We start from the raw sequence: 57671 nt of genomic DNA, 5'->3' as shown, positions 1-57671 counted from the left end.
GATAAAAATCGCAGAGGGACTGGACATACAGGTGCTGGATTCTACCGTGCCGTATGCGACGGACGAGGAGATCGAAGCTCTGCTCGCAGAGCAGAAAGCAAACCAGGAAAGCGCCTTGAGGGAATGGACTCCGGAGCTGCTGGCGGACAATAATTTCTTTTCCACAGGAGAAGAATTGAAAATACCTTTCGGGCCGGATGAAAACCATGGTATAAAGACGGATGATATCCGCTATACCGTGGAATCCATCGAAATCAAAGACGCGCTTCCGGTTTCTGAATATCCGACAGAAAATTATTATGACTTTGCGGGCGAGATGGCGGACTGGATCAACGAGGACGGCACCCTCAAAGCCCATGAACGCTATAAGTATTCCTACGATGAAAATGGAAAGGAAACCGGGGAGCCGACCGTAGAGACCGTAAATTCTAAATTCGTGGTAGCGCATATGAAGGTAAAGAACCATAACACCGTAAATGAATATGACAATAACGTAACCGTATGCCCTTATATCCATTATCTGGATGTCAATGAAGACGGGATTTTCAAAAGTTATGCCGCTGACTGGAAATACAGTCCCGCTAATGAGGGATATCATCTGCAGACAGACGGATTTCCGGTATATTTTGACAAGATCTATCATACGGACGGAATCGAACGTGTCAAGGATTTCCATTTTGTTCCGATGGAGCCAGGCGAGGAACTGGAATATACACTTGTCTATGTGGTAGACGAAGATCAGCTCGACCGCGCATTTTTCCAGTTTTATTCGGAGTATAACGGGTGGAAGGCTCCGGAAGGCGGAAATGACTATGTGTATGTAAAGGTGACGCAGTAAGGATAATGGAGGAACGGGAATACTGGAAGAGTAATGCTGGAACGGGAATACTGGAAGGAGAATACTGGAAGGGTACAAGGGGGGCCGGCGGGTCCTCCTTTTCCTATGCACCTCTCCACTTTTTTGTCATAAAGTATTATATATCTTTTGATTGGAGTGTCTGCATGGAACCCATATTGGAACTTAAAAATATCAATTATGCATATCACAGTCTGGAAGGAGAAACAAAAGCACTGACAGATATCTCATTTTCCGTATCCTCCGGGGAGTTTGTTGCCATCGTAGGACCTTCGGGGTGCGGCAAATCCACGCTGCTTTCAATTATAAGCGGCCTGATCGATGCCGAGGACGGGCAGGTGAAGCTGAACGGAAAGGCGCTCCGGGAGAGCTCCACCAATATTGGATATATGCTGCAGCATGACCACCTGTTCGAGTGGCGGACCGTCTACCGCAACGTCCTGCTGGGTCTGGAGATCCGACACATGCTCTCGGAGCGTTCCCGGGAATACGCCCATGAGCTCCTGGAACTGTACGGCCTGAAACAGTTTGAAAACGCAAAGCCCTCCGAGCTCTCCGGCGGGATGCGCCAGCGGGCGGCCCTGATCCGGACGCTGGTACTGGATCCTGACATTCTGCTGTTAGACGAACCCTTCTCCGCCCTGGATTATCAGACCCGTTTATCCGTCTGTGACGACATCGGCCAGATTCTTCGGAATGCCCATAAGACCGCAGTCCTTGTGACGCACGACCTTTCCGAAGCAGTCAGCATGGCCGACCGGGTCGTGGTTTTGACTCCCCGCCCCGCTTCCATCGCGAAGATCATTCCCATCACTTTTGAATTAGAAGCCGATACTCCCATGAACCGGCGCAATGCACCGGAATTTAAGCATTATTTCAATATCATCTGGAAGGAGCTGAATACCAATGCGTGATATCTCTACCGGACAATGTAAAACTCAGGAAGCTGCATGCATCACGCAGAACACTGCAGTATTCTCCGCCGGGCAGCGCAATTTCCTGCATGGAAGGAAATTGCACCGGCGTATCGTCTGCTTTTCCCGCGCCGCAATCCTGATCTGTTTTCTTTTTTTATGGGAATTTACCGCCAGGGCCGGAATCATTGATTCCTTCATTTTCAGCAGCCCCTCGCAGGTCACCCGCTGTTTTTTGGAAATGGTAACGGACAAAAGTATCTTCCTGCATCTCTGGAGTACCCTGTATGAGACCATTGCCAGCTTCCTTTTGACCACCCTCATCAGTATCCTGGCTGCAGTGCTGCTCTGGTGCAGCCGCAAGCTGTCCGAAATCCTGGATCCTTATCTGGTGGTGCTCAACAGCCTGCCCAAGTCCGCCCTTGCGCCTCTCCTGATCGTATGGCTGGGCGCCAATCAGACCACCATCATCGTGGCCGGAATGTCTGTGGCGATCTTCGGGAGCATCCTGAACCTGTATACCAGCTTTACCGGAGTGGATCAAGAGAAGATCAAGCTGATCTATACCCTGCGCGGGAACAAATGGCATGCCCTCACCAAGGTCGTACTGCCAAGCTCCATCCCTGCCATCATCAGCAATATGAAGGTCAATATCGGGCTCTGCCTGGTGGGGGTCGTGATCGGAGAATTTCTGGCAGCGCGGAGCGGGCTGGGGTATCTGATCATTTATTCCAGCCAGGTCTTTAAGATGGATTGGCTGCTGATGAGCATTATCCTGCTCTGTATCATGGCGATGCTTTTGTATTCGCTGATCAATCTGCTGGAGAAGTGGTGCAGGCGGCGGTATTGATGCCGCAGGGCAGGATTATGCAGGATGATCTGTCGGGAAACAGCTGTTTACACACAACATCTCGTACGGCCGCTTATACATCACCGCAAGATGTTGTATGTAAATATCATTTCCCGACGATCCTCTGAAAGACTGCCATACCTTGCATCCTTCCCGCCTGTGTCGTATCCATCATATTTCTTTCCGGAATCACTTACATAAAATGATCCCCTGAGGCGTGTATGAAAATTCATTCCCGCGATCTATCGTTTCAGTTTACAGAAAGCAGTTTTCAACCACTCTCTGGAGTGACCGCTCTTTCCGCATCTTCGAGATCCTGATACCCATACCTCTTCGCCGTATTTTCATAAATCTCACGAATCAAATTACTCCCTTCCTTCTCCTTATTCTTCACCATCTCCAAATATAGCGTCAAGGTTTCCCTGGAATATGTATACAATTCCCCGCGCAGATATACAGAGATGGAAGTCATCTGATTCCCCTCCGAATCCTGTTCCTGCCTTCCCAATCCGATAAAATTCGGATACATTTCCCGCAGCTTATGATAGCATGTCATTTCCCATTCCAGAATCTGTTCTGCCGCCTTCTTTTTTTCCTCTTTGATCTCCGGCAGAAATGGAGCCAGCTTCTGTTCATAATACTCCGGAGCTGTGTCCTTCATCATATACGCATATTTCAATTCCACCGGATTCTGCCCCATGAATTCTGCCTGCTCCAGATCATGCGCATAGCTGTGCAGCACCTCTTGATCCCATGCCTCAAACTGACTGGACCTCATAATCTGAAATGTCCGGAAATCATCCTGGCAGTCTGCCCTCCCGCCGATATTATTTACCTTGGCAAAAAAGTTCCATTCTTTTTCAATGATCCTCTCTATGATATCTTCCCGCTCTCCATTTACTTGCATCATACTATGATCCCTCTTTTTCTTTTCCCGTTTTCGCTGAGCCTTAACGCCGCACACCCGACCAAAAGGTCGCCCTTGATTTCCAACGTCATTCCCTGCCCGTTTATGCTGGCCAGAATAGTCCCTGTCTTAGAAAGGAAAAAGCCAAATATGCTATCAGAAATCTTAAAAACAACTGCATCACCGTTGAAACACTTTCCAGCAGAATTTTTGTGGATACCATCGTACCGCCCCACAAAAGTAAACAAAGTCATGCCTCTGCATAAGCAGAGATTGTGTTCTTCATGTTCTGTCCCCTCTTCTTTCCATATCGTATCCACATTCCAGAACTACTCCCCCGCCATGATCGGCAACCCCCGAAGCACCGGATCCCGGATCATTTCCGTCACACGCTTTGCATGGTTCTGCAGAAAGCATTCTTCCCCATAGGACCACCCTTTTAAGATCAAAGCATCCCGCACCCGGATACAGACCCGTTCGATCAGCAGCATTTTCCCCGCAGAATCCTGAACATCCGACAGCCGCATCATTTTTTTCAAATCCTCCACCACACTTTCCCATTCCGCAAACTCCTCCGCCCCGCGAAATACCCATTTATAAAACGGCATATATGTTCTATTCAGCAGATAAACTGCCCCCAATGCCGCCGTTACAAACCGGCCGGCACAAAGTCCTGCCGTCTCATACATCCCGCGGCGTATACATCTCCCATAGTTATACTGTCCTGCCTGTCCCATCACAGCGCACTTTGCGGCCAGCTTTTTTCTGAGCACATCCTCCGGATAAAATCCCAGCAGCTTCCGGCGGATTTTTGTAAACTCCCCCAAAGGATCACAAAATACTTCACCATTCACTGCCATTGCCAAAAATCTTTCCGGAATGCAAAACCACTCCATATTGGTCTCCGGAGCATCCGCCCTGCCGATCAGGTCCCGGTAAAAGGACTCAATCGAATGGACCCCAATCCTGTTTCCGCGCTCCAAAGCACAGTCGGAAATTCCATACCCCTCAAAAAAGGACGGCAGCAATTCATAGGACCGCTGCAGATTTTCTCCTGTTACAGATTCATACCGCTCCGGAATCCAGATACAAAACCCGGGACCAAAATCATGATCCCGGGAATATGCGTCATCAAATCCAAAGCATTCCGAACCCGAACCCGCCAGACCGGCCGCAATGATTCCTGTATACTGCTGATACTCCTTTTCCAGCATCGGCCTTCCATATGTCTCAAAATATCTCCTTGACAGCTCAAGTCCTTTCATATCCCTGTTCCTTCTCTATTTTTTCCGCCTCTTTCTGATAGCATTCCCCGTTCTTTAAATCCCCCAGCTCCCGGCAGCAGACAGCCAGATTTCTCAGGCAGGAAGCATAAGAAAGGTTTTTCCCAAAATGGTCCTCGATCAGCGGAAGGGAATCCTCATAGCACAAACGCGCCTTTTCCCATTGTCCGGACAAGGAAAGCGTCTGCCCTTTTGCGGAAAGCAGAACCGCATAGTGCATTGGATTCGGAAATGCCAGCTTTGAGAATGCAGCTTCCGCCTGGGCAATATGTTCCTCCGCTTTTTCAAATTCTCGTTTCGCCGTGTAAATCTGAGCCAGAAGCGTATTTGTCACTCCCAGCTCATCCTCATTGTTCGGAAGGCCGCTGATCCATGCAAACGCAGCTTCAGCACTTTCCATCGCCCTGTCATATTGCTTTTCTTTCAAATACAGGGCTGCCCGGTTATTCTGCAGCGCCGCAGACCGATAATCCCGGATCTGCCGCGATTCATAGATCTCTGTAGCCTGATCGAATTCGAAAGCTGCTTTTCTGTTCTCGCCTGCCGCCGCATATAACGTGGCCAGGTTCATATGGATGGTGGCCTCCTGCTCCGAACCTTTCATCCCCAGCAAAAAAGCAGTCTCCAGGGAATTTTGAAATGCTTCGATCCCCTCTTTGTATTTTGCGCAGACACGAAGGAATCCTCCCAGTTCGTTCCAAAGTGCCAGGGCAGAAGCCAACTCCCCTTCCCGGACCGCGTCTTGAATCCCGGAACGTAAGAACGCCTCCGCTTCCCCGTATTTTTCGTTTGCAAATAACCGGTCTAATTCCTCATACATTGTCCGCAGATCCATCTGTTTCCCTTCTTCTCATTACGAAAATTCCACAATCATGCAGTCAGTACACTTGCATATTCACCGTTATCCTCAATCGCCGCAATCCGCTGCATGCAAATTTATCCTTCGCAATCTACATCTGTTATTTCACGGCATTTCCTAATAGACCGCATATCCTCCGCATCCCTTCTTCCAATACGGACCGGGGACACGCCACATTCAGACGGATATATGTATCCGAATTTTGGACAAACATATTTCCCCCTTCCAGAAGCACTCCTGCTTTTTCTGCAAAAAGCAGTGGAAGATCCTCCTCCTTGTCGACATAAGCTCCGATATCCACCCAACCAAGATATGTAGCGTCCGGAATCCGAAATACCACCTCCGGTAAATGCTCCGCCAAATAACTGCGCACAAATTCAAAATTGGCATCCAGATAGGTTCTCAGCTCCATCAGCCAGTCATATCCACCTTGATAAGCCCCCATCGCTCCGGCTAGAGAAAGCGGATTTTCATCAAAATTATGCCATTTCAGCCAGCATTTCCGAATCTCTTCATTGGGGATGATGATATTGGAAAACTGCAGCCCGGCCGTATTGAAGGTCTTGCTCGGCGCCATACAGGTAATGATCCGGTCACTGTCCGGATACATCTTTGCGAGCGGGATATGGGTCCGCCCGGTTCGGATCAGGTCGCAGTGGATCTCATCGGAAATGATCATCACATCATTTTCAAAACAGATTTCCGCCACCCGGCGCAGCTCTTCCTCTGTCCAGATCCGTCCTGACGGATTATGGGGATTGCAGAATATAAACAGTCTGACCGCCGGATCCTCCGCTTTTTTCCGAAAATCTTCGAAATCGATTTCATAATATCCGTCCTGCTTCCGGTTCAGCAAGTCCGAGCACACATATCCCACTCCATTGTGCTCTGCGGCATATTTAAAATAGGCATAGGAGGGCGTCATCATCAGTACCTTATCCTCTGGCCCGCAGATATATCCGGTCAGTTCATATAACGCCGGAATCACCCCATGAGAGGTATACAGATCTTTCTGAGGAAATGTCCACCCGTAGAGTTTTCTGGTCCAGTCCGAAAATATCCGATAATACTCGTCTCCGAAAATCCTTGTATATCCGAAAATTTTCCGGTCCAGCCTTTCCCGTATTGCGTCCGTAATACACTCCGGCGCCGCGAACTCCATATCCGCAATCCACATGCGGATAAACTCCTCATCCGCAAAGGGAAATTTCATCGTTTCATCTGTGTGAAAAATATACTGTCTGAATCCATCCGTGTTCATGCAGTTTGTATGTTTCCGGTCAATGATTTCATCAAAATTATATTTCATGATCGATACTCCTTCAGTCGATACGGATATGCTCTATTTTTTCAGAGCCATCACCTTCCTGTATAATTGAATAAAATCTTCCTTTGTCGTCATCCTTGCGTTGTTCGGCCGGTCACCGCCCAGCATGGCATCATCGGCAAGTCCCTCCAGACTTTCCTCTGTAACCCCGAATGACTCCAGAGGCCGGATCGGCATATCCTCCAGCAGCTCATATACACACCGTACTCCTGCTTTTGCGGCCTCCCTTACGGACATTCCATAGATATCTTCGCCGAAAAAGCCGGCAATCTCCGCATAGCGCTCCGGCCACGCGCCCATGTTAAATTCCATGACTACCGGCAGACACAGTGCATTGGCCACACCATGGGGAACCTGATACTGTGCTCCCAGCGGATGCGCCATACAATGAGAGATTCCCAGACTGGCGCTGGTAAATGCATAACCGGCCAGCATGGCTCCCATCATCATATCATATCTTGCGTCATGGTCGATATCGCCCCGATACACTGCCGGCCGGATCGCATGGGCAATGAGCTTGATCGCCTGTACGGCCAGTGCGTCCGATATCGGTTCCGTACACCGGGAGGTATAGGCTTCAATGGCATGGGTCAGTGCATCCATTCCGGTTGCCGCAGTGATACCTGCCGGAAGCGACCAAGTCAGCTCCGGATCGCAGATTGCCAGGGCCGGCATGATCCCGGTTCCTCCGATAGGCATCTTCCATGCCCGCTGCCGGTCCGCAATCACCGCAAACGGCGTACATTCACTTCCGGTTCCCGCTGCCGTAGGAATGGCCGCAACAGGAAGCGGTGCTTTGGTAAATTTATCGCATCCCTGATAATCCCGGATGCTGCCTCCGTTCGTAACAAGGATCGCGGCTGCTTTGGCCGGATCCATGGAGCTGCCGCCTCCAAGTCCGATCAATACGTCGGAATCCCTTGCAAGGGCGGCAATTTTTTCTACGGTTTCTACCGAAGAATCCGGTTCGCACTCGTCATAGACATCCAGTATGATCCCGGCGTCTTCCACGGATCGGATGATCCGCTCTGCAATACCGAATTTTACAAGCCCTTGATCGGTCACGAGAGTCGCCTTTTTGACTCCCAGCTTTTTTAATTCCTCCCCGGTTCTTTTAGAAGCTCCATTCCCAAAAAGAACCGCGCCGGAAGGCGCCCATGAAAAAACTGATTTTTTATCTTTAAACACGCTGTAATCCAGCGGTAGCTGCGCAACTGGCCGAAACATCTGAAAAACCTCCTCCTTTAAGCTTCAATGCCTTCCTTTTGATCTTTGGATTTTACCATCACATACCTTGCTACGATCACAGCAAAAACGATGGCCCCGGAGTAGCCGCAATAGGTCATGATAAATCCAAGCAGCTGCTGATACGGTACGAAAAGACATACAAAATATGTAACCACGCCGAATCCGACAACTGTCAATTTGTAGTTCCTTGATTTGTCATCTTTGATAAAAAAGCTGACCGTATTCCATAGGGATGGACAGATCGTGGAATAGATCGCCAAAATAATGATCACGGCAAACAGCGTCCCTACGGATCCCATAATATTCGAAGCCAGTGCCAGGTTCGGAATCGCGACTGTGGAAGCTTCCTCAATATTTCCAAGGTGGTTCAGTCCCATGAGTACGGATACGATTGAAATAAAAAACGCACCTGTAAAAAGAACCAGCTTAAACGGCGTAAACTTATATTCCCGGTTCTGATATGCCATGGTCGCGACAAAATTGGAAACCAGTAGAAGGGAACAGCCTCCGAAGGACAGGCCTGCCGTCAGCCAGTGGTTCGTCCCCCTTGTGATCGAAACCGCGCCGCTGTCTAAAAGCGCCATTCCCTCCGGAATCCGCGGGAAAAATGTGAATGCGGAGATCAGTCCGACGATCAGGGTAAAACACACAATGACCGGCCCGATAAAACCAATGATATCGACAACACGGTTCAGACCAAAGATTGCGGTTGCCACAGATGCCGCTACCATGATCGCAATCGCGATCGGCATGGCCAGCCCCCACTGCTGGTTAAATGTTGACGCGCCGCCGGAGCACATGAAAATATAACAGCATGCAACAAACAGCCATGCGAATATTTCAAATAATTTTCCCCAGAATTTTCCCGCATAAAACGTGGTTACCTCTTTCAGGTCCGTCAGGCCCCTGGTCCGCCCGGCATACGCATACGCCACATATGTGGCATACATCATGATAAAGTTGATCAAGCCTACGCCGACAGCCATATAGCCGTATCCCGAAAAGTATTGGATCGTCTCCTGTCCGGACGCAAATCCGGAACCAATCAGAAACGCCAAAAGCGCTCCCGCCAGTTTAAAAAATGTCATTCCGCTCATATTCTTTTTATCCATAAAACCCTCCTTCAATTTATCTGATCTGTATTCCTCGCCTAATTCTCTTTTTGATAACCCTTTCGTTATGGAACAAGTCATTTCCCGATTACTGTACTGACCTGCGGCCGTGCAGCATAGTACACGGCCCGTTCTAAATCCTATGATCAGCAGCAGCTTGTATGCTCTGTACGTCCGATGATATTTTCCTGCACTCTCGGATCCAGCTCCACGAAGAATGCGGAGTATCCCGCCACCCGGACCATCAGATTCTTATATTGTTCCGGATGTTCCTGGGCATCGCGCAGGGTTTTCGTATCCACCACATTGATCTGCACATGCTGTCCGCCCGCTTCACAGTACCCTTTTACAAATGCTTCCAGCATCTCCAGGCCTTTCTCCCCCTTTGCAACCGCAGGGTCGAATTTATGATTCACCAGAACGCCCTTCGGAACCATCACCGTGTCCATCTTTCCAATGGAATTGCCCACTGCGGTCGGGCCGTTCCGGTCCATGCCGTTGGAAGGCGAAGCATTGTTGGCAAGAGGCTCTCCGTCCTTTCGTCCGTCCGGCGTTGCTCCTACAACTCGTCCCTGCCAGATATTGTAAGTCTGATTCAAAAGGATCAGTTCATACTGTCCGAACCTTGAATCCTGATGAGCCCGGTTTTCCTCCGCGCAGAAGGTTACAACCTGACGGCAGTAATCATCAACCAGATCTTCATCATTTCCAAAATGCACATATTTATTCAGAAGCATCTGATGCCACTCTTCATGATCTTCATAATTATGATCCAGAATGTCCGTCAGTTGGGGAAGCGTCAAAAGCTTCTGTCGGAATACCACCTGGTCGATTGCTGCCAGAGAATCCGCCGCATTTGCCACACCGCTGATAAAGGTACCGGTGCTGCTGTATTTCGCGCCGTTCTTTTGAAGGATACGTCCTTTTTCAATGCATCCGTCCACCAGGGTTGACGCAAATACAGTGGGGCAGATCTGGGAATGCAGCGCGGAACAGATCCCATATGCCTGCAGATGGTAGTCAATGATGTATGCAAGCTGCTCCTTATAAGCCTTCATGAACTTGCCCATGCTGTCCATCTCTTCCATAGAACCGGTCTTTGGCCCGAACTGCCGTCCGGTTTTTGGATCCAGCCCGTTGTGCATGGTCAGTTCCAATACCTTCAGGATATTGATGAATCCGGCTACCGGGCGAAAATCCGTTTTTCCCGGCACCTGTGCCTCTACGCAGCCCTCTATCGCATAGTCGCGCGCCTCCCGAATATCGTTGCATCCGTTGGCCAGTACACGTGGGATATTGATATCGTCATTGAAGAATGCCGGCTGTCCAAGGCCTTTCTGGGTCAGCTTCAATGCTCTTCTAAATGTCTCCTCATCAATTTTTTTGTTGTAGCGGAAGGAGATCGCAGGCTGGGTCGTCTGTGCGCCGTCCGCAGCTTCCAGGAACAGGTAGGTGAGACGGTTGCATGCATTTTTTCCCTCAGAATTGATTCCTCCGATCGTGATGTTTGTCCACATCGGGAATCCTGCATATGCCTCAGCCTCAATATGGTCGCGCAGCTCAAAAATCTCTGTCCATTTGATGAGCATGCACTCAATCATCTCAACCACTTCATCTTCCGTCACGATCCCGCTGTCAATGTCGTGCTTGAAATACGGGTACATAAACTGGTCAAAACGGCCTACGGAATGATTGTGCCCCGCATTCTCGATCTGATAGATGAGATGGATGAACCAGAAAAACTGCATTGCTTCATAAAATGTTCTCGGCGGAAGCTCCGGGATGTGCTCACAGGTTTCCGCAATGCGGATGAGCTCCGCTTTTCGTGTTTCATTCTGTTCTTCTTCTGCCATTTCGCGCGCCAAATCCGCATAACGATGAGCAAATTTGATCGCTGCATTTAATGTAATGAGCATCCCCTCCCAGGTATCCTTCTGCTCCTGCGTCATGAAATCATAGTGCTCAATGTGATCCAGCTTGTCCTGGATCTCTTCCATCATCTTCCGGAAGCCTTTTTCAAAAATCACGCCGTACTGCGGCATATGGCTCGCAGTGGAAACGATACGGGAACCGATGGTAATCAGTCCGTCCAGAGATGCCTGTTTCATGTCCTCCGGAAGCCGGCTGTCGATCACTTCCCGGAAGCCGTGTCCCTTCCACTCCGTACAGATTTTGATCAGCTCTTCTTTGTCCTCCGGCTTCACCCAGCACATGTTATCCGTAGACCGGGTGTCAAAGGTATCGATATCCTCCAGGATCCAGTTTGCCCCCCACTCCGGATATGCCGGAACTGAGCGGTACCTCTCCCCATGGTCTCCCACGAAAATAGACTCCGGATTGATAAAGATGGTCATATTCTCCAGCAGGTACTCCAAAAGGTGTGCCTTCCTGGAAACCGGTGATTCTACGGACGGAATACGGTAGAACTCCGTGACCAGCCTCGCCCTTTCCACGGAAATAGACGGGTGCGTGTTCCGAAGCCGTGCTTTTAAAAATTCGACTTTCTTGCTGCTCATAATGCTGCCTCCTTTTATTTTTTATAAAACCCCCTGTTTTAGCGGGATGGTTTTCAAAATCCATCTACTCATCGGCACTGTTCTCACTATTGTAAAAACACTTTTTTCCAATCGGCAGAAGTACTTCATTGGCCGCATCTACCAGATGCAGCATGTGATCTTTCCCAGGTTCCTCCACATCCTCCAGCTGATACTGCCTGCCCAGGATCTTGTATTTATTGATCCCCAGCTTATGATAGGCCAGAAGCTCATACCGTCTGACGTTCGCGCACTGTGCGGCAAATGCCGCCGTAGCTCTGATATTTTCCTCCGAATCATTCCAGCCGGGAACCACGGGCGTGCGTACACAGATTTCTTTGCCGTGTCCGCTGATCCGTTTCAGATTTTCCAGAATATGTACATTGGACTGTCCTGTAATTTTCCGGTGCATCTTACTGTCCATATGCTTGATATCAAAATAAATAAAATCAATATAGTCCAGGCAGGACGCAAATTTTTCATAATTGCCGCAGCCGCATGTTTCGATGGCAACATGGATTTTATAGTCCTTGCACTTCCTGCAGACCTCCAGCAAAAACTCCGGCTGCATCAGCGCCTCTCCTCCGGAAAATGTAACGCCTCCTCCGGAATGCTCAAAATAAAAATGATCCTGATAGATTCGGCGGAACAATTCATCTACCGTATATTCCTGTCCGAACTTCTTTCTCGCCTCTGTCGGGCACAACTGCGCGCACAGTCCGCATGCGGCGCATTTCAATCTGTCATACTTCATAACCCCCTTTTCATCCAGGCTCACTGCGCCGGAGGGACATTGTTTCAGACAAAAGCCGCATCCCATGCAGTTCACCGGATTCAGTGAAATCTCCGGCGCAAAGGAAATCCCTTCCGGATTTGCGCACCACAGACATCGCAGACCGCAGCCTTTCAAAAATACGGTGGTCCGCATTCCCCTCCCGTCTCGGATCGAACATTTTTGGATATTAAATATCCTGCCGGTCAGTTCCTTCATAGATATCCTCCTGCGTAATAAATTATTATCAGTTCTTCGTATGTTTCTTATGTCAATCGCACTTCACCCTGCATTGATTTTGCTTATTTTTTGCATTAACACAATCAAATTTCTGATTATTCAGCAAATATTTTTCGAATTAACTGTTATTAATTCAAGCATATCAGCAAATGCGCAAATCGTCTAACAAATAAAATTCATAGAAATATTAATCATCCTCATACATAATTCTGATAAAAAAATATTATGATATAGATAGCGCGAGGTATGCGGCTGTGAATTGTAACTATGGAATACCAAGGAATCAGATTCAGGAATTGACTGTCCTGGATACAAAGGAGGAGCTTATGGATACTGTAAAATACGAAATCTTTCTCAAAGTCCTGGAATGCCGTAATTTTTCGAAAGCAGCGGAAGAGCTCGGATATACCCAGTCCGCTGTCAGCCATTCGGTCTCCAATCTGGAAAAAACCTTTGGCTTTAAACTGCTGAATCGGGAAAATAATAACATCAGCCTCACCAGAGCCGGAATTGATGTACTTCCATACATCCGTAATATCGTAGATGCCCAGAACGCCCTGGATTTCAGCCTTGCTTCCTATCATGACCCGGGGGCCGGTACGCTCTGCATTGCTACGATCCCCAGCCTGGCGATCCACTATTTTCCAGATCTTCTGTCTGCTTTTAAACAGCAATATCCGCAAATACATATTGTTGTGATTGATGGAAATTATGAAGAAATTGAAGAAATGCTGGTTGGCGGAAGAGTCGATTTCGGAATTACTTCCATCACGCCGTCTCTTCCCTTCAAAACGATTGTTTTCTTTCGAGAGGATTTGTGCGCTGTTCTTTCCTGCAGCCATCCCCTTGCAGAAAGAGAAACCATTTCCCTGCGCGACCTGGAGTTGGATTCTTTTATCATGCCTGGAGAAGGGCCGAATCATCAGGTAGGGCAGCTCATTCAAAAATATCATTTGAACTATAATATCAACTATTCTGTCTCTGATGACAACCTGACTGTGTCTATGGTCGCGCGAAATCTGGGAGTCAGTATTCTTCCTGAAATGTCATTTAAGGATTATCTGAATCTTCCGATTATTTCCAAAAAAATCATAGAAGAGCCTTTCCGAGAGCTTGGAATCATTTACAATGACCTCAATTCCATTTCTCCGATCAGTAAGACCTTTATCAAGTTTACACAGAATTATATGGAGGTGATGAAGCATGGATGACATGATGCATTATTACAAAACTCTGGTTCCATTTCTGGGAACCGCGCTTGGGGAACATTGCGAGGTTGCTCTTTTAGACTGCCGGATCCAGAAGATCGTTGCAATCACGAACGGGCATATCAGCGGGCGCGGTATCGGCGCGCCTATGACAGATCTGGCGGAACGGATGATCAAAAATGAAGAATGGAAATCCAGGGATTTTATTGCAAATTATTCCGGGTACACGGCGGATCAAAAGCTGCTGAAATCTTCCACTTATTTCATCAAATCCGAAAGCACACTGTTCGGCATGCTCTGTATCAATATGGACACCTCTTGTTTTCAGCTGATCAGCGATACGGCTCTTCTGTTGGGCGGACTTGTCCGCAGCAGCGCCAGGCTGGAGGGAAACGGAAATACGAACAGCGAGACCTTTCAGGACAACGTGACAAAGACGATCAATCAGGTTCTCCACAGCCTGTATCAGGAAAGGATTCCAGAGCATTTTACAAGGGATGACCGTATTTTGATCCTTTCCATGCTTCAGGAGAAAAAACTGTTTTTAGTAAAGGGCGCCGTCCACCGTATCGCTGATGTCCTCAGCTGCAGCGTGCCTACCATATATCGGGAACTGGCTCTTCTCAAGGAAAAATAAAGCCTCTGTTTATCAGCTCGTAAACTCAGAAAAAATCCTGTATCTCCTGATTCTGATATGATATAAAATATCTTAAGAAGATACGAATATGATTTTTAAAATCTGATATTTGGGACGAGAATAACATACAATAGCTTACGAGGTGATAAACAAGATGTATGAAGATTTTTTTGCCGATCGGATGGCCTCACTGCGAATGAAAAGGAGTGTGTCTGCACGTGAAATGAGCCTTACCATCGGTCAGAACGAAAGCTATATCAATCGCATTGAGAATAAGCAAACCTTTCCATCTATGCAGGCTTTCTTTTACATATGTGAATATTTTCAAATCACTCCAAAAGACTTTTTTAACTCTGATAATCCAAATCCTGCCAAGATCAACGACATCATCAATATACTTTATACGCTGGATGATGAACAGCTTGAAATTATATTCAATGTCGCAAAAGGCCTGTCCCACGGAAAGGAGGAGCATGTAAAATAATCAATCCTGAAAGCACATGCCTGTATCCGGGAAACCTGCCGCCTGCAGGTTTTCCGGATTATTTGGCGTGCAGATTTTTCTTCAAGATCCGCGGCCCGGACGGCAGTTTATATTTCCTGAGTCCCGGCAATGTCTGCAGGAACCGCAAATTCCATTTTTGTATCTTTTTTCACGGTATCTCCCATCAGGTCTTCGATATATTGAAAATATCCGTTATTCCCCCTTGCCTTCGTCCACAATTCGATGGATTTTTCCAGACGCAGCAGACACTTGACCGGTTCCTCATAATAGGCCTCCATGGCTTCCCCGGAATCAAGATCACTGCCCTCCAAAGCCTCCCTGATCTCCGGATTCGTAAATGGATCGAAACTCATCAGAAGGCCATGGGCCAATGCCTGATTTTCTTCTGACAAAAACGCGCCCAGATCGTAATTGATCTCTCTCAGGTAGCCGTCGATGGTCAGAAGGCAGATATGGATCGCCTCAACGGTGCGCCTGCCATCTCTCTTTTCTTCTTCACGGTGAAGCTTTAACAGGTTTGACTCCATGCAGAACAGAGAAATGGAATGTTCCTCTTCCTCTCCCTTTTTGATCGAACCGAATTTCTGCGCCATCCTGCCGCTGATCCTGTCAAAGTCATATCTCTTTATCTTTTTTTCCATTGCTGTGCTCCTTCTTTTTATGAAATATTCTCTTTTTTCAATGGTTGTTTTTTCAACAGACAGTGTAACATTTTCCGGGGCATCAATCAAGAGATTTTATCAGCAGATTTGACAGTTACATGTCACTCCCTGACCAATCACCACGCTGATTGGTCAGGAGGATACACATAAAAGCTGGTATTCAGGCCGTCCATTGCCGCAGACAATTTAAAATGACGGCCTGAGTTACTGTGCACGCCTGGTCAAGGTGTGACCAGTAACATTTGACAATCTATCAGGGATGCTATATGATGGTAACGAAAAACAGAGCAGACGGTTCATTGCGCTGATGCACAGGCCACTGGTACAGCATTGCGTAGTTAATGGTAAAAAATGTACCTGAGTGAACGGAAAGGAATGATTAAACTTATGAAATTAACAGTGGAACTAAAAGAAAACAGTTATCCGATCTATATTGAAAATGGTATTTTAAAACATGCAGTAAGCTATATTTCCCAGGTTTTCAGCGGCCGGCGGGTCATGATCATTTCCGATGACCAGGTCTATCCGCTATACGGCGAAGCCTTGAAGGGCACGCTCTCTTCCTTCGAGTGCCACACCCTGATCCTTCCCCACGGGGAGCAGACCAAGAACTTCCAGACGCTGCCCCGGGTCTATTCGGCCCTTCTGGAGGCGAAAATCTCCCGCAGCGATCTGGTCATTGCCCTGGGCGGCGGGGTCATCGGCGACCTTGCCGGATTTGCGGCTGCCACATTCCTTCGGGGCGTCAGGCTGGTGCAGATCCCTACTTCCCTGCTGGCGCAGGTGGACTCCTCCGTGGGCGGAAAGACAGCCGTGGATCTTCCCCAAGGGAAAAATCTGGTGGGCGCGTTCTATCATCCGAAGCTGGTACTCATCGACCCGGATGTGCTGAACACCCTGCCGGAGCGTTTTATCCACGACGGCATGGGGGAGGTGATCAAATACGGCTGCATCAAGGATTCCTCTTTGTTCGAGACTCTGAAAAAGCACCGCTCCTTTGAAAGCCTGAAGAGCGAGCTTGCGTCTGTTATCTGCCGCTGTGTAGATATCAAGCGGATGGTCGTAGAAAAGGACCAGTTTGATACCGGAGAACGGATGCTGCTGAATTTCGGACACACCCTTGCCCATACAATTGAACAGTATTTTCACTATGGCCGGGAGAGCCACGGCGAGGCTGTTGCCATCGGCATGTACCAGATCACCCGGCTTGCCGAAGAAAAAGGGCTGACTCCTGCCGGGTGCGGGGACTCCATCCGGGAGGTGCTGGAAGCTTACGGGCTGCCCTGTGCGTGCAATGTTGCGCTCCCCGAGCTGACGGCAGCCATTGGATTCGACAAGAAGAATCTGAACAATCATCTGAATGTAGTCCTGCTTCATGAGATTGGGGACAGCTATGTGTATCCGACAGATGCGGGATTTTTTGACGGAGACTTTTCTGTATAGGTAATCTCCTGCATCCGCAAGAAAGACAGGAGGCTCTCTAGGGCCTCCTGCCGCACAGGTGGAAATTTTTTCATAGAAAATGGGCTGTTAGAAAAGCCAAACCGCTTATTCTTCAAAATCGTTCCCCTGATACCGCTCCGATAACATATGCATGGTATCCTTTGTCTCCTCATACAGCTTCCCATATATCTTTTTCAGCGGCTGGTATACTCGATGTGTCTCCGCGTCCGGTATGAAGGTCTGTCCGCTCTTGATATAGTTTTCCAGATCGCCGTAGTCTTTGATATGGCCCGTGCCGATGGCTGCGATCATGGCATCCCCGTAAGACGCGCCGATTGTGACTTCCGCCGTTTTTACGGTTTTTCCCGTGATATCCGCAATGATCTGAAGCCAGGTCGGATTCTTGGTTCCGCCGCCTGCACACAGGAAATTCCGGATCTCAAGCCCGTGCTCTTCCATGATGTCGATATGCTGCGCAATGGAATATCCGACTCCTTCCAAAGCCGCACGGTTGATGTGGTCTCTCGTGTGATGAAGCAGAGGCCCAAAAATCATTCCCCTTGCCTGAGAGTCATTGATCGGAGTTCGCTCACCTGCAAAATACGGAAGTACCATGATCCCATCTGATCCCGCTGGAATCCCAGCCGCTTTTTTTGCCATCATCGCATATGCATTTTCCCCTGTTTCCGCTTCATTTACATCGGAATACATCGTATCACGGATCCATTTTGTAAGGGAGCCCGCCGCATTGGTTCCCCCGTCTACACAGAATGTCCCCGGAATCAGAAAATCCTCCGACCAGATCCGATTGTCTTCTACCAGTCTGTCAGAGCAATACATAATATAGCAGGTAGACCCGATCTGCACCATCAGATCTCCCGGCTTCAGTACTCCGGTACTGATGGCTTCCGCACCTGAGTCATCCGTCCCTGTCACAACCGGCGTTCCTGCCGCAAGCCCGGTTTCCGCCGCCGCCTTCTCCGTAACAAACCCGACGGTTTCGGCTGTTTCACGTCCCTCGGCCAATTGGTCTCCCCGGCAGTACAGTTCCCTTGACAGTTCTTCGTCGATGGACAGATCCTGTCTGTAGCATGGTCCAAAGGAGGAAATTGCAAGGTAGCGGTCGATGACGTATTGATCCGTCAGCTTTGCGGTCAGGTAGGAGGACGCAGTCAGAAATTTGTATGTCTTTGCATAGATTTCCGGCTCGTTATTTTTGATCCAGAGAATCTTAGGCATACAGTCTGAGGAGCACAGCTCGTGTCCCAGAAGCTGCCGGGTCCGTTCTTCCCCGTAATATTCCGTAATCGATTCCATTTCTTTCACGGCACGCGCGTCAATTCCATACAGGATTGCCTTCCGAAGCGGCCTGCAGTTTTCATCCACCGGCACCACATCCGCACTGAGGGCACTGGCTCCGACCCCTTTGATCTCCTCCTTTGCAATGCCGGATTTCTGGATCAACTCTTTTGAAATCCTGCAAAAGTCTCCCCACCATACCGCTTCCGCATCGTGCTCAAAATATCCTGGCTTTGGATTTTCCAAACCATGAGACGCAGATGCGGTCTGTATGATCCGACATTCCCCGTCAATCAAAACTCCCTTGCTCTCGTTGGTTCCTATATCAATACCCATAAAATATTTTTTTTCCATCGTGTTCTCTCCTCTCTCACTGCCCGTAATTGCCGTAATCCATACTTTCCATCCGGATCTGTTCTTCTGTCAGCAGCTTCACGCTTCCGACAGCCCGCGCCGCCAGATAAGTTTTTGCCCCTTCCTCCAGATAAACCACGGTTTCCAGAGCTTCAAACAAGGTCTTTCCAAATCCGATCACTCCGTGATTCCCAAGAATGACAGCCTGGCTCTTTCCGCAGCAGGCAACGGCCTGGATCCCCATCCCCTCATCCGAAGATATGGTAAACGGGGTGACCGGGACATCCCCCTGTGCCGTATCCGCGATCCCTGTCGTACAGGCCGGCAGTTTTTCCTCTACCAGCCCTACCGCCGTCGCATAAGGCTGGTGAGTATGGATCACGGCATTTACTTCCGGCTTTTCCCGGAAGATGTATAGAAGCGCATCCAGGTCTGAGGTTGGCCGCCGCCTTCCTGTTATCACTGTTTTATCCGCACGGATATGCACGATATCTTCCGGCTCCATTGACTCATACAGCATTCCAGAGGGCGTCGCTAAAAACGTTCCGTCTGGAAGACGCACGCTGATATTTCCTCCTGTCAATGTGATCAAACCGTACCGCAGCATTTCCAATGCAGTCCGGATAATCTCCCTTTTTTCCTCTTCATACATCTTCAATCCCTCTCCATCTCTCTTTTTAAAAAAGCAATCGCTTCCGTAAGAACGTTTTCATATTCCGGGTTCGTCTGGTTCCAAAGCTCTACCACCAGTGGGCCATGAAACCGGATTTCTTTCAGGACTTGAAAAATCCCGTCAAAGTCCAGCTTTCCCTGCCCGAATGGAAGATACACATCATCCGGCGCTTCCCTTACATGGACTGCCGTTATATGTCCTTTTCCTTTACGAAGTTCCTCCTGTACCCGGCATCCTGTCATATACAGGTTGGCAACATCCGGATATACGCTCAGCCATGGGGAATCAATCCAGCGGACCAGCTCCATGGCCTTCTCAACGGATGTCACATATTTTTCCACGTTTTCAACAGACAGCATAATTCCGGCCCCGGCTGCCATATCCACACTTTTCTGTAAATTTTCGTCAAACCGCTTTGCCGTATCCTCCGTATGAGGTTCATAAAAAACGTCATATCCGGCCATCTGGATCACGGGAATCCCCAGGTCATATGCCAGTCCGATCGCCTGCTTCATCATCACCATTGCCCTTTTTTCAATCTCCGGATCCGCACTCCCCATCGGATATTTTCGATGCCCGCTGAAGCAGATGGAAAAGAGCCGGATCCCGGCATGAGAAGCCGCCCGAAGCACCCGGTTCCTTTTATCTTTATTCCACTCCAGACGGGACATACGCATGTCACTCTCGTCCACACTGATCTCGAACAGATCAAATCCGAGCCTAGAAGCGTTGTCAAGCATCCATTCCAGTTTCTTCACATACAAAGCCTTTTCATAGATTCCAATCGGATATACTGACATCAGACCTCCCCCGCGGAAAATACCGCCCTTCCCATGATCGCCGCGTCTACCCCCAGCTCCTCCAGTTCCTGAAGCATCTCCATTTTGATTCCGCCGTCCGTCCAGATCTCTGCGGACGTGCCTTCCAAAATCCTTTTCAGCTGCCTGATCTTGGCATAGGTATACGGCTTGAATGCAAGCCTGGGATCCCCAGCTTCCCCTGTCTGCAGCAGCACATAGTCAATCATTGTCGCATAGGGGATCACGTCATCCGCCCTCGTCTTATAATTCAATGCTATCCCTGCTTTTCCACGTCTTCTATGGATCAGCTCAATACATTGGGACGGATATTTTGTGGATTCCAGATGAATCGCGATCTTCCGGACTTTGCATTTCATAAGCGGTTCTACATATTTCAGCGGATCTGTTACCATCAAGTGCGCATCCATCTCACAGGATGTCACTTTCGCAAGCTGCTCCACCAATCCCATCCCAAATGTAATATCCGGACTGAAATTTCCATCCTCAATATCCAGATGGACGGCGCCGTACTTCTCTGCCTTTTTGATCTCATCCCCTACGCACAGCAGATTCGCCGATGCAATAGAGGGAATGATCTTTATCATATCTCCCCCTCCCCGCCATAAAAGAAATCCAATGCCTTCAATGCTCTTTCAAATCTTTCGTACTTTTTACGGTAAATCTCTTTTCTTTCCCCATCCGGCCGGTAAACCTTCCTGATGTTCACCATCGCTTTCGACGCCTCTTCGAGTCCCTTATATTTTCCTGCCGCAATGGCGGCGCACATGGCAGCGCCCAGCGCGCCCGGTTCCAAAGCTTCGGATACCTCTACCGGAATCTGCAGCATATCCGCAGCCATTTGGGCCCACACCTCTGACCTTGCGATCCCGCCGGATAATTTAACTCTGGAAAAAGTCCTCCCGCATGCTTTCAGCCTTTTGATATGCAGCAGAGCCGAAAAGAGCACGCCTTCATAAACCGCGCGAAGCATATGCTCTCTTTTATTCACACTTTTCAGATTGAAAAATGCCGCCTCCGCGTCCGGATTGGTGGACGACGCATACAAGTAGGGAATAAAGATCACGTCACTGTCTTCCGGCCGGACGCTGTCAACCGCCCGATTGCACTCTTCATAAATCGCAGCCCTGTCCGAAGCAGTTCTGCCGGCTTCCAGAAAATTTTCCACAAACCACTCGAAATTGCTTGCGGATGTGGGGCTTGATTCTTCCATAATAAAATAATCCGGGTGGAAGGATCTTGCAATGGAATTGGCGCCTTCGATCAGTTCCTTTGTCAGCACTTCATTGATGGACCAGGTTCCCGCCACCATACACAGTGTATCATCATCCAGAATCCCGCTCCCCAGCGCACACGCATTGACATCATAGCAGGAGCCTGCCACCGGAGTTCCTTCCACCAACCCGGTAACCGCCGCCGCTTCTTTCGTTACCCTCCCGGAAATTTCAAAAATGCCGGTATGCTCCGGCATCAGGGATTGATACGCTTCCAGTCCCAATGCCTTAAAAATCCTTTCATCAAATGTGTTGCTGTGGATGTCCATAAGGCCGCTGCAGGTAGCTTCCGTCAGTTCATAGCATCTTCTTCCGGTTAATTTCATTCGAATATAGTCCTTTATGGAAAAAACCGATGCCGCCTGATCCAATACATCCGGTTTATTTTCTTTCATCCACACCATGAGAACGGCAGTCTGCGCCTCCCAGAATTCCTGATATGTAAAGGGATAGATCTGTCCCTCAACGCCTTCCTCCCTCAGTCTCTGGCAAAGCGCTCCTGCCCTGCTGTCACTGGACACGATGGCAGGATACACGGGTTCGCCGTCGGCATCTACCAGGCAGATTCCGTTCCCATATCCTGTAATTCCTATTCCCACGATATCTTTTGCGGAAATTCCGGCCTTTTTGATCACTTTTCGAATCAGTCCGGCATTGCATTCCCAAATGGTCTGCATGTCTCTTTCTACCCATCCCTTATGAGGCTCCGATACCGGAACCCGCTCTCCCGCAGATGCAATCTCCTCCCCATGGAGATGAAAGATCACACATTTTGTATTGGTTCCGCCGTTATCGATTCCCATTACATATTGTCCCATTTCTCCTCCTCTCTATATCCACCAATATTTTATTTAATAATACCATTAAACATTATTGTTGTCAATTTATATTTATTATTTAGAATACAACATCTTATTTCTTGATTATACTTGTTTTTTTATTATTTTTCAATTTACTGGTTGCCTTTTTGTCTTATAAATGGTATTATTTTAATATGAATTGGTTGATATGGTATTATTAAAACTATATGTCAACTTCTCTTTTTTGATTCACATCATTTCATTTTCAGGAGGTAACTGTTATGTCATGGAGAAAAAAAATGTTTGGTTATGAAAAACCTGTGATCGCATTACTGCACTTGAATGCTTTTCCCGGAGATCCTTTATTTAAAAAAGGAGACAGCATGAAAAAAGCAGTGGAAGACGCAAGAAAAGATCTGCACGCACTGCAGGACGGCGGTGTAGACGGAATTCTTTTTTCCAATGAATTCAGCCTTCCTTACCAGACCCATGTGGACTTTATCGCGCCGGCAGCCATGGCCCGTATCATCGGTGAGCTGATGCCGGAGATCCGAGTGCCTTTTGGCATCGACTGTGAATCCGATCCTATGGCGGCAGTGGACCTTGCCGCAGCCGTAGACGCCAATTTCATCCGCGGCCTGTTTACAGGGGCCTATGTCGGGGACGGCGGTTTTACGGTTCCGGATGTGGCAGCCGTACTGCGCAGAAAAAAGGCCCTGGGGCTGGATGACTGCAGGCTTCTTTACTTTTTAAACAATGAATCGGATGAGTATGTGGCGCCAAGAGATGTGATCTCCATCGCAAAATCCATACTTTTCTGCGCAAGGCCGGACGCTTACTGCCTCATGGGATTCCATGCCGGGCAAGAAGCAGATTCCAATTCCATCATGGAGATCCGCAGGGCTGTACCGGATGTCCCGGTGTTCTCCGGAACCGGCTGCAAGGCACATAATATCATCCAAAAACTGGAAGCCTCGGACGGGGCATGTGTGGGGACTACGTTTAAGGTGGACGGAAAGTTTGATAATCACATTGACCCGGAACGTGTCAAAGAGTTCATGGCGCAGGTTGCCGTTTTCCGCAGAGAGCATCCGGACATCGCATAATACAGAGCTATATTAAAAAGGTGTGCGTCCTGACGCACACCCGCACTCTTTATAGAAGAAACAAGCGCTGCAGAACAGGTGGTCTTCCTGTTTTGCAGCGCTCTCATGATCTTTTATTCTATAAACAATTCTCTTTGCCGTTTTATTCATTTTAGTCGAAAGCTTACATCAATCGACAGCTTCTGGTGATTGATCACGCTCTTCGTATACTCTACGGCTCTCTGGTACTGATCATACGTCCTGTCATCCGTGACAAAAGCAATTCCGTTTTCTTCTATTTTCAAGATCGCCGCTTCCGGGTTGGATATCTCCGCAAAAGTAAATTTTTCATCGATTCTGCGGACCTCGATCCCGTTCTGCTTTAACACGCCATACAGAGAATGCATTTCAAAATCCACGGTCTCGATCTCCGGCACCAGTGAGGAAACCACATAGGAATCCATCAATGCGATCGGTTCTCCATTCCCGGATCTCAGCCGAAGTATTCGGAAAATCTCGGTATCCTCCTCCACCTCCAGAAGAGCCGCATATTTTCTCCCCGCTTTTCTGGATTCCGTATACAGAACCCTGGTGGAAGGCTCCATCCCGCTGCTCAGGATCATCTGCTCCAAGTCGTCCAGCATCTCAACCTGATACGGGATCTGCGGCTTTGCGATATACGTTCCCTTTCCCTGCATGCAGTTCAGGATTCCCTCTTCGCTCAGAAGGGCAATCGCCTTCCGAAGCGTCTTTCTGTCCACGCCGTAGTTTTCCGCCATCTGCCTCTCTGCGGGAAGCCTGCTTCCATAGGGGATCTCCCCGCTCTTGATCTTGCTGCGGATATCCTCGCTGATCCGCACATACAAAGGTTCATTCATCATTCTTCCCCGCCCTCTTCAGCCGTCAGCTCTGCGATGTATTGGATCCGATCCACGCTGGACACGGATATCAGATATTCCACAGGAGTCTTCTCCTGATAGAGCAGATGCTTTTCTACCGCAACGGGCGCGTTTTCTTTGATTCCAAGCCATTCGCTTTCTTCAAAATCCGCCTTTCCGATACTGATATGGATGTCCTTTTTCGTCAGGCTGCCTTTCAGCTCCTTATTATAGAAGGAATACATGGTCTTTTCCTCCAGCTGTCCAAAATCAACAGCCTTTAAATAAAAAACCGGAATGTATGAGGTTTCGATCGAAATCCTGGCCTGATCCGCCATCCGGATCCTTTTGATCTGATATACCTCGCTTCTTGGCTGCAATTTCAATTTAATATTTACACTTCCGCCCGCAATCTGCTTTTGGATCCCGATCAGCTTGTACGCATCCTGGGGCGCCGCTTCGATTTCCATTAAGTTTCTGACGATCCGCTCTTCCGCAAGATATGTGCCCTTTCCCTGGGTATTCGTCAGCCTTCCTGCCTCGCACAGCTTTTTTACCGCCTGCCGCAGTGTCACGCGGCTGACGCACAGCTGCTCACAAAATTCCCTCTCCGGGGGCAGCCTGTCCCCGGGGCCTAATCGGTTTTCATAAATGTAATCCTCTATTTTCTCTACCAGTCTGGAATTCACCAGATTCGCATATTTACTAATTCTAACTCGCCTGCCTTCTGTATGTCATAATGGTTTGCTGTTTTATCCATCATAACATAAATCTTCCGGACATCCAACAAAAGTTTTCCATCTGTACGGTTGGATGCTCTTTGAGCATCCAACCCACCTCATTCATTCGTAAAATCCGTGGTTACAGTTCGCAGACCGTGAACTGTAACCAGCCATGCGTCACGGTCAGATCAGCTTATAATGCCTTAATCCATGAAATACCCCTTCTTCCTCCAGAGTGCCTGTTACATATGCGGCCTTTTCTTTCACGGATTCCACAGCCTGCCCCATTGCAATCCCCGCATCCACGGCCTGGAACATCGGGATATCGTTCTGGCTGTCCCCGATCGCATAGGATACCAGGCCTTGATATTCCGGACGATCCAGTACCTCACGGATCGCATTGGCCTTATCCACTCCCCGGATCTGTGTCTGGGAGGTATATGCATTGTACTCAATGACCTCCGAATGCTTTTCCAGCACCTTCCTGCAGTCCTCATATTCCGCCCTGTCCGCATATTCCGAATCAATACTTGCGATCTCCGCGCATACTCCGTTTTGGAACAGATCTTCTACTTTCCATATTACGCCCGTTTCCCTCTCCACCGGCTTCATATAGCCGGTCCGAAGCACTTCCTCCGCGCCCAGGAGCAACGCCGCGATCTTATGCTCAAGCAGAACCCTCACACTCTCCAGCAGCTCCTCCTCCGAAAGAGCCACATGGCGTACTTTCTTCCCGCGGATCTGAATTTCCGCCCCCATGCAGCTGATCACACCCTCGAATCCCAGCTCATGGATCTCCTTCGGAATATCCGGATTTCCACGGCCGGTACACAAAAACGCGACATGCCCATTCTCATGCAGCTTTGCAAATGCCTCCCGCACCTTCCCGGTAGGAACCGCTTCATATTCACACAGTGTTCCGTCAATGTCAAAAAAAATGATTGCTTTTTCCTTTTTCTCCATATTCCCTTTCCTTCCATACGTAAAAAGATGCTTTCCGACAAGCTTCCACATCACCTGAGTCTATAGAAGCGAAAGGACATCTACAATCGTTTTTTGCAGATGCCCTTACACTCACGAAAGCTGCGTTGACAGCTTGATCCTGCTGCTGTTTGTATATGTCCTGGTGTACTCTATAACCTTCTGGTCCTGATCCCTGGTAATATCCGAAACTGAAAAGACAGACTCTCCTTCCTGGATTCCCAGATATTTTGCCTCGACCGCAGAAACCTCCACGGCATCAATCCGCTCCTCCACAAAAGCAGGCACGTGTCCGTGCTTGGTATACATATCATATAAGGAATACACTTCAAAATCGATATTTGCAAAATCAGGAATGATCCCTTGCTTGACATATGTGATCTCCAATGCCAGCGGTTCTCCCTTGGCAAAACGCTGGCGTATCATCTTCCATACAGGCTCCGCCCGGCCGATCTCCATCATCTTTCCCAGCCGGTAACCGGCCTGCTCTTCCGATACGGAGATGACCTTTGCGGTGCTCTCAATCCCCTGCTGTTCCAAAAGCCCTCCGAATCCGCTGATCTTCCGCATGGAGTAATTGATATCTGGGCTGTTCACAAACGTTCCCTTCCCTTTGATCCGGGTCAGCAATCCCTCTTCTACCAGGATATTCAATGCTTTTCTGATGGTCTTCCTGTCCATCTCATAAGTCGTTTCCAGTTCTCTCTCCGGCGGAAACATCTCCCCATATTGATATTCATTGTTCAATATCATATTCCTGATCTCGTCGCTCAGCTGTATGTATCGTGGTTTCTTCATGCCTATCTCCTCAATCCTCGGAAACATCTCCGCCTGTACGGTTGGAAATATTTTACCATAGATTGATTTGGATTTCAAAGAATTTTCCTACATTTCCACACAGTCAACCGTCCTCAGCCAATCCACTGCTTTCGCGACTGCCGCATCCGGATTGTCAAAATACATCTGGTTATTGATTTCCATGGTAATGGATTTCTGATAATCATGCGCCGCAAATGTCCTGAGGTACTCCTTCAAAGGATTCTCACCGTCTCCCGGACAGAGATGCCCTGTGGGGAAGCCGTCCGCCAGATGTGCGTGATGCAGTTTATCCCCGAACATATTATAAAAGTATTCTACATCCTCCCCCGCTGCCGTGGCTGCCACGCAGTCAATACAGGCGGTCAGGGACGGGCAGTTCACGTCCTCAATCATTTTTTTCAGCATCGCCGTGTTATAGCAGAGGTTGGATTCATATTTCTGGAGCTGTTCCATCACCATCTTCACACCGATTTTTTCCGCATATTCACAGAGCTCCCGCATGGATTCGATAGAACGCTGATACGCCGCGTCCGCATCCTCGTCGAACATGCAGTATCCCATCTGCATAAAGTAATAGCCTGCGCCGAACTCTTTCGTGTCCTCCAGATATCTCTTGACGATCTCCATGGAATTTTTGCGTACATAGGGATTGGAGGATGCAATATTGATGGGATACAGACAGATCTGTTCTGCCGTAAATACAGACATCTCCAGCCCTCTGTCTTCCATCATCTGGCGGATATCCGAAACTCGTTTCTGCCGTTTCGCAAGTGGGGTATCGAACGCGCAATAATGCGTCGCGCCGCCCCAGAAATCAATATAGCGCAGTCCGTTGGATGCCAGGGAATCCATTGCGTATTCCAAACTATACTGCTGATACAATACGCTCATTACGCCAAACTGTTCCAATTTTATTTTCTTCATGACCGTTCCTCCTCCATGTGAGACTTCATATACTCTAAGCTACCTGCATGAACCCCATGCGGATCTTCCGCATATTCTTCCATCAGAAGTTCCATCGAAACCGATCCTTCATAGTGATATTTTTCCAATACCGAAATCTGCCCGGCAAGGTTTACATTCCCTTCGCCCCAGGCAAGCTGATCACAGTCCTCTACCGCGTCCGCAAGCTGTACGTGGCCGATCTTATCACCGAAGGCTTCAAAATACGTCTCCAGAGTATCCCCCGCATATCCTAAGATACTCGAATTTACACAAACCTCCAGATTGTCTGCTCCCACTTCTCTCAGCATCCGTTCCGCTGTCTTGCAGTCTGTCATCAGATCCGATACAAAGGCGGATACCGGAGACATCAGAAGGGTAACCCCATATTCCTCCGCAATTTCGCAGAGCTGTTTTACGGATTCCCTTGCATACATCCACCCTTGTGAATGAGGATGGTCCATAAATGCTTTTCCGGGATAGATCACGACTTTCCTGCAGTCAAACGCATTTGCATTTTCAATATAAAACCGGAGCTGACGGATGCTCTCCTCTCTTAAAAACGAATTGACGGCAGCTATATTGATCGGAAGGAAATTCTGTTCCGGCATGATGACCGGTACCGAGATCCCTGCCGCTTTGATCTGCTCTGCCAGCTCCCGCGTCGGAAATTCCTCCGCCTCAAAGCTGGTAAAATGGGGATGGCACCCGCACAGTTCGATATTCTTAAGCCCGAGCTTTTTTACGGATTCCAGGAAATAGCCGAAGCTCCATCTTCTGTAGTTAAAGTTACTGATCGCAATTCTTTCTAAAATTTTTTCAGACATATTTGTCCTCCTCTCTATTCTCCAATGACTGTCACGGTAACGGTTCTTTCCTGAGGCCCGTCAAATTCCGCAAGATAGACCTCCTGGGCGGATCCCATCAGCACCTTGCCTTCAACGACCGGAAAGCTCGCATGATTCCCGGTCACCATCGCTTTCAGATGCCCGGTCGGATTGCCTGCCATGGCGCCATAGCTGTCCAGGAACCTGGCATGATAGTAAAAGCCATCCTCCGGAAATACCTTTCTAAGCCAGCCCAGAATGTCATCCTCCAGGCATTCCAAGCATTCATTTACCGTGATCCCGGTTGTCGTATGCTTAGTGATCACATGCACGATCCCGTTTTGGATCCCACTTCGCTCCGTGATCCGGCAGACTTCTTTTCCGAGCGGGCGCAGCTCATTATAGGCTTGGGTAATGTATGTAATTTCTTCCATTTTTACCATTTTAAGCACCTCCATTTAGAAACCGCAGCGCATTTTCTCCCAAGATCAGCTCCTTCGTGGATTCCCGTATATCCATCTCCCGAATGGCGCGGATCATACGGAGCATCTCCAACCTGGGTTCGTCAGAGCCGAACATGACCTGATGCCTGAGACTCCTGTCAATCCAATGGGGACCAATATCCACGCCGAGACTTTGCGCATAGAATTCTTTCGGGTTATCAAAGTACAGCATCGCCGTATCCGTATAAATGTTGCGGTATTTCAGCATCAGCATACAGGTCTCCTTTACCCAGGGCCATCCAAAATGCGCCAGGCAGATCCGAAGCTTCGGAAATCTGTATGCTGTTTCTTCAAAACGCAGCGGATGCGCGTATTTGGTCAGGGTTCCAGGTTCCATGGATACTCCGGCATGGAACAGGATGGGCTTGTTATATCTCACACACATCTCATAGATCGGATCCATGGCCTCATCATCCGGATAAAACCTTTGCTTAGAAGGATGCAGCTTCAATCCGGAAAGCCTCTGCTCGGTAAAGGCACGTTCCAGAACTTCCAGCGCATCCTCCCTGTGCGGGTCTACACTGGCAAATCCACAGAACCAGTCCGGATTCTCTTTTACAAGCTCCGCGACCTCTTCATTGGTTCCCACACCTCCCCCCTCCGTTGTTTTCAGATCCAACGGCAGAAGGAACAGTCGGTCGATTTCCGCACACCTGCACAGATTCTTCCACGCTTCTATCTCAATCTCATCCGTTTTGTACAGTCCCATCACATCCTGCCGAAATTTTAATTCCGATTCCGTCAAGGCACCTGTCTGAGCCAAAAATCCCGGATGTACATGCACGTCTATTACCATACTCTCTTACCTCCTGTATATCATCGCAATCGGCAGCCCTAAGCTCCAGCGGTACCTGCTGAGAACAAACCGGAACAGGGTGCGGCGCATCCATCAATCCACCCACGGGCCGAATACCGACACAACGCCTGCCGCCACCTTTGCCCCCTGCTCCTGGCATTTGGGAATATCCCATCCCTTTAGGATGCCGTTCATGAATCCTGCCATATAAGAATCTCCTGCTCCGATGGTATTGACAAGCTCCGCCTCCTGTATTCCGCACTCATAATACGTCTTACCGTCATACGCCACACTGCCCTTGTCTCCGAAGGTTCCCACTGCGATCCTGGCCCCTTTTTCTACCATGTCTTTTAAAAACCGATCGGTTTCTTCCGTACGTTCCTCAAAGGAAAAGAACGGATAATCCACATATGCGATCGTCTGTTCCACCATAGGATCCTGGTATTCCGTCGCGTAATCAAAGCAAATCTTTGCTCCCTTGTCATGGATTTCTTTCAGATGCATATGCGCGTTTCCCCAGAACGCGGAATGAACCAGGTCACAGGAGGCCGCAAAATCAATATCCTCCTTTGTAAACACCACATGCTCCATGACACCTTCCACATAATCAAGGTAGATCCGGTCCAGCCCTTTCAGATCCATATAGGAAATCGCGGTCTTTCCTTCCGCCACCTGAAAATGTGACAGATCAATCCCCTGCTCTTCCAGAGTCTTTCTCATTAATGTTCCGTACTCATCATTTCCTGTCGTACTGATCACAGCCGTGTCGATTCCAAGCTTCTGCATATTTACCGCAAAATCCACCGCATTTCCCGTTGCATAAAAACGGTCCAGCTTTTCATACAGATCAATACAATTATCGCCGATTGCCGCTACTTTCATGGTTCTTTTCTCCTCCTCGCCCTACATATTCTGATATACGATGTTTCCGTTACAGATCGTCATAGATACCTTTGCCTCTTTTAACTCCTCCGGTTCCATTTCAAACAGATTCTGATCGATCACCGCAAGATCCGCCAACTTTCCCGGCTCCAGTGTCCCAAGCACGTCTTCTTTAAAGTTTGCGTACTGTCCTTCTCTGGTCCAGGCCTTCAGGATCTGATCGACCGTCAATGCACATTCCCTGTTCACGCCGCCTTCCGGTCTTCCGTCGGGGAAGGTCCGGTTCACGGTCAGATATGCAGATAACGGGATGTCCGGAACGGTCAGCGGAAGGTCCGTACCGCAGACTGCATGGACTCCGTTTTCAAGCATCCTCTGATACGGCCAGTAGTTCCGGATTCCTTTTTCCCCTACACAGTCATAACCATAGAATTCCTCATAGTCTCCGAGGCAGTCCAGGATCTGCACATAGTTGCACGCAGTAATCCCAAGCTCTGCCATCCGCTGTAAGTCCTCCGTCCGCACCATCTCCAGATCGGTGATGATATGTCTGGAATCCCGCGCTCCATTGACCTTGCGGCATTTTTCGAAAATGTCAATGGTCCTTCGCGCCGCGCCGTCTCCTTCTGCGTGCAGGGCGCACCGAAGTCCCAGGGCATCCGCCCTGATCGTCATTTCTTCCAGTGCCTGGTAATCAATCTCCTGTTCCCCATGGCTTCCGGGCAGATTACAATATTCATCGATCACATCCGCATTGTTGGAAGCGATCTCCCCGTCAACCATTACGTTATAGCCCATGAACTGGATGAAGTCCCCGGTAAAAAGCTCCTGGCACTCCTTTGCGTAGGAATAATCCATGTCATACCCTACCGGCTGTGAAACCAGGTTGACCCGGTGCTTCAGATTCCCTTCCTTTTCCATCCGGCTTAAGAGTTTTGTAAATCCGGAATATCGGTCAAATCCGATCTCTTTGATGGAGGTCACTCCCCGGCTGGCCAGAAGATCGCTGAATTTCTCATATTCCTGTAAAATAAATTCCTCCTCTCTCAGATATTCGTCAAAGACCCTCCAGCATACTTCCGCATATACTTCGCGCTCATCGAATCCATATTTTTCCCTTGCTGCCTGATTCATCATGCAGCCGTCCCGGCTTTCCGCAAAACCGATCACCGCCGTATCACCAAAGTTGAGCAGCGCCTCGTCCATATCCTCTTCGCTTTCCAAAACCTCTTCCGGGAGTCCATGCCCAAACACGCTCCTTCCCTTGGGCAGCTGCTTTGCATACTGCGCCAGAATTTCGGCCGCGTCCTTCTTCGAGCCTGCGCCGGAAAGATCGGCCCCAAGATGGGACCATACAAATCCGGTAAAAAACACATGGTTGTCTACGAACCCGGGACAGACGAGCTGGTCTCCCAGCTCATATACGATCGTGTCCTTGCCCCGGAGTTTGAGTGCTTCTTCCTTTGTCGTTACTGCCGTGATTTTATGATCCGTGATCACAACGGCTCCTGATACCGGCCGGTCTTTCATGCCCGTGAAAATATGATTAGATATCAAGATTTTTGATGTATTTTTATCCATTTATCTCATTTTCTCCTTATTTTTCCCTGTTTTTGGGTACAAAAAAAGCGCTGATTAAATCTGCCGGTTTCACAGTTTAAAAAGCGGCTTCTCCATGTCAGTTTTCTTCCCTGTTCAATTTAGAATATAAATCCTGCTGCCAGGTACATGACTGCGGAGATCACAAACGCCGCAATGCTGTATGGCATCATGGAAATGTTATGGTTGTAAAGATCCACCCCGGTGGCCGCCGCATTGCAGAGTCCCGCGTCCGACGCAAAGCTGCAGTTGCTTCCAAACAGACCCGCGCAGAACATGGCCGCAAGGCAGATATACGGGTTTGCTCCTGTTGCCTCCGCCAGGGCGATGATCGCCGGCGCTACCATGATATATAATGTCCAGTTAAAGGTAACCAGAAATTCCGTTGCGCTGAACAGAACGAAGATCAGCACCGGCAATAAGGACGGATTCAGGATCCCTCCCACTGCCCCAACAACAAACTCGGTAAATCCAAGCTCTGATACCATATTGGACATGGTAAATCCTACTACCAGAAGGAAGGTCATCTCCATCATACTGTTAAATCCTTCCACCAAAATACTGAACAGACGGTCTGGCGTGAATACCTTCTGCACCGCAAATAAAACCCCTGTGATAAAAATTGCTGCCGTAAGTCCAATCTGCATATCAAAGTCAAAGTAAATACACAACCCGATCATGGACACAATCGGAACAATGAATGAAACCAGATTGATCCCTTCTCCCGGTTCCACAATTTCCTCCGCCTCATCTTCACTGCCGCCGTCTCTTGGCGGAATGGTCGAACCGCCCGCTTCTACCCGTTCGTAGGCTTTTTTCATTAGTCCGATCTTAGGCATCTTTCCGATACAGAACAAAAATCCGAAAAGCAGGCTCACAAAACAGTAGAACAAAAAGGGCATACATTTCATATATGCGGCAACGCCTCCGCCCGACTCCGCAAATCCGTTTGTCTCCAAAAGAGTTGCTCCAAAGACGACCCAGGAACCGATCGGGATTATGGAGGACGTATGAACAGCGCTGGAGCGGATCACATAAGCAGTTGCCTCCCGCGGGATCCTGTACTGGTCTGTTACCGGCGAAAGCGCCGCGCCTGTTACAAAGGCGCAAAGGTAGTCATCTACGGACAGCAGCCAGCTCATGGCCCAGGTAAGAAGCAGGGCTGCCTTGGAGCTCCTGGCCTTTGTCGCCACTTTTCTCGCAAAATAGGTCGCGGCCCCGCTCATTTTTAACGCAGTGATCAAAACACCCAGAAGCAGGAATACAATGATCAGGTACGCATTATCCGGATTCGTAATCTGCTCCTTCACTTTTTCACACCAGACCGTGAGCAGCTCCCACTTGAACTTAATAAACACGGCTAATACGCTGGCCCACAGGAATCCTTCGATCACCCCTTTGGTCAGGAGGATGAAGAAAAAGATAAACAGCGGAGGCATCATGGACCATGCGCCGTAATCCTCTGCGCCTACCGGCGCAAAAAGCGCCGCTGCCGCCATGCAGGCCAGAAATATCATGTATCCAACTAATTTACGGTTGATCTTCATCTGTCAGTCCTCCATTTCACGGGCATATCCAAACGCGCCCTCTCTCAGGCAGTTCTGTGCGGAAAATTTTGCCGCCGTATGGAATGCCGTATCGATCATCTGATTTGTCAGCGGGTTCTTTTTGGTCCAGCCTTCCTTCAAAAGAGTACATACGAATGAGGTGAAAAAGGAATCCCCGGCACCCATCGTATCCACAGCCTCTACCAGCTCTACGATCCCGGTATAGTACGTTTCACCGTCAAACAGGATCTGTCCATCCGTGCCTTTGGTGGTCAGAATGTATTTTGTTCCCATGTCATATACTTTCTTCTGCAGCACATGGATTTCCTCCTGATCCATTCCTTCGCAGGAAAACAGCGCCATATCAATGTAAGGGCAGATCTGTTCCAGGTAAGGATCCTCCTTAAATTCCGGTTCTACGGAAAAATCAAAGGTTACGAGCCCTTTGAGCTCTTTTAATTTTGCGATCTCACTTTCCACGGCAGCATAGCATCCGCTGTGGACCAGGTCAAATGTATCCAGATAACGCAGATCCTTTTCCGTCAGAAGCGGAGGCGCCGCTTTCGTCTCTCTCAGATCGTCCGCAATAAATACGCGGTCCCCTTCTACCAGGTTCACATCGCACCGTTCCGTAGTTGCCCCGAACTCCCTGCGGCATCCGGTCAGGCCGATCCCCATCTCTTTCATAGAATCTATGATGTGATCCGCTTCCCTGTCATCCGCAAAATTCAGAAGCAATGACGCGTCCAAGCCGCTTTCCTTTGCATATACCGCGAAGTTCACGGCATTTCCCCCCGGAAACATGATCTTCTTATTGACATAACGATCCACCACATTATCCCCATATCCAATAACTTTCATTTTTCTTTCCGTTCCTTTCTTTTCCTGAAATCTTCTTTTTCCTTCTCTGCCTCATATTCCGCTTTTTCATATTCCGCGGCTTTAGTATTCCACAACCTTATAGTATCTCCGGAAGCTCAGGCTGTGCCCTGTCGCATATTCCATATGGGGATTGATACGCCCCAGCGCCGCGCAGATGACAAGCGGCGAAAACATACTTCTGTACTCCTGATCGATTCCCTCCAGCGCATAATCCTTTGTATCATATACGGTTACCTTTTTCGAATAGCTGCCGCAAAAAGCTTCGATCCGGTCTGTTACGGCACGGGACTCATCTTCTCCCTTGATGATGACCACATGTACGTCTTCATCCACCAGCTCCAGTGTTCCATGGAAAAAATCGGATGCTGTCACGGATTTTGTACGGATCCACTGCATTTCCTCCAGTACACACATGGCGTAGCAGTAAACCTCTCCCCATGTATTTCCGCCGGCAGTAAAAATATGATAGTCCTCTTTGTGATACTTCTTCGCAAATTCGCGTCCCTGTACATCTGCCTTACGCTTCACTTCTGTCATTGCCTCCGGAAGCCGCTCCAGGTTCTTGACAAATTTCTGGTAATCCGGAAATTCCCCTCTTTTCTCCAGGTAATACGCAAAAAATAAATACTGTAAGATATAATCCGCGTCTGCCGAGAACGGATCCTTGTGGAGGTAAAGGACAGAATGGTCTACCAGCTTCTCGATCGCCGAATTTTCACTTCCGATCCCGCAGATCGTGGTCGCGCCGATCTCTCTGCAAAGCTTGATGGCAGCAATGATCTCTTTTGTATTTCCTGAATCTGACATAAAAAACACGACCGAGTCTTTGCAAAGATTCCGGTTTCCCGTAGCCAGAAGCTCCGCCGCGTTCTCCGCGTATACCGGCGCGTCTGACATCTTTTTGAACATATGTACAAATGGAAGCATGACTGCCAGCGTGCCGCCGATTCCGACTAAAAACAGATTCTTCTTATCCGGCGTCATCACCTCATCAATGATGTTTTCCACCTGCGGGCGCAGACCCACGATCTTTCTCATCTTTTCCTCATACTCCTTCACAAATGCATCCGTTAAAAAATTCATTTTCCTGATCCTCTCTTTCTTATTCTTGATTTTCTCATTGTATAACTGGTTTTAAAGCTTAAAAAAGGGTACACAAAACACAGCTTTTGAAGAATCCTTCAAAAACAGCTTTTTCCTTATGCAATTGTCCGCATATTCTATGCGGTCACTGCCGGCTGATCATCAATACTGATGGTATAGGAAACTCTTTTGGCATCTACAATCGTCTTTGTATATTCCATCACTTCATCTCCAGAATATGCGATTGCTTTTTCCACAAACACCTGGTCGCCTGGTTCAATGTCCAGATGGCGCGCCTCTTCTTTTGTCGCCTTCGACAGACGCACGGTAATGTCCTGGTTGCTCATATAAATCCCATAGTGGATCTCCAGAACATTGTATAGAGATGCCTTTTCAAATTGGAACTTCTCGAGTCCCCTGCATTTTGCCTCCGCAATATGCGAGGTCTCCAGGAGAAGCTCCTCTCCGTCTACCTCCCGGATCCTTGTCAGCACATGGACGTTGTCTCCTTCAGAAATCTGCAGCGCCTCCGCGGCTTCTTTTCCAGCCGGTTCAATCGTCTGGCTGATCACGCGGCTTCCCGGAGTCTTTCCCTGGGAACGGAAGGCCCCGGAAAAAGAGATCATATCTTTCATATCAATCTTTTCCTTTTCCGGTGACACAAAGCTTCCCTTGCCTTGAACCGTATAGAGAGTGCCTTCTCTGCACATCCGCGCGATCGCATCCCGGATGGTTCCCCGGCTGACCTGCCAGAGCTCGGAAAGCTTTCTCTCAGATGGTAATGGCTCGTAGGCCTTGAGACCGTTCACATCAATGTACTCCTGAATTGCGTCAATGACTCTGTCGGAACGTAAATTATTATACTTTTCCATGCTTGCATCCTTTCTTTTTTGTTCCCCCTATTTGCTTTTTAGCATACCAGTTGCATTTTTGCATGTCAACACTTTTTTCATTTAATATTTCACAAAATCAAATCCCACTTTTTGTCTATTTTTGACAAAATCATATTTTTATATCCATATTTATTGACATATTTTTTCTAAATGGTATATTTAAAATAACTTTTGGTGTACTGTATCGCTTTTTTTATTATATGGTTTTTGCGGTATTTGTTTTTAAATAATTGGGGTATTTTTTCACGAATTGGGGTATTATTCCAGGAATTGGAGGAATCAGGATGGAACAGGGGCTTATTGCGATCATTATTACAATACTGATCATTGTCAGCGCGGTAAAAACAAAAAAATGTGTGGAGTGCATGACTGCCGGCTCGCTGGTCGCTGCCGTATTTGCTTATAAAAGTCATTTTTTAACCGGATGGCACGGCGTACTCCAGAAAACAATGTCGGACAATATCTGGGTCATTCTCGTCTGCCTTCTCTTTGGAGGACTCATTTCTTTATTGACCGCTTCCAAAGGCAGCTTTGGGTTCTCTAAATATCTGTCCAGGCTTTGTACAAACCAGAAGAGAACCCTGCTGGTCACTTATCTTATGGGGATCCTGATCTTTGTAGATGATTATCTGAATGTATTGTCGATCGGAGCCTGTATGAAAAAAATCAGCGATGACAAAAAGATCCCCCGGGAAACCCTGGCATATATGCTGGATTCCACGGGAGCTCCGGTATGCGTCTTGATCCCCATCTCCACATGGGCTGTTTTTTATGCAAACCTGTTCTACGGCCAGGACAGCATCCAGGCATTGAACTGCGCTAGCCCGATCAGCGCCTATATCAAGGCAATTCCATTTTGCTTTTATCCGATCATCACGCTGATCATCGTTTTTCTTTTTTCAATGGGATGGATGCCCAGACTGGGGGCAATGAAGAAAGCGTATCAAAGAGTGGAAAAAACAGGGCAGGTCTTTTCTGAGTACAGCGCGAAATATAACCATAACACGGCTGTCTCAGAGGATGGAAGCGGAAATATATGGAATTTTATGATCCCCATGGGAATCCTGATCCTTTTAGCAGTAGTTACCGGTGATATCCTGACGGCAGTGATCGTCGCGCTGGCCGTATGCTTTCTCTTATATGTCCCCACAAAGACCATGAGCATGGATGAGTATATGAATGATTTGCTTCTGGGTTTCAGTGATATGCTGCCGACCCTGACCATGCTTGTGATCGCCTTCGTCCTGAAAGAAGTGTCATCGGACATGGGCATGGCTGTGTATATCGTGGAACGGGCAGAGCCGTTTCTGATCCCTGCCGCTTTTCCGGCCATGGTATTCCTGCTGGGCGCGCTGCTCGCTTTTACGACCGGATCCGACTGGGGAATGAGTTCCATCATTACCCCCATTGTCTTTCCGCTGGGCGCAACCATCGGGGCCTCCCCGATCCTGATCATGGCTGCCATCATATCCGGCGGGGCCTTTGGCAGCCACGCCTGTTTCTATGCGGATGCAACGCTTCTCGCCGCCCAGAGCTCCGGCATCGACAGCATGGAGCATGCCCTGACCCAGCTGCCCTATGTCATCATTGCCTGCGTTTTGTCCATTGCCGCCTTTTTGGCCGCCGGATTCATCCTGTAGTACAGATGCGGCATTGCCATGCCAATTCAGTTTGAAGAGGTATGATAGCTGATCGCGTACCGGTCGGCCCTGGTGATCGAGATACTTCTTTCCACCGCCTTCCCGTCAGCACAGATCCCCACGGAGGTGACATAGAACGCATTGATATCCGGCTCCGAGCAGAAAATTTCCGCCTCTTCCTTTGTAACCTTTGTGGCGCGGATATTCTGCTGCTGTCTCGTGATATGGATGCCGTATTCTTTGTCCAGCGTCTCATACAGAGAACGATTCCTGTTAAAATCAAACCGCATCAGTCCCGGGCAGCTGGACACCTGAATATAGGAGGATTCAATAGAAACCGGAATATCCTCCAGCAGACGGAGCCTGCGCAGTTCATATACCTTTGCCCCCAGAGGCACTCCCAGCATCTGGGATGTTTTCAGATTTGCCTCCACCTCTGAAAAGCTCAGCACCTTGCTGGAGGTCCGTTTTCCGGATGTATTCCAGGAGGAGGTAAAGGAAATAAACCCGGACGTATTTTCAAAAAACTTTGGCTGTGAGAGAAACGTCCCCTGACCCGGGATCGAATAGATCACGCCTTCTCCCACCATCTGGTTCAGTGCTCTTCGCAGTGTCATCCGGTTTGCCTGCAGCATCTCGGACAGCTTCCTCTCAGAGGGCAGAGCTTCTCCCGCCTTGAGATCATTGCGTATAATATATTCTTCAATCGACTCTCTTAACTCATCACTTACGAGTTGCGTATACCTGCTCATACTTGACATCCGCCCTTCTTTTCTTGTGATACAGAAAGCCTGCCACTGGCAGCCTTTCTGCATACGATGGTATTCAAAACGGCAGGCCTAAGACCTGTCTGCTGACGTTCTGAAGCGTTACTCTCAGATCGTGGAAGCATAAAATACAATCCGGTTCGTATTATCATAAATTTTCGTCCATTCGATGACACGCTTCCGGGCATCATAAGATAACGCGCTGAGCATAAAAACATCTGCCCCGTCTTCCAGGTTCAAAAGATCCGCCTGCGGATTATAAATCTTGACGATTTCCAGCATCTGCTGCTCCTCCACAATATTCAGTCCGTTTTTTTCATATACCTCCCGCAGTGAGTACATGCTGTAATCATAGTCCGCGATATCCGGAAAATATCTCTTCGGCGCCACATTATACTCGATTGCCAGCGGGCAGTCTTCGCTCAGACGAAGCCGGATACATTCAAATACTTCCTCCTCCGGGGGAATGTCAAATATCCGGCTGTATTTGAATTTTGCAGGACGCAGGCCGCTGTAGAGCACCCGGTTCACAATGGAAATTCCCGGCTGCCTGATCGAACCGGAAAATCCTTCCAGTCTCTGCATATCAATAGAAGCCTTCGGGGTGCGGACAAAGGTTCCCTTTCCCTGGGCACGCAGCAAAAGCCCCTCCTCCTCCAGGATAGTAAACGCCTTTCTTACTGTCAGATGGCTGATACCGAATTTCTCCGCCATACTTCTCTCCGATGGTAATTTATCACCGAAAGAATACTCTCCTTCATATATTTTATCACGTAAAGAATCCGCCAATTGCTGATAGAGTGCATAATTCCCCGCCATCATTTCTCCCTCTGTTTCCGAATGCCTGACCTGCGCCACTCAGGTCCATTCATTCTCTTCTGTTAAGAAAAGCACCCCCGCAGGCCTGAAAATCTGCGGGAGTGCCCTTGCTGTATTGAGTATTATATCATCAATTGGACAAATTCTCAATTTTTTTTGCTGTTTCTTTTGCTTCTTCTTCGTTTAAAAGCGCCATCTTATATTTCAAATAAATTTTTGTTGTCATTTTTTCCTTTCCACTCTTCTCCTAGAAAATAAATCCCGCGGCCAGATATGCAATTGCTGCCAATACCCATGCAATGATCATATATGGATATTGTGTCGTATTCTGCTCATAAATATCGATCTTCCCGCAGGATGCGCAGGTCAGCATACCTCCGTCCGAAGAGAACGCCAGCAGATATCCAAATACACCTGTGGATACCAGCGCCGCGATGCTCAGAGGCACATTGGCCCCGCATGTCTGTGCCAGCGCGACTACGATCGGCATTGCGATCAGATAGAGTGTATAGTTAAATGTAACCAGCATTTCTGTCGCTGAAAATACGATGAAGATAATGATCGGAAGCGTCTTTGCTGTGACCAGCCCGCTGACCGCTCCGACTACATAATCCACAAATCCAAGTGAATCCAGTCCATTGCAGAGGATCAGTCCGAATCCCATCATGATGCACATTTCACTCATGTATCCGAATCCGCCGGTCACGACGTCTTTTGCGTCATCTGTATTGAACACGCCTGTAATACAATAGTAAACAAAGGTGATCAGCATTCCCCATGTAATCCCGTAAGCCATATCCCACTCGAAAATATATCCGAAAAAGATGATCGCGCAGATCGGCACCAGGAAATGGGAGAGATTTACTTTCTTTCTGGGCTCCGGAGCCTCTTCGCTTTCTTCCTCAATCGCATTGCCTTCTTCATCATATTTTGTCTCTTTCACTGGACCCGGAGATCCGCCGGACTCCACTCTCTCAAATGCCCTTTTCATCTTTCCAAACTTGGGAAGAATCCCTGCGATCACAAGCCAGCTTACCAGCATTGCCGTAACCGGGAAAAATAAAAAAGGAAGGACCTTTGAAAAATAGTAGCCGTATCCGCTTGTATTTGCAATAATATCCAGATCCCACATTTCCAATACAGCCCCAACGTAGATCGCCCATGCTCCGATCGGAAGCAATGTAGCTGTCGGCGCGGCGGATGCCCGGATAATATATGCCGTCATTTCTCTTGGAACCTTATACGTATCCAGCAGCGGGCTGAACACACTTCCGGTTACGAGCGCGCTCATATAGTCATCAATACACAGAGGCCATAGAACCAGCGACGTCACAAACATCGCGATTTTCTTATTCTTGATCCTTTTTGCGATCCAACGCGCAAAATAGGTTCCCGCGCCGCTGATCTTAAACAGATATGTGATAGAGCCCGCAAGCAGGAACAGGTAGATTACCCACCAGTTGTCCCAATTTGTCACATTTTCAAACATATCGTCTACAAAACCGCCCATAAATCCCCATCGGTAGCGGATAAATACGGTCAAAAGACTGGACCAGAAAAAGCCTTCCAGGATCTTCTTTGTGAGAAGGATAAACGCGAAAATGGAAAGCGGCGGTACCAACGTCCATATCCCATAATTTTCTCCTTCCGCAAGCTGCGGGGCAAAAAGCGCCACCAGAATATAGCACAGGAACATCAGCGCATAACCCAGATATTCTTTTTTACGATCAATTGACCAGTCCTTGATTGCTGTCATAAAAACACCTCCCTCACGTAATCAATTCGCGCAGCAAATTGATTGCCTCCTTGCCCGCCATCCGCAAAGCAGATTTTTAATGCGGGCAATTCCCGTATCGCTTTTTCATACAATATTTTTCCCTTGCTCAAGACCTACATTTTGAAGCGCTGTCCGGATAGCCCGGATGGCTTTCAGATTGTAGAGGATCGGATCTGTCCTGTATTCATCAAAAAGCTCTACGGAGCAGTAGCCGTCATATCCATAAGAGTCGATCATCGTAAGGACCTCCTCCACAGGCAGCTCACCATCCCCCAAGATCAGATGATCCTCAATGTCTTTCTTGCAGTCCACCAGGTGAATGTGCACCAGTTCTTTTCCCAGTTTATCAAAATACTGGGAAGCCGGTTCTCCCACCGTAAGAGGCGCTGCCAGATCCAGCATTGCTTTTACCTTCGGTGAATGGATCTCTTTCATTGCCCGGACTACGTCATCGGATCGGATCAGAATATTCCCTTCCCATGGAGTCACGGTTTCCAGGATCATGGTCACGCCGTCGATGGATTCCGAGTAATCTGCCAGTTCCTTTACATATTTGATAAACTGTGCCCAGTCCTCATCCGTTGAATATTCATAGCTGGCCTGAAGGGCGGCCATGACCATATAGGGACAGTGGATCGCCTTGCACAGATCAATACACTGCTTAAAATATTCCATGCTTTCATCAATCCACCTCTGGTCTCTCCAGAGCAGATTGGCCATATCCGGCTCGAAGGAAACAATCGGAAGGTGATATTTTTCGGAAAGAAGGTTGATCTTTTCAATGTCCTCCGGACGCATATCCGGCGCGTAAGCGTGGGGCCTTCCTCCCCAGATCTCCATACCGTCATAACCGAATTTGGAAGCGATCTCAAAAGATTTTTCAATCGGATATCTATGCATGCTTGCAGTAAAAAAAGAAATTTTCATATATGTTATTCTCCTTCCTGACTCCTTAAAGCGTTCCTTTGCCGCCCCACTCCAGTACCTCCTTCATCTCATCCAGCCAGAGATATTTGCCGAGGCATCCTTCCGTTCCTTCTTTTTGTACGAGCCATGCGCAATACTGATTTGCGTACTCCAGCGCTTCCTGAATCTTCTTTCCCCAGACCAGATTCTGCACGACCACTGCCAGAAACGCGTCTCCTGCCCCGGATTCATCTACAAGCTTTACTGGGATCCCCAGGACTTTGCCGGAGCCTCGTTCTCCCCATGCACAGGCGCCGTCTCCGCCCAGTGTTATGATCGTATTTTTTACTTTGTATTTCTCACATAATAATTTTGCAGTCTCCAGCCAGTCCTCTGTTTCTTCCGCGCCGGACAACAGAGCCGCCTCTGTTTCATTGACGCACATGGTATCCACATATGGAATCTCCGGGAGCTCCTCCGCGGATTCAATGGGGCTTGGATTCAGAAATACCTTCATCCCGAGCCTCTGCCCGGTCTCCGCGCTTTTCAATGCCACATCAATGGGAATCTCAAAACCAGTGATCAGATATTCCGCGCCCTGGAGCGCTTCCACATGGGGAATCGCCTCCTCCATGGTCAGGTCGCTTCCGGGCGAATCAAAATTGATGATCATATTTTCCCCGGACTCTGCCAGAAGAATGAGCCCCAAGCTTGTCTGGATCCCTTCCTGAAGCCAGAAATGCTCCGTATTGACTCCAGAGGCTTTCAGCCAGCTTTCATTGAGAGTGCCGCCTTCATCCTTTCCCGCTTTCCCGATGTAAGCCACATCTCCGCCCAGCCTGCCGATTACGATCGCATTGTTCACGCCTTTGCCAGAGTCCTGCGCATAACGCAGATTCTTGGGGATTGCGGTCTCCCCCTTTCTTGGGATCCGCGCCACATCACAATACTGACCGATCCCGTTTCCATTGATACAAACTATTTTTGGAATATGTCCCATATCCTTCCTCCATCACTGCCTTTTGGCAATGCCGAAATCTTCTACCATCTGATCAAATCTTCTCAGCTCTTCCTCCGGAATGTAAAGCATATCCTCCGGATGCCTGGTTCCCTTTACAGGAATGCCTGCCGTATATTTCATCGCATAGATATATGCCGCCGAATCCGGGAACTGCTGCATAAAGGAACGCAGCTTCAATACAATTCTCTGTGACTGCCATGCTTTTTCATACTCTCCAGCCTTAAAATAATCATAAATGTCTTTCATCTGATCCAGGAACGGAACGCTCAGGAAGCTGACTGACGCGGATGCCCCCATCGCCATATGTGTAAATAATGTCGCGTCTGATCCGGAAATAATGCTGAAATCCTCTTTCAGGTCGTCCAGCGCGTCAATGCACTGATTCAAATGAATGATATCTCTGGTTGCATCCTTGTATCCTCTGAAATTCGGATATTCATGGGCAAGGTGTCCCAGCATCTCCGGTGTCACAAGCTCGTCCATTTCCCGGCAGTTGAATACGATCATCGGAATATCCGTCGCCGCAAGCTGGTCTGCCAGATATTGATGCGCGGCCTCCTGCGTCATGGTATAGAACGGCGGCAGAGATATGGACATTGCCTTCACATCCAGCTTCTCATATTCCCTGACAAGCCACATTGCGTCCCGCAGGCAGGTCGCCAGCACCACTGCGACTACCATGCAGTCTGTTCCCTTTACTGCTTCCTGCGCACATTTTACGATTTCAATCCGCTCTTCCAGGGAAAGAGAATAGGTCTCATCCCCAAATCCATTGACGAAAAGTCCGGAAGCGCCTCTTTGCGCAAGATTTCTGAATATCTGTGCAGTTGTCTCAAAATCAATTGTCTGGTCCTCATTGTATGAAATCATTGGTTCGGAAATAATTCCGTTAAAATATTTCGCCATTTTCTTCTCCATTCTGCCATGATTCATAACTGGCTTTTCTCATATATCATTTAAAAAACAAGGTCTTCTCTTCCAAGCTCCCGGAAGATTTCCGGTATTTCTTTTTTCCATGGATAAAATTCCAGAGAACCGGATTTTGTTACCGTATACGCGGCATAGACATTGGCCCATTCCATTGCCTCTTTCAAGGTCTTTTTACAGCTCAGGCAATAGGTCACGGCCGCGAGAAATCCGTCCCCCGCGCCTGTCTCATCCACCATATTTACTTTTACAGGCGGACAGATCCAGGCATCGTCCGCTGTAATCCCCGCAGAGCCAAAAGCCCCTAGTGTCATGACGACTGCTTTGCATTGATACTGCTCCAGAAGCTTCCTGCCGAGTGCTTCCCAGCCAATGTTTTCATCTGGATCTGTTCCTGACAATTCATAGGATTCTCCTTCGTTTACACACAGGACATCCACATAGGGCATCTCCGGAAGCTTTAATCCATCTCTCAGCGGGCTTGGATTCAGAAGGGTGAACATCCCAAGCTCTTTCCCTGTCTTGCACGCCGTCAGGCCGGATTCCACGGACTGGGCAAATCCGGATGCCAGATATTTCGCGCCTTTGAGTTTCCTAATCACACGGTCCACCTCATCCGGCTGGATCGCGTGAAGGTCATCATCAAAATCAAGCAGAAGATTTTCCCCGTTTTCCGCAATGACGCAAAGTCCCAGGCAGGATTCGATAGAAGGGTCCAGCCAATAGTAGGAAGTATCTACATTCGAGTCTCCAAGCCATTGGAATCCAAGCTCTCCGCACTGGTCCGCACCGCATTTGGCGACGAATGCCACGCTACCTCCCAGACGGCCGATCGCGCAAGCGACATTTGTGCCCTTTCCCGCATCCATGGCCGCTCTTCTGTTATAGGCTGTACAGGTTTCTCCGGGCTTTGGAATCCGTTTTACATCACAGTATTCCCCGAGTCCATGTCCGTTTACAACAACGATTTCTGGTATTTTACTCATCTTACTCCTCCCAATCTATTTGCCGTCCTCCGCATAAATCTCATCTGTCAGCGGGGGCTGTGTGGTATTCGTATCTGCCAGGACGATCACTTTCGGAACATATTTCGGAAAAAGGGTTGCCGGATATTCTACCGTAGGTTCACTGAACATCAATACTCTGACCGAGGTCTGCTTCCAGCTTCCGGTTGTTACCATGAACACCGCTTTCTTTGCCGACAGCATAGACTTAAAGCCGATTGTAACCGCCATTGGCGGAACGATCTGTACAAACCCTCCGATATCCCGCTCGCTCAGGGAAATCAGCGTGTCCGCATTCAGATGTACGATCCTGGTCTTTGAATTTGCATATTCTTCTACTGTAATATCGTAATAAGAGGAATCGGGTGCTTCACAGAAAGCGACAAGTCCTCTGTATCCCAGACCTCCGTATACTGTATCTACCCCTCCAAGTTCTTCAATTTTCTTATCGATCGCGTCAATGTCATAAATACTCGGGAAAAATCTGTTTTCTTCCGGTATGTTCAGTTCCTCATCGATCAGTCCATAAAAACCATTTATCATGTTTGCTTTCAGGCTGTAATAATTGTCTATTTCTGGAAATGGCCTCCCCTGCCAGTCCAGAAAGTCGTCCATGTGAAATACATACACATTTTTCAGGCTGATCCGTTCCGTGTTCACACGATCCGCAAAATAACGATACTGTCCCATCGGACCTGCCGGTAATATCCATTTTGTCGGTTTTCCGGCTTTGTTATTCTCAATCACCTCCTCTGCCATCATATTTCCCGTCACGACAGAAACCTCATTCTTGTCATCATAGACTTTTAATTGAATCTTTGACTCCGGATGATTTACCAGCTGTTCCGCTGGGATGCGGCACCATCTGCACATCTCTTCCCTGTTCATTCGATCACTCCTTTTCTCTTTTTCAGTGTACACCTTTTAAATCATACATCTCTTTAATATGTTATATATCTTATATATGATTTATCGTTTTAAATATACCGCTATTATTAAATAATGTCAACATCTTTTTTTGTATTCACTATATTTTGTGCAATATCTACAAATCTTATCAAAAAACCACTTTCTAATCTTTTTCTGTTTTATCCACAACTTTTTTGTTATTTTCCAGCTTCTCTAAAAACAGTTGACAAACGTTCTTTTTCACTTTAAAGTATAGAAGTACGCAGTTCTGCACCAAAAGGGATTTTCAAATATATGTTCTGCGGACTTCTTTCTATTATAAAATATCAGAAACAGGGATCATAATTTCAAAAAAGGAGTACAGGATCATGAAACAGATCACAGGACACACCGGATTGACCGGGCTTCTGGGAAGCCCGGTCGCACACAGCATCTCTCCGATGATGCACAATGAAGCATTTGAACAGCTCGGGCTGGATTATGTCTATCTTGCCTTTGACGTAGGCACGGACAAGCTGGAAACCGCGGTCGAAGGGCTGCGCGCCCTGAATGTCCGCGGTTTCAACCTGACCATGCCGGACAAAAACCTGATGTGTACGCTCTGCGACAGGCTGTCCCCTGCCGCTGAGATCTCCGGCGCGGTGAATACCGTGGTCAATGAGGACGGTATACTCACCGGTCATACCACAGACGGGATCGGATATATGCAGGCGGCCCGAGATGCCGGCCACGACCTGGCCGGAAAAAAAATGACCTTGATGGGAGCAGGCGGCGCCGCCACTGCCATTCTGGTGCAGGCAGCGCTGGACGGACTTTCCGAGATTTCCGTGTTCAGCATCCACGATGCATTTTATCCGAGGGCAGAAAAGATCGTAGATCAGTTAAACGAGCGCACAGACTGTAAAGTCCGTCTCTATGATTTTGACGACGAATCCATTCTGCGCCGTGAGATCGGCGACAGTTACATCCTGACCAACGGAACCTCCGTCGGCATGGCTCCGGCCACAGACCGGTCCATTATCACAGATCCGACCATGTTCCGCAAAGATCTGGTGGTGTCCGACGTCATCTACAATCCCAGGGAGACCCTGCTGCTTCGAACCGCCCGTGAAGCCGGATGCCGGACCTTCAACGGGCTGTATATGCTGATGTACCAGGGTGCGGAATCCTTCCGCTTGTGGACCGGACAGGAGATGCCCATCCCCCTCATCAAAGAAAAATACTTTTCGTAAGCCCTGAGAACGGCAGACGGTCTGAGGTCTGCCATTCTCTTCCCCCTATGCACATACTTTTCTCCGCCCGAGAATAGAATAGAGTAAAAATGAATACAGGAACTATTTATGAATATCAGAAATGAGGATGCCCTTGATCCGAACACCAAAGCATTGATCCTCTACATCGGAAAGCTGTTCCTGCTCTTTGCCGCAGCGTTCCTTGCCGGACATTTTACGGCCCGGCTGCAGGAGCATTTTACACAGAAAGACGCTCTGGAAACCATCGCCCAAAGCCATATAGCCGAGGCCTCCGAGGGGAACTGGGGCTTAAGCTTCCAGCAGGACGGGCAGCCACCTGTGGCCAACGCCAGCGCGGAGGAATTGAAAAAATACAATGCTTATTATGCGGACATTACCCAGGATAAGGTCCTCTATCTCACCTTCGATGCCGGATTTGAAAACGGAAATACTCCGGCCATACTGGACGCCCTGAAAAAGCACAGCGCTCCGGCCACTTTTTTTGTGGTGGGAACCTATATCACCTCCAACCAGGATCTGATCAAGCGGATGGTCCAGGAGGGGCATACCGTCGGAAACCATACATATCATCATCCCGATATGTCGCAGATTGCGTCCAAGGAGGCCTTTGAAAAGGAGTTAAAAGACGTGGAGGATGCCTACCAGGAGGTCATAGGAGAACTGATGGTAAAATTCTACCGTCCGCCCCAGGGGAAATACAGCGAGAGCAATCTGCAGATGGCAAAGGATCTGGGATACCAGACCTTTTTCTGGAGTCTGGCCTATGTAGACTGGTATCAGGATCAGCAGCCGTCTAAGGAAGAAGCCTTCGAAAAGCTGCTCGGCCGAATCCATCCGGGCGCCGTCGTGCTGCTCCACAGCACCTCTTCGACGAACGCCCAGATCCTGGATGAGCTTCTCACCAAATGGGAAGAGATGGGATATACCTTCCGTTCGCTGGATCAGATAGGGACATAGCCGCGGCTGGCGTAATACTCACAGCAGATTTCATCGGCCGTAAATATCATAGAAAAGCTGCCGCGGCAGAGAGCCATATCTCCCTGCCGCGGCAGCCTTTCTAATAGCATACGGGCAGCTTCCTGCCCTTTTTCTGTTTCCTGTGCTTTTTCACTTCCGTCTGCTCTTCCTCCCGCTGTGGATGCAATGCCATGAACTTCTTCATATCATGCTTCATGATATACCAGTACATCCCGATCAGCAGCAAGCCCGCGCTCACCCAGGCTGCCGGTCCCGCGAAGCAGACTCCCGCGTAACTCCTCTGCCCGGAAGCGATCCAGGCGGTGATCCCTCTTGCGGCAAGCTCTACGATCCCTGCCGTCATGGGCAGCAGGCCATATCCCATGCCCTGGATTCCGTTCCGGTAAATATTGACCACCGCCAGCGGAATGAAAAAGATCCCGGCACATCTCAGATAGATTCCCACCAGCCCCAGCACCTCTGTCACATTTTCCGACAGGAACAGATAGGTCATATACTTTCCTCCGGTCAGGATCCATGCCCCGACCACCACGGAATACACTGCGGAGATCAGCGTCGCCGCCCGGAATCCCTTGCGGATCCGGAGCACCTTGCCTGCGCCGATGTTCTGCGCGCAGTAGGTCGCCATCGTCGTTCCCAGAGCCACATAAGCCTGGGTCACCACCTGCTCGATCTTGCTTGCCGCGGTAAATGCCGCTACCGCAGTGGAACCCAGCATATTCAGCGAAGTCTGTACCATCATGGTCCCTACTGCCGTAATGGAATACTGCAGCGCCATCGGAAAGCCCACCCCCAGCTGCATTTTCAGTAGGGAATGCCTGGGTCTCCAGTCCTCCTTCTCCAAATGCAGAAGCGGAACCTTCTTCACAATATAAAGCAGACAGAGCAGTCCGGATACGCCCTGGGCCGCCACCGTCGCATAAGCTGCCCCGGCCGCTCCCAACCCGAATCCCACGATCAGCAGCAGATCCAGCCCAATATTCAGGATTGCGGACAAGATCAGGAAATACAGCGGGATCCGGCTGTTTCCAAGGGCGCGCAAAACACATGCCAGAAGGTTATACAGCATCTGCGCAAAAATCCCCCCGCAGATGATCATGATATAGGCATATGCATCCGCAAAAATATCGGAGGGTGTCTGCATGAACCTGAGCAGCGGCTTCATAAATGCCATGCTCAGCACCGTCAGCACAACCGACACCAGCACGGAGAGAACCGCCGCACCGCCTACTGTCTGACGCATGGCCTTCATATCCCCCGCGCCGAACTTCTGGGCCGTCAGCACCGTAAACCCTGCGGTCATGCCCAGCACGAACCCAATGATCAAAAACATGATCGTACCTGTGCTTCCCACCGCTGCCAGAGCCTTCGTCCCTACGAACTTTCCTACGATAATCGTGTCCGCCATATTATAAAACTGCTGAAATACATTTCCGATAAAAATAGGAAATGTAAAGTTCAAAATCGTTTTTGCCGGATTTCCTGTCGTCATGTCTTGCTGCAATGTTTTCATAGCCATCCTCCTTTTCATATAACGCGCGGAATCCCTTTGTTGTTCAGACATTAGACTCTGCACATCTTTTTTCCTTCAAAAAAATTGCACGGGTTCTATTATATGAAAGAAGAAACGGATATTCAATAAGGAAAACTCACAAAATTACAAAACATTTCAGACAAAAATCTGAAAAAATCACCATAGTCAGAACCGCGTCCATCCCCCCCTGAACAAAAGCTGACAGCACCGGTCCTTCCATATGCCTGAAACATGGAAGTGACTGCTGCTGACAGCTTTTTTTAGATGATTATGCCTGTTGTTATTTCCGATATGCCAGTGCGTTCCACCGCAGTTCATTCTTGAACTGGCGGATTGTCGTATCCTTGTCAATAAAGACCGCTTCGATTCCCATGGCATCCGCCCAGTCGCCCATCTGCTCCGCCGTCAGGTCGAAGGAGAATGCTGTATGGTGCGCGCCTCCCGCCAGGATCCACGCCTCCGCCCCGGTCTTAAGATCCGGCTGGGGTGTCCAGAACGCAGTCGCTACCGGAAGCTTGGGCATCGGTTTTTCCACCTTTTTACAGTCCACATCATTGATGATGAGACGGAACCGATCTCCCAGATCGATCAGCGAGGCTGCCACCGCAGGGCCTGTCTTTGCGGTAAATACCAGACGCGCCGGGTCTTCCCTGTCTCCCATGGACAGCGGCTGTTCCTTGATGCTGATGGATCCCTCCGCAATACTGGGGCAGACCTCCAGCATATGGGCCTGCAGGATGCCTTCCTTTCCCGGAACCAGGTTGTAGGTATAATCCTCCATGAAGGAGGTTCCCTTGGCGTCCTTCATGCCCTGGGTCATGATCTTCATAACGCGCACCATAGCAGCCGTCTTCCAGTCTCCCTCGCCGCCGAAGCCGTAGCCCTTTTCCATCAGCCGCTGGATAGCCAGACCGGGAAGCTGCCGGAGTCCGCCCAGATCCCCGAAATGAGTCACGATGGCCTGGTAATTCTTTTCTCTCAGAAAGCGTTCAAATCCGATCTCGATCCCAGCCTGGACTGCCACATGCTCACGGAATTCCTTTTCATCCCTGCCCTCCAGAAGAATCTCGTATCTGCTGTAATATTCCTCTACAAGCGCATGGATGTCCGCCTGGGAAACCGCATTCACCGCTTCCACGATCTCATTGACCGGATACGCATCCACTTCCCAGCCGAATTTGATCTGCGCCTCTACCTTGTCTCCCTCGGTAACCGCCACGTTACGCATATTGTCCGCAATCCGCATGACCCGCACATGGCTGCTCTCAATCACACCCACTGCCGTGCGCATCCAGGAGCCGATCTTCTTCTGGACCTCTTCCTCGTCCCAGAATCCGACCACCACCTTCCGCTCCATGCCCAGGCGGCTGAAAATGTGGCCGTACTCCCGGTCTCCGTGGGCGGACTGGTTCTCGTTCATGAAATCCATATCAATGGTGTCATAGGGGATCTCCCGGTTAAACTGGGTATGCAGGTGCAGCAACGGCTTCCGGTATTCCTGGAGTCCCAGGATCCAGGATTTGGCCGGCGAAAAGGTGTGCATCCAGGTAATGACCCCGGCGCAGTTTTCATCCGTATTGGCCTCGTTGAAGGTCTTGCGGATCAGTTCATTTGTGATCAGGGTCGGCTTCCACACCACCTCATACGGCAGCTGGCCGGATGCATTGAGGGCATCTACGATGACGCGGGAATGCTCCGCCACATTGGCAAGGCATTCATCCCCGTAAAGATCCTGTGAACCGGTGCAAAACCAAAATTGATACGTTTTCTGTTCCATGATAAAATTCCCTCCTGAATGATCATGATCTGCTATACTGTGAGTTCTATGTTTTAATTCTGCCGCGCGCTCTGTCCGTAATACGCATTCGCCCCATGCTTCCGGTAATAATGCTTGTCCTGCAGCTCCTGGGGCGCCGGAGCGATGTCCGGGTTGAGATGCTCGCAGCGGAACGCCATCTTCGCCACTTCCTCCAGCACCACCGCATTGTGGACCGCCTCATGGGCATCCTTCCCCCAGGTAAAGGGCCCGTGATTCTTGCAGAGCACCGCCGGAACCGCCAGATAGTCCTTATTCCTGCGTTCAAACTCATCGGCGATCAGAATCCCGGTATTCAGCTCGTAGGCTTCCTCGATCTCTTCCTTTGTCAGATTGCGGACACAGGGAACCTCCCCGTAAATATAGTCCGCATGGGTTGTCCCGTAGCAGGGTATATCCCGCCCCGCCTGCGCCCAGCTTGTAGCCCAGGACGAATGGGTATGTACGATCCCGCCCACATCCGGAAAACGGTTATACAGAATCCGGTGCGTCGGGGTATCGGAGGACGGATTATATTTTCCCTCCACCTTATTTCCTTCCAGGTCCACCACCACCATATCCTCCGGGGTAAGCCGGTCATACTCCACACCGCTGGGCTTGATAACAAACAGCCCGGATTCCCGGTCAATGGCGCTGACATTTCCCCACGTAAACGTGACAAGCCCGTATTTCGGCAGAAGCATATTCGCCTCATAGACCTGTTCCTTTAACTGCTCCAACATCTTATTTTTGTCTCCTTCCTTTTTTCTGCCGGCACTCAGAGCCCTTCCGCCGTGCCCTGAAATACACATCCTCTCCACGCAGGCGGCACAGCACTGTACCGATCTGCCCCGAACGCCGCAACTATGCGTCTCCTGTCACCGCAGGCTCTCTACCGCCGCCCGTTCAATGGGAAGCCCTGCTTTATAGCGCGCCATGAACTCCTCGAATCCGGCCGCGTCTCCCGCATCCGGGGAAATGCTTTCGCCCTCTTCTCCGTGGAATACCTTCTGCGCCAGATAGTCCGCAAGAGTCTCGCCCTCTTCCTTGTTCTTCATATAGGACGCCAGAAGCGCCATCCCCCACGCGCCGCCTTCTCCGGCTGTCTCCATCACAAAAACCGGGGTGTTGATGGCCGCTGCCATGATACTCTGTCCCACGCCTCTGGTCTTGAACAGCCCGCCGTGTCCAAGCATTTTATCCAGCTGCACATGCTCCTCCTTGGTCAGGATGTCCATGCCCGTCTTCAAAGCTCCCAGGGAAGTAAAGAGATGTACCCGCATAAAATTCGCCAGATTGAACTTGCTGTCCGGTCTGCGCGCAAAGAGCGGCCGCCCCTCTTCGAACCCGGTGATGTGCTCCCCTGAAAAATAGTTGTATGCCAGCAGTCCGCCGCAGTCCGGGTCTCCTTCCAGAGCCTTATTGTAAAGTGTTCCGAACAGGGTATTCATGTCCACCCCCGCGCCGAACGCTTCCAGACATTCCTGAAACAGGTTCACCCAGGCATTCAGGTCCGAAGTACAGTTGTTGCAGTGGACCATGGCTACCGGGTCGCCTGTCGGCGTGGTCACCATGTCGATCTCCTCATAAGGTCTGGACAGCGCTTTTTCCAGAACCGCCATTGCAAATACGCTGGTCCCTGCGGATACATTTCCGGTACGGACCGCCACGCTGTTGGTGGCTGCCATTCCGGTTCCCGCGTCTCCCTCCGGCGGGCACAGAGGAATCCCTGCCTCCAGCTCTCCACTGGGATCCAGGAGGCGCGCTCCCTCCTCTGTCAAGGTCCCTGCACGGTCTCCTGCCACCAGCACCTTGGGAAGAATTTCCCCGGCCTTCCATGGGAATGCCTTATCACGAACCAGCTCATCAAACTGCCCCAGCATCCCTGCGTGAAAATCCTTTGCGTCGGAATCAATGGGGAACATGCCGGCAGCCTCTCCGATCCCGATCACCTTTTCCCCGGTCAGTTTCCAGTGGATATAGCCTGCCAGCGTCGTCAGGAAGCGGATATCCTTCACATGCTCCTCCCCATTCAGGATCGCCTGATACAAATGGGCGATACTCCAGCGCTGGGGGATGTGGAAGCGGAACACTTCGGAAAGCCTGTCCGAAGCCTCTCCGGTAATGGTATTTCTCCAGGTCCGAAATGGCGCCAGAAGCCTTCCCTCCCCGTCAAATGGAAGATAGCCGTGCATCATGCCGCTGAATCCGATGCTTCCCACCTTCGTCAGCGACACGCCGTACTGGCTTTTCACATCCTCTTTCAGCTTTCCGTAGCAGTCCTTCAGTCCTTCCCATATATCCTCCATGGAATAGGTCCAAATGTTGTCTTCAAACCGGTTCTCCCAGTCATGCCCTCCGGATGCGATGGGGGCATTGTCCGTATCCACCAGAACGGCCTTGATCCGTGTAGAACCAAATTCGATCCCCAAAATGGTCTTACCCGCGCGGATGACCTCTGCTGTTTTCATTTTGTCCATAGTCTGATTTCTCCTTTCCCGCAACAAAAATCATTACTGTTCACACCTACGGTATCCGCTGCAGAGAATCCCTGCCGCTCTGAATACCATCGTATGCAGAAAGACTGCCGGCGGCAGGCTTTCTAAATTGTTTTGTTAGATATAGTATACTGTAAAATGGGAAATTTGGAAAGAAAATAGTTATCCAATTATGGACATTTATTAATCTTTGAGATAAAATATAATGAATTGCGCTGAAGCGCAGACAGGTCATCAATTTCCCGCGGAAATTGATGACAAATTATAAAAGGAAATGTTCGAAAGAAGGATCTCTTATGTTAGCAAATTTTGAAAAAAGAAATTATGAAGGCAGGGAACGGGTGTGGACCGGCCGTTACCGGAACCTCCACAACCTCCCCCACTGGCACCTGGAAAGTGAACTGATCTACATAGAGCAGGGGACCATCACGGTCTCCAACAACCACCAGAAGTACCGTCTGGTTTCCGGAGACGCGGTCTTTCTGGGCAGCGGGGAGGTCCATTATATCAAAAGCGAAGAGGACAGCGTCGTGGAAATGGCACTGTTTGATTCCGCCATCATACAGGATCTGCTGGGCAGATACCAGCTCCGCCAGGCAAAGCTTGCACATCCGTATGACATTTCGGAGTGTCTGGAGGGAATTCGCCGGGAATTAGAAGAGCGCCGGCCCTTTTTTGAGCTCCAATGCTGTGAATCCATTGCTTCCCTGATGATCCGGATCTTCCGGGGAGAAGTGCTGACAGAAAAGACAGGAGCAGGCGAAGGCTCTTCCATTTCCCACTATAAACGCCTGCTGGATGAGATTGAAAATAAATACAGCTACATCACCTTTTCTGATGCAGCCGCATTTATGGGGCTCTCGGAACCCTATTTTTCAAAGTTCTTCCGTAAAATATCCGGCATGACCTTTTCCCAGTATCTAAATTCCGTCAAGTTAAAGCATGCGGTGGAACTGCTCCAGGATCAGAAGTCAGACCTCTCCATCACGGAGATTTCCGCACGGTGCGGATTCGACACCATACGGCATTTTAACCGGGTGTTCAAAAATATGACAGGAATGTCGCCCCGGCAGCTCCCTTTGAATTATGTCCTGGACGACCGGCCCATCCGCACCATCCAGGATGCCTTCAATCCTACCCTGCAGAATTCGGAATTATTATAAACCGTACATCCATCGCATGTATTACAGTATGCCCTCAAGTAGTAAGGATCGGGTAATGAATGCGGCGATATACCGTCCTGCTTAAAAATCAATCCGGATCTCCTGCTTCTCGATCTTGTGCCGCTCCACATATCCAGTCAGGAGCATGGTCAGCGCCCCGTCTCCAGTCACGTTGCAGGCAGTACCGAAGCTGTCCTGCAGCGCGAAGATTGTCAGCATCAGCGCAGTGCCTGTCTCGTCAAATCCAAGTACGCCTGTGATCAGCCCCAGGGATGCCATGACCGTTCCTCCCGGCACGCCGGGCGCCCCGATGGCGAATACCCCCAGCAGCAGGCAGAACAAAAGCATGGTCCCTACCGGCGGGATCGTGCCGTACAGAATCTTGGATACGGTCATGACGAAGAATACCTCGGTCAATACAGAACCGCAGAGATGGATATTGGCAAACAGCGGAATCCCAAAGTCCACCATGTCGTCCCGAAGGGTGGGCTCTGATTTTTTCGCGCAGTTCAACGCAACCGCCAGTGTGGCCGCAGAGGACATGGTTCCCACCGCAGTGATATAGGCCGGGCCGTAATTCCGGATCACATGGAATGGATTTTTTCCGGAATAAATCCCGCCCGCCGTATAGAGCACTGCCATCCAGATAAAATGTCCTGCCATTACGATCAGTACGACCTTGATGAATACCGGGAGCTGCTTCGTGATCGTCCCTTCATAGGACAGGGAGCAGAAGGTAAATGCGATAAATACGGGAAGCAGCGGAATCACGACCCGCTTTACGATCTCCAGCACGATCTTCTGAAATTCATCCAGCAGCCGGGTGGTCGCGGAAGCCTTCGTCCAGGTCGCGGCCAGCCCCACCAGAACGGAAAATACCAGAGCGCTCATGACTGGCATGATCTGCGGAATATCAAGCTGGAATACCACCTCCGGCAATTCCTTCAATCCCTCCACATCGGACGCGATGGAAAGGTACGGGATCAGGCCGTACCCAGCCGCCATGGACAGAAATGCCGCCAATATGGACGAAACATACGCACATACGACCGCAACTCCCAGGATCCGAGAGGCGTTATTTCCCAGCTTTGTAATGGACGGGGCAATAAAGCCGATCACGATCAGCGGAACGCAGAATGTGATCAGCTGTCCTAAAATATATTTGATGGTCACGACCACGTTCATTGCGGTCTCATTAGCAATCTGCCCGATGATGATTCCTGCCGCAACTCCCAGAAGAAGCCGAAACGGCAGACTTTTGAAAAAATTCTTCATGTGATAACCTCCCTTTTTCCCTCAAAAGCATTCTCGGAAACTCGCTGCACCCGGCCCCCGAAAGCCATTGGCGTTCCCGGATGATATCCTGCGCAGCCTTCCTTTATATTATGCGGGGAATCTCTAAAATGTGATATACCTAAAGGCATCCCATGATGAGATGCACTCTGCGGTATAGAACAAAGAGTTTCGCTTGCGAAACTCGCGCCTGCGGCGGTCGCAGTGCGACATCTACCTCATACGCCGCAGTGCGCATCCCCCGGAGGGTTTTTGTTCTATAGGAAAATTCAGAGAAGTTTGGTAAGTAGGTAAGTCCCTTACGGGGCTTACCCCTCTCAGAACCGGACGTGCAGCTTTCCCGCATCCGGCTCCCTGCAAAGCTAATACATCT

General features: G+C 49.3%; 55 protein-coding genes (1 of these 55 running past the window's edge). 12 read left to right on the top strand and 43 right to left on the bottom strand.

The features are described 5' to 3' along the window. From ACTOY7_RS09560 to ACTOY7_RS09550, 3 genes are all read left to right on the top strand, one after another. Positions 1-838, top strand: partial view of a DUF4367 domain-containing protein gene (locus tag ACTOY7_RS09560; protein ID WP_482671359.1) — the 3' portion only. Its footprint begins 665 nt before the window's first position; the window shows 838 of its 1503 coding nt (coding positions 666-1503); the start codon falls outside the window, past its left edge; the stop codon is at positions 836-838. A gap of 164 nt (positions 839-1002) precedes the next feature. Beyond that, positions 1003-1770, top strand: a complete 768-nt coding sequence (locus ACTOY7_RS09555; RefSeq protein ID WP_300885134.1) for an ABC transporter ATP-binding protein — start codon at positions 1003-1005, stop codon at positions 1768-1770. Beyond that, on the top strand, positions 1763-2620 hold the full coding sequence (locus ACTOY7_RS09550) for an ABC transporter permease (protein WP_300885133.1): 858 nt from the start codon (positions 1763-1765) through the stop codon (positions 2618-2620). The genes ACTOY7_RS09555 and ACTOY7_RS09550 overlap by 8 nt, the downstream gene beginning before the upstream one ends. A gap of 271 nt (positions 2621-2891) precedes the next feature. On the opposite strand, the gene ACTOY7_RS09545 is transcribed toward ACTOY7_RS09550, so the two are convergent. The 9 genes from ACTOY7_RS09545 to ACTOY7_RS09505 all read right to left on the bottom strand — a co-directional run bounded on the left by ACTOY7_RS09545 (position 2892) and on the right by ACTOY7_RS09505 (position 12881). After that, a complete protein-coding gene (locus ACTOY7_RS09545; RefSeq protein WP_160281310.1) occupies positions 2892-3530 on the bottom strand; it encodes a DUF4125 family protein in 639 nt (212 codons plus the stop codon). After that, on the bottom strand, positions 3527-3847 hold the full coding sequence (locus tag ACTOY7_RS09540; protein WP_160281309.1) for a hypothetical protein: 321 nt from the start codon (positions 3845-3847) through the stop codon (positions 3527-3529). Before ACTOY7_RS09540 ends, ACTOY7_RS09545 begins: the two co-directional genes overlap by 4 nt. Positions 3848-3856: 9 nt before the next feature. Then, positions 3857-4792 carry a DUF4037 domain-containing protein gene (locus tag ACTOY7_RS09535; protein WP_160281308.1) on the bottom strand — a complete coding sequence of 312 codons (936 nt, stop codon included), beginning with the start codon at positions 4790-4792 and terminating at the stop codon, positions 3857-3859. After that, entirely contained in the window at positions 4779-5645 is an 867-nt protein-coding gene (locus ACTOY7_RS09530; protein ID WP_300885132.1) for a tetratricopeptide repeat protein, read from the bottom strand. The genes ACTOY7_RS09535 and ACTOY7_RS09530 overlap by 14 nt, the downstream gene beginning before the upstream one ends. Before the next feature lie 124 nt (positions 5646-5769). Next, positions 5770-6978, bottom strand: a complete 1209-nt coding sequence (locus ACTOY7_RS09525; protein ID WP_300885131.1) for a MalY/PatB family protein — start codon at positions 6976-6978, stop codon at positions 5770-5772. A 33-nt stretch (positions 6979-7011) separates the two neighbouring features. Beyond that, a complete protein-coding gene (locus ACTOY7_RS09520; protein ID WP_482671360.1) occupies positions 7012-8223 on the bottom strand; it encodes an iron-containing alcohol dehydrogenase in 1212 nt (403 codons plus the stop codon). A 17-nt stretch (positions 8224-8240) separates the two neighbouring features. Next, positions 8241-9356 (bottom strand): YkvI family membrane protein, encoded by a 1116-nt coding sequence (locus ACTOY7_RS09515; protein ID WP_300885129.1) that lies wholly within the window; start codon positions 9354-9356, stop codon positions 8241-8243. Positions 9357-9502: 146 nt separating this feature from the next. After that, complete coding sequence (locus tag ACTOY7_RS09510) at positions 9503-11872, bottom strand: glycyl radical protein (protein ID WP_300885128.1); 2370 nt, start codon at positions 11870-11872, stop codon at positions 9503-9505. Positions 11873-11936: 64 nt separating this feature from the next. Continuing rightward, positions 11937-12881, bottom strand: a complete 945-nt coding sequence (locus tag ACTOY7_RS09505; protein WP_300885127.1) for a glycyl-radical enzyme activating protein — start codon at positions 12879-12881, stop codon at positions 11937-11939. Positions 12882-13228: 347 nt separating this feature from the next. On the opposite strand from ACTOY7_RS09505, the gene ACTOY7_RS09500 reads away from it, so the two are divergent. The 3 genes from ACTOY7_RS09500 to ACTOY7_RS09490 all read left to right on the top strand — a co-directional run bounded on the left by ACTOY7_RS09500 (position 13229) and on the right by ACTOY7_RS09490 (position 15231). Continuing rightward, on the top strand, positions 13229-14113 hold the full coding sequence (locus tag ACTOY7_RS09500) for a LysR family transcriptional regulator (protein WP_300885126.1): 885 nt from the start codon (positions 13229-13231) through the stop codon (positions 14111-14113). Further along, positions 14106-14747, top strand: coding sequence for a helix-turn-helix transcriptional regulator (locus ACTOY7_RS09495; RefSeq protein ID WP_482670916.1), 642 nt, complete (start codon positions 14106-14108; stop codon positions 14745-14747). The genes ACTOY7_RS09500 and ACTOY7_RS09495 overlap by 8 nt, the downstream gene beginning before the upstream one ends. Positions 14748-14901: 154 nt before the next feature. Continuing rightward, entirely contained in the window at positions 14902-15231 is a 330-nt protein-coding gene (locus ACTOY7_RS09490; RefSeq protein WP_160281299.1) for a helix-turn-helix domain-containing protein, read from the top strand. Between the two features lie 107 nt (positions 15232-15338). Here ACTOY7_RS09490 and ACTOY7_RS09485 read toward each other — a convergent pair whose 3' ends face one another. Then, a complete protein-coding gene (locus ACTOY7_RS09485; protein ID WP_160281298.1) occupies positions 15339-15893 on the bottom strand; it encodes a hypothetical protein in 555 nt (184 codons plus the stop codon). A 408-nt stretch (positions 15894-16301) separates the two neighbouring features. Between ACTOY7_RS09485 and aroB the strand changes: the two genes are divergently transcribed. Beyond that, positions 16302-17357, top strand: coding sequence for a 3-dehydroquinate synthase (aroB, locus tag ACTOY7_RS09480; RefSeq protein WP_300885124.1), 1056 nt, complete (start codon positions 16302-16304; stop codon positions 17355-17357). A gap of 105 nt (positions 17358-17462) precedes the next feature. Here the strand turns inward: aroB and ACTOY7_RS09475 are convergent, their stop codons facing one another. The 5 genes from ACTOY7_RS09475 to ACTOY7_RS09455 are packed head-to-tail and all read right to left on the bottom strand — an operon-like array spanning position 17463 to position 22593. Beyond that, positions 17463-19010 (bottom strand): FGGY-family carbohydrate kinase, encoded by a 1548-nt coding sequence (locus ACTOY7_RS09475; protein WP_300885123.1) that lies wholly within the window; start codon positions 19008-19010, stop codon positions 17463-17465. 16 nt (positions 19011-19026) lie between these two features. Beyond that, positions 19027-19662, bottom strand: coding sequence for a class II aldolase/adducin family protein (locus tag ACTOY7_RS09470; protein WP_160281295.1), 636 nt, complete (start codon positions 19660-19662; stop codon positions 19027-19029). Positions 19663-19664: 2 nt separating this feature from the next. Continuing rightward, complete coding sequence (locus ACTOY7_RS09465) at positions 19665-20483, bottom strand: L-ribulose-5-phosphate 3-epimerase (protein WP_482670917.1); 819 nt, start codon at positions 20481-20483, stop codon at positions 19665-19667. After that, positions 20483-21088, bottom strand: coding sequence for a ribulose-phosphate 3-epimerase (locus tag ACTOY7_RS09460; protein ID WP_482670918.1), 606 nt, complete (start codon positions 21086-21088; stop codon positions 20483-20485). The genes ACTOY7_RS09465 and ACTOY7_RS09460 overlap by 1 nt, the downstream gene beginning before the upstream one ends. Beyond that, positions 21085-22593, bottom strand: coding sequence for an FGGY-family carbohydrate kinase (locus ACTOY7_RS09455; protein WP_160281292.1), 1509 nt, complete (start codon positions 22591-22593; stop codon positions 21085-21087). The genes ACTOY7_RS09460 and ACTOY7_RS09455 overlap by 4 nt, the downstream gene beginning before the upstream one ends. A gap of 263 nt (positions 22594-22856) precedes the next feature. Between ACTOY7_RS09455 and ACTOY7_RS09450 the strand changes: the two genes are divergently transcribed. Next, a complete protein-coding gene (locus ACTOY7_RS09450; protein WP_300885038.1) occupies positions 22857-23681 on the top strand; it encodes a BtpA/SgcQ family protein in 825 nt (274 codons plus the stop codon). A gap of 146 nt (positions 23682-23827) precedes the next feature. On the opposite strand, the gene ACTOY7_RS09445 is transcribed toward ACTOY7_RS09450, so the two are convergent. From ACTOY7_RS09445 to ACTOY7_RS09380, 14 genes are all read right to left on the bottom strand, one after another. Further along, the gene (locus ACTOY7_RS09445; protein WP_160281290.1) at positions 23828-24541 is read right to left on the bottom strand and encodes a GntR family transcriptional regulator; all 714 of its coding nucleotides are present in this window, start codon (positions 24539-24541) and stop codon (positions 23828-23830) included. After that, the gene (locus tag ACTOY7_RS09440) at positions 24538-25227 is read right to left on the bottom strand and encodes a GntR family transcriptional regulator (RefSeq protein ID WP_300885040.1); all 690 of its coding nucleotides are present in this window, start codon (positions 25225-25227) and stop codon (positions 24538-24540) included. The genes ACTOY7_RS09445 and ACTOY7_RS09440 overlap by 4 nt, the downstream gene beginning before the upstream one ends. A gap of 216 nt (positions 25228-25443) precedes the next feature. Next, positions 25444-26223: an HAD-IIB family hydrolase gene (locus ACTOY7_RS09435; RefSeq protein ID WP_482670919.1), complete on the bottom strand. Its 780-nt coding sequence runs from the start codon at positions 26221-26223 to the stop codon at positions 25444-25446. A gap of 111 nt (positions 26224-26334) precedes the next feature. Further along, positions 26335-27039, bottom strand: coding sequence for a GntR family transcriptional regulator (locus tag ACTOY7_RS09430; RefSeq protein ID WP_300885042.1), 705 nt, complete (start codon positions 27037-27039; stop codon positions 26335-26337). 87 nt (positions 27040-27126) lie between these two features. Beyond that, positions 27127-27984 (bottom strand): sugar phosphate isomerase/epimerase family protein, encoded by an 858-nt coding sequence (locus ACTOY7_RS09425; RefSeq protein ID WP_300885043.1) that lies wholly within the window; start codon positions 27982-27984, stop codon positions 27127-27129. Beyond that, on the bottom strand, positions 27981-28829 hold the full coding sequence (locus tag ACTOY7_RS09420; RefSeq protein WP_482670920.1) for a sugar phosphate isomerase/epimerase family protein: 849 nt from the start codon (positions 28827-28829) through the stop codon (positions 27981-27983). Before ACTOY7_RS09420 ends, ACTOY7_RS09425 begins: the two co-directional genes overlap by 4 nt. 14 nt (positions 28830-28843) lie before the next feature. After that, complete coding sequence (locus ACTOY7_RS09415) at positions 28844-29272, bottom strand: secondary thiamine-phosphate synthase enzyme YjbQ (RefSeq protein WP_300885045.1); 429 nt, start codon at positions 29270-29272, stop codon at positions 28844-28846. Position 29273: 1 nt separating this feature from the next. After that, entirely contained in the window at positions 29274-30128 is an 855-nt protein-coding gene (locus ACTOY7_RS09410) for an amidohydrolase family protein (RefSeq protein WP_300885046.1), read from the bottom strand. Positions 30129-30221: 93 nt separating this feature from the next. After that, positions 30222-31010: a fructoselysine 6-kinase gene (frlD, locus tag ACTOY7_RS09405; RefSeq protein WP_300885047.1), complete on the bottom strand. Its 789-nt coding sequence runs from the start codon at positions 31008-31010 to the stop codon at positions 30222-30224. Positions 31011-31031: 21 nt separating this feature from the next. Next, positions 31032-32591: an amidohydrolase gene (locus ACTOY7_RS09400; RefSeq protein ID WP_300885048.1), complete on the bottom strand. Its 1560-nt coding sequence runs from the start codon at positions 32589-32591 to the stop codon at positions 31032-31034. Positions 32592-32710: 119 nt separating this feature from the next. After that, positions 32711-34156 (bottom strand): Na+/H+ antiporter NhaC family protein, encoded by a 1446-nt coding sequence (locus tag ACTOY7_RS09395; RefSeq protein WP_482670921.1) that lies wholly within the window; start codon positions 34154-34156, stop codon positions 32711-32713. A gap of 3 nt (positions 34157-34159) precedes the next feature. Then, the gene (locus ACTOY7_RS09390) at positions 34160-35017 is read right to left on the bottom strand and encodes a PfkB family carbohydrate kinase (protein ID WP_300885050.1); all 858 of its coding nucleotides are present in this window, start codon (positions 35015-35017) and stop codon (positions 34160-34162) included. A gap of 81 nt (positions 35018-35098) precedes the next feature. Then, positions 35099-36121, bottom strand: coding sequence for an SIS domain-containing protein (locus ACTOY7_RS09385; protein WP_160281279.1), 1023 nt, complete (start codon positions 36119-36121; stop codon positions 35099-35101). Between the two features lie 137 nt (positions 36122-36258). Then, positions 36259-36993: a GntR family transcriptional regulator gene (locus tag ACTOY7_RS09380; protein WP_160281278.1), complete on the bottom strand. Its 735-nt coding sequence runs from the start codon at positions 36991-36993 to the stop codon at positions 36259-36261. A 305-nt stretch (positions 36994-37298) separates the two neighbouring features. Here ACTOY7_RS09380 and ACTOY7_RS09375 point away from each other — a divergent pair, with 305 nt between their 5' ends. Then, entirely contained in the window at positions 37299-38654 is a 1356-nt protein-coding gene (locus ACTOY7_RS09375) for a Na+/H+ antiporter NhaC family protein (RefSeq protein WP_300885051.1), read from the top strand. 26 nt (positions 38655-38680) lie between these two features. On the opposite strand, the gene ACTOY7_RS09370 is transcribed toward ACTOY7_RS09375, so the two are convergent. From ACTOY7_RS09370 to ACTOY7_RS09335, 8 genes are all read right to left on the bottom strand, one after another. Continuing rightward, positions 38681-39406, bottom strand: coding sequence for a GntR family transcriptional regulator (locus ACTOY7_RS09370; protein WP_482670922.1), 726 nt, complete (start codon positions 39404-39406; stop codon positions 38681-38683). 123 nt (positions 39407-39529) lie between these two features. Further along, positions 39530-40240 carry a GntR family transcriptional regulator gene (locus tag ACTOY7_RS09365; RefSeq protein ID WP_300885058.1) on the bottom strand — a complete coding sequence of 237 codons (711 nt, stop codon included), beginning with the start codon at positions 40238-40240 and terminating at the stop codon, positions 39530-39532. Positions 40241-40487: 247 nt separating this feature from the next. Continuing rightward, entirely contained in the window at positions 40488-41996 is a 1509-nt protein-coding gene (locus ACTOY7_RS09360) for a Na+/H+ antiporter NhaC family protein (RefSeq protein WP_160281274.1), read from the bottom strand. Positions 41997-42101: 105 nt separating this feature from the next. After that, positions 42102-42944 (bottom strand): TIM barrel protein, encoded by an 843-nt coding sequence (locus ACTOY7_RS09355; RefSeq protein ID WP_160281273.1) that lies wholly within the window; start codon positions 42942-42944, stop codon positions 42102-42104. Positions 42945-42969: 25 nt separating this feature from the next. Next, a complete protein-coding gene (locus ACTOY7_RS09350; RefSeq protein ID WP_482670923.1) occupies positions 42970-43923 on the bottom strand; it encodes a PfkB family carbohydrate kinase in 954 nt (317 codons plus the stop codon). Positions 43924-43935: 12 nt separating this feature from the next. Beyond that, positions 43936-44877, bottom strand: a complete 942-nt coding sequence (locus tag ACTOY7_RS09345) for a dihydrodipicolinate synthase family protein (RefSeq protein ID WP_300885053.1) — start codon at positions 44875-44877, stop codon at positions 43936-43938. Positions 44878-44900: 23 nt separating this feature from the next. Beyond that, positions 44901-45857 (bottom strand): PfkB family carbohydrate kinase, encoded by a 957-nt coding sequence (locus ACTOY7_RS09340; protein ID WP_160281270.1) that lies wholly within the window; start codon positions 45855-45857, stop codon positions 44901-44903. Between the two features lie 15 nt (positions 45858-45872). After that, complete coding sequence (locus ACTOY7_RS09335; RefSeq protein ID WP_160281269.1) at positions 45873-46763, bottom strand: 6-phosphogluconolactonase; 891 nt, start codon at positions 46761-46763, stop codon at positions 45873-45875. 389 nt (positions 46764-47152) lie between these two features. On the opposite strand from ACTOY7_RS09335, the gene aroE reads away from it, so the two are divergent. Continuing rightward, complete coding sequence (gene aroE / locus ACTOY7_RS09330; RefSeq protein ID WP_160281268.1) at positions 47153-48016, top strand: shikimate dehydrogenase; 864 nt, start codon at positions 47153-47155, stop codon at positions 48014-48016. A 108-nt stretch (positions 48017-48124) separates the two neighbouring features. Next, a complete protein-coding gene (pdaA, locus tag ACTOY7_RS09325; protein WP_482670924.1) occupies positions 48125-48994 on the top strand; it encodes a delta-lactam-biosynthetic de-N-acetylase in 870 nt (289 codons plus the stop codon). Here pdaA and ACTOY7_RS09320 read toward each other — a convergent pair. The 5 genes from ACTOY7_RS09320 to ACTOY7_RS09300 all read right to left on the bottom strand — a co-directional run bounded on the left by ACTOY7_RS09320 (position 48979) and on the right by ACTOY7_RS09300 (position 54824). Beyond that, entirely contained in the window at positions 48979-49104 is a 126-nt protein-coding gene (locus ACTOY7_RS09320; RefSeq protein WP_482672456.1) for a hypothetical protein, read from the bottom strand. The two genes, pdaA and ACTOY7_RS09320, sit on opposite strands and share 16 nt — an antisense overlap. After that, on the bottom strand, positions 49095-50528 hold the full coding sequence (locus tag ACTOY7_RS09315) for an MATE family efflux transporter (protein ID WP_482670925.1): 1434 nt from the start codon (positions 50526-50528) through the stop codon (positions 49095-49097). Before ACTOY7_RS09315 ends, ACTOY7_RS09320 begins: the two co-directional genes overlap by 10 nt. Before the next feature lie 301 nt (positions 50529-50829). Then, positions 50830-52326: an L-arabinose isomerase gene (gene araA / locus ACTOY7_RS09310; protein ID WP_482670926.1), complete on the bottom strand. Its 1497-nt coding sequence runs from the start codon at positions 52324-52326 to the stop codon at positions 50830-50832. A gap of 53 nt (positions 52327-52379) precedes the next feature. Further along, positions 52380-53087, bottom strand: a complete 708-nt coding sequence (locus ACTOY7_RS09305) for an L-ribulose-5-phosphate 4-epimerase (protein ID WP_160281264.1) — start codon at positions 53085-53087, stop codon at positions 52380-52382. Between the two features lie 135 nt (positions 53088-53222). Further along, positions 53223-54824 (bottom strand): xylulokinase, encoded by a 1602-nt coding sequence (locus ACTOY7_RS09300; protein ID WP_482672148.1) that lies wholly within the window; start codon positions 54822-54824, stop codon positions 53223-53225. Between the two features lie 314 nt (positions 54825-55138). Between ACTOY7_RS09300 and ACTOY7_RS09295 the strand changes: the two genes are divergently transcribed. Further along, positions 55139-56005, top strand: a complete 867-nt coding sequence (locus ACTOY7_RS09295; protein WP_300885590.1) for a helix-turn-helix transcriptional regulator — start codon at positions 55139-55141, stop codon at positions 56003-56005. Positions 56006-56086: 81 nt separating this feature from the next. Here the strand turns inward: ACTOY7_RS09295 and ACTOY7_RS09290 are convergent, their stop codons facing one another. Further along, positions 56087-57280: a dicarboxylate/amino acid:cation symporter gene (locus ACTOY7_RS09290; RefSeq protein ID WP_482671952.1), complete on the bottom strand. Its 1194-nt coding sequence runs from the start codon at positions 57278-57280 to the stop codon at positions 56087-56089. Positions 57281-57671 lie beyond the last annotated feature (391 nt).

Source organism: Schaedlerella sp. (genome assembly GCF_056796775.1).
Note: the sequence above shows the minus strand (reverse complement) of the source record. Positions and strands in the feature narration are given on the sequence as shown.

Bases quoted from the DNA above. Each gene is read 5' to 3' on its own strand.
- ACTOY7_RS09375 (WP_300885051.1), top strand. From the start codon at position 37,299: ATGGAACAGGGGCTTATTGCGATCATTATTACAATACTGATCATTGTC.
- aroE (WP_160281268.1), top strand. From the start codon at position 47,153: ATGAAACAGATCACAGGACACACCGGATTGACCGGGCTTCTGGGAAGC.
- ACTOY7_RS09450 (WP_300885038.1), top strand. From the start codon at position 22,857: ATGTCATGGAGAAAAAAAATGTTTGGTTATGAAAAACCTGTGATCGCA.
- ACTOY7_RS09365 (WP_300885058.1), bottom strand. From the start codon at position 40,240: ATGGCGGGGAATTATGCACTCTATCAGCAATTGGCGGATTCTTTACGT.
- ACTOY7_RS09515 (WP_300885129.1), bottom strand. From the start codon at position 9,356: ATGGATAAAAAGAATATGAGCGGAATGACATTTTTTAAACTGGCGGGA.
- ACTOY7_RS09385 (WP_160281279.1), bottom strand. From the start codon at position 36,121: ATGAATTTTTTAACGGATGCATTTGTGAAGGAGTATGAGGAAAAGATG.
- aroB (WP_300885124.1), top strand. From the start codon at position 16,302: ATGAAATTAACAGTGGAACTAAAAGAAAACAGTTATCCGATCTATATT.
- ACTOY7_RS09410 (WP_300885046.1), bottom strand. From the start codon at position 30,128: ATGGTAATAGACGTGCATGTACATCCGGGATTTTTGGCTCAGACAGGT.
- ACTOY7_RS09530 (WP_300885132.1), bottom strand. From the start codon at position 5,645: ATGGATCTGCGGACAATGTATGAGGAATTAGACCGGTTATTTGCAAAC.
- ACTOY7_RS09460 (WP_482670918.1), bottom strand. From the start codon at position 21,088: ATGATAAAGATCATTCCCTCTATTGCATCGGCGAATCTGCTGTGCGTA.
- ACTOY7_RS09305 (WP_160281264.1), bottom strand. From the start codon at position 53,087: ATGTTGGAGCAGTTAAAGGAACAGGTCTATGAGGCGAATATGCTTCTG.
- ACTOY7_RS09430 (WP_300885042.1), bottom strand. From the start codon at position 27,039: ATGAAGAAACCACGATACATACAGCTGAGCGACGAGATCAGGAATATG.
- ACTOY7_RS09390 (WP_300885050.1), bottom strand. From the start codon at position 35,017: ATGAAAGTTATTGGATATGGGGATAATGTGGTGGATCGTTATGTCAAT.
- ACTOY7_RS09485 (WP_160281298.1), bottom strand. From the start codon at position 15,893: ATGGAAAAAAAGATAAAGAGATATGACTTTGACAGGATCAGCGGCAGG.
- ACTOY7_RS09295 (WP_300885590.1), top strand. From the start codon at position 55,139: ATGTTAGCAAATTTTGAAAAAAGAAATTATGAAGGCAGGGAACGGGTG.
- ACTOY7_RS09370 (WP_482670922.1), bottom strand. From the start codon at position 39,406: ATGAGCAGGTATACGCAACTCGTAAGTGATGAGTTAAGAGAGTCGATT.
- araA (WP_482670926.1), bottom strand. From the start codon at position 52,326: ATGGAACAGAAAACGTATCAATTTTGGTTTTGCACCGGTTCACAGGAT.
- ACTOY7_RS09355 (WP_160281273.1), bottom strand. From the start codon at position 42,944: ATGAAAATTTCTTTTTTTACTGCAAGCATGCATAGATATCCGATTGAA.
- ACTOY7_RS09380 (WP_160281278.1), bottom strand. From the start codon at position 36,993: ATGGAAAAGTATAATAATTTACGTTCCGACAGAGTCATTGACGCAATT.
- ACTOY7_RS09490 (WP_160281299.1), top strand. From the start codon at position 14,902: ATGTATGAAGATTTTTTTGCCGATCGGATGGCCTCACTGCGAATGAAA.
- ACTOY7_RS09300 (WP_482672148.1), bottom strand. From the start codon at position 54,824: ATGGACAAAATGAAAACAGCAGAGGTCATCCGCGCGGGTAAGACCATT.
- ACTOY7_RS09350 (WP_482670923.1), bottom strand. From the start codon at position 43,923: ATGGGACATATTCCAAAAATAGTTTGTATCAATGGAAACGGGATCGGT.
- ACTOY7_RS09445 (WP_160281290.1), bottom strand. From the start codon at position 24,541: ATGATGAATGAACCTTTGTATGTGCGGATCAGCGAGGATATCCGCAGC.
- ACTOY7_RS09475 (WP_300885123.1), bottom strand. From the start codon at position 19,010: ATGGAAAAAAAATATTTTATGGGTATTGATATAGGAACCAACGAGAGC.
- ACTOY7_RS09435 (WP_482670919.1), bottom strand. From the start codon at position 26,223: ATGGAGAAAAAGGAAAAAGCAATCATTTTTTTTGACATTGACGGAACA.
- ACTOY7_RS09520 (WP_482671360.1), bottom strand. From the start codon at position 8,223: ATGTTTCGGCCAGTTGCGCAGCTACCGCTGGATTACAGCGTGTTTAAA.
- ACTOY7_RS09315 (WP_482670925.1), bottom strand. From the start codon at position 50,528: ATGAAAACATTGCAGCAAGACATGACGACAGGAAATCCGGCAAAAACG.
- ACTOY7_RS09550 (WP_300885133.1), top strand. From the start codon at position 1,763: ATGCGTGATATCTCTACCGGACAATGTAAAACTCAGGAAGCTGCATGC.
- ACTOY7_RS09345 (WP_300885053.1), bottom strand. From the start codon at position 44,877: ATGAATCATGGCAGAATGGAGAAGAAAATGGCGAAATATTTTAACGGA.
- ACTOY7_RS09400 (WP_300885048.1), bottom strand. From the start codon at position 32,591: ATGGATAAAAATACATCAAAAATCTTGATATCTAATCATATTTTCACG.
- ACTOY7_RS09510 (WP_300885128.1), bottom strand. From the start codon at position 11,872: ATGAGCAGCAAGAAAGTCGAATTTTTAAAAGCACGGCTTCGGAACACG.
- ACTOY7_RS09535 (WP_160281308.1), bottom strand. From the start codon at position 4,792: ATGAAAGGACTTGAGCTGTCAAGGAGATATTTTGAGACATATGGAAGG.
- ACTOY7_RS09545 (WP_160281310.1), bottom strand. From the start codon at position 3,530: ATGATGCAAGTAAATGGAGAGCGGGAAGATATCATAGAGAGGATCATT.
- ACTOY7_RS09455 (WP_160281292.1), bottom strand. From the start codon at position 22,593: ATGGGACAATATGTAATGGGAATCGATAACGGCGGAACCAATACAAAA.
- ACTOY7_RS09395 (WP_482670921.1), bottom strand. From the start codon at position 34,156: ATGAAGATCAACCGTAAATTAGTTGGATACATGATATTTCTGGCCTGC.
- pdaA (WP_482670924.1), top strand. From the start codon at position 48,125: ATGAATATCAGAAATGAGGATGCCCTTGATCCGAACACCAAAGCATTG.
- ACTOY7_RS09420 (WP_482670920.1), bottom strand. From the start codon at position 28,829: ATGTCTGAAAAAATTTTAGAAAGAATTGCGATCAGTAACTTTAACTAC.
- ACTOY7_RS09555 (WP_300885134.1), top strand. From the start codon at position 1,003: ATGGAACCCATATTGGAACTTAAAAATATCAATTATGCATATCACAGT.
- ACTOY7_RS09340 (WP_160281270.1), bottom strand. From the start codon at position 45,857: ATGAGTAAAATACCAGAAATCGTTGTTGTAAACGGACATGGACTCGGG.
- ACTOY7_RS09360 (WP_160281274.1), bottom strand. From the start codon at position 41,996: ATGACAGCAATCAAGGACTGGTCAATTGATCGTAAAAAAGAATATCTG.
- ACTOY7_RS09320 (WP_482672456.1), bottom strand. From the start codon at position 49,104: ATGCTATTAGAAAGGCTGCCGCGGCAGGGAGATATGGCTCTCTGCCGC.
- ACTOY7_RS09335 (WP_160281269.1), bottom strand. From the start codon at position 46,763: ATGAACAGGGAAGAGATGTGCAGATGGTGCCGCATCCCAGCGGAACAG.
- ACTOY7_RS09465 (WP_482670917.1), bottom strand. From the start codon at position 20,483: ATGTCAGTATATCCGATTGGAATCTATGAAAAGGCTTTGTATGTGAAG.
- ACTOY7_RS09525 (WP_300885131.1), bottom strand. From the start codon at position 6,978: ATGAAATATAATTTTGATGAAATCATTGACCGGAAACATACAAACTGC.
- ACTOY7_RS09425 (WP_300885043.1), bottom strand. From the start codon at position 27,984: ATGAAGAAAATAAAATTGGAACAGTTTGGCGTAATGAGCGTATTGTAT.
- frlD (WP_300885047.1), bottom strand. From the start codon at position 31,010: ATGAAAGTAGCGGCAATCGGCGATAATTGTATTGATCTGTATGAAAAG.
- ACTOY7_RS09495 (WP_482670916.1), top strand. From the start codon at position 14,106: ATGGATGACATGATGCATTATTACAAAACTCTGGTTCCATTTCTGGGA.
- ACTOY7_RS09415 (WP_300885045.1), bottom strand. From the start codon at position 29,272: ATGGTAAAAATGGAAGAAATTACATACATTACCCAAGCCTATAATGAG.
- ACTOY7_RS09505 (WP_300885127.1), bottom strand. From the start codon at position 12,881: ATGAAGGAACTGACCGGCAGGATATTTAATATCCAAAAATGTTCGATC.
- ACTOY7_RS09290 (WP_482671952.1), bottom strand. From the start codon at position 57,280: ATGAAGAATTTTTTCAAAAGTCTGCCGTTTCGGCTTCTTCTGGGAGTT.
- ACTOY7_RS09470 (WP_160281295.1), bottom strand. From the start codon at position 19,662: ATGTATGAAGAGGAAAAAAGGGAGATTATCCGGACTGCATTGGAAATG.
- ACTOY7_RS09500 (WP_300885126.1), top strand. From the start codon at position 13,229: ATGGATACTGTAAAATACGAAATCTTTCTCAAAGTCCTGGAATGCCGT.